The organism is Bifidobacterium mizhiense, assembly GCF_020884755.1.
Taxonomy (GTDB): Bacteria; Actinomycetota; Actinomycetes; order Actinomycetales; family Bifidobacteriaceae; genus Bombiscardovia; species Bombiscardovia mizhiensis.
The window spans coordinates 806853-862713 of the sequence record NZ_BPWE01000001.1 but is presented as its reverse complement, the minus strand read 5'-3'; the positions used below and the strand labels follow the sequence as shown (position 1 = coordinate 862713).

The following is a 55861-nucleotide window of genomic DNA, read 5'->3' as shown; positions in this document are numbered from 1 at the left end:
GGACCAGGCCAGCACCGCGGGCGGGCAGGCCATCCAGAACCTGGTCATCACCGGCAGCCTGATCACCATCATCCCCCTGGTCATCGCCTTCCTCCTCCTGCAGAAATACTGGCAATCCGGCCTCGCCGCAGGAGCCGTCAAAGAATAACAAAATCTATGGAGTCGTTATATTGGATTCGTCACATGTGATCATGCATCAATAGGGTGAGCTGAAATGCCTGCCTGCTATTAGATAGTGGTGTGACGTTCAACCAGCCGATAGCCAGTTGTTAGAACGTGGACTTTTTCGCTGGAGCCTTCAATGCGTGCGATGAGTTGTTGGACCGCCAGTTGAGCATATTGCATGACATGAGGGTCAACCGTGCTCAGTGGCGGCGAGGAGTAATGGGACTCGCGTGTATTGTCAAAACCGATTACCTGTATTTGTTCCGGTACGGAAATGTGGTGTTTGGACAAAGTAGACAAGGCGCCCAGCGCTAAGGCATCGTTGGCACATATAATGCTTGACGGTATATCTCCTGTTTGTAGCAGCATCTCTGTAGCTCTTTCGCCTTCTGCTTCGATCAATTTACGGACGGGACGAATAATCGTCCAATCAGGTTGTATAGCGTGATCTTGCAGGGCTAATAGATATCCGTGCAGTCTCATATCTGTGTTTCTATCCCGCGTATGACGAAGTCGTTGGGGTATCGGATCAGGATCTTTGGCATCCTGTTCGTATGTTTCGAAAGATGCGCCAATCATTCCTACATGGCCGTCCGAATGTTCGATAAGCCAATTCGTGGCGTAACGTGATGCGTCAACGTTGGGCATCATAACTGCATCCAATTCACCGTCGCCCAGATAGTCGCCTGCCAATACGACAGGATAGTCCTGCTTAAGGTGACGGATGCGTCGCAAAATAGTGGCATCAGCGAAGAAAATCCACCCATCTGCGTTGAGTTGGTAGGTTTCTTTGATGGTCTCTTCAAAATTGTCGCCGAATACGCTTACGACCAGGCCGTACCCTTCTTGATGAGCATATTGTGCTACACAGTCACAGAATAAACTGCAGAACGGCTGATCAAACCGAGGAACAGTGATGCCGATCATCCGGCTATGCCCCGTTCTCAGCATCTGAGCGGGCCGATTGGAATGATATCCCAAGGTAGTTATGACAGACTGCACCCTTTTCTTGGTCTGTTCGCTCATTCGACCGGTTCCGTTAATTACATTGGAAACTGTCTGTTGAGATACCTGTGCTTTGTGAGCTACTTCGCGGATAGTCACCCGGTGCTTCGTCACTTCATCTTCTCCCTACATGGTTGATGATTCGGTGATACTTCCACATTATCTAGAAAGTTCTTGAGGCGAATGATGTGTTGTTCAGAGTATAAGCACACGGGTTTTGTGTTGAAAGGCCAAGTGTATTGGGGCAGATAATCTGACCATACTCGCGTCTGGACTGCTCAATCGATCAGGCCCTCCAGCTGGCGGCGGTTGATCAGAGAGGGAATGACGCCTTCGCGGGCGACGCTGAAGCCGGCGGCCAGATTAGCGATATGGGCGGCTTTGTCCAGGGAACAACCGTTGCACAGGTAGGAGGCCAGGGCGCTGATGAAGGCATCGCTGGCGCCGGTGTCGTCGATTGCTCGGGTCTCGTGGGCTGGGAAGTCCTTGTGTCCGCTGGCAGTGACCAGGGTGCAGCCGTGCTCGCCCCGGGTTATGATGACCTTGCCCACCCCGCCGTCGATGAACTGTTTCGCCTTATCAACCACGGATCCTGGCCCGGGTATCAGGGTGTTCAACTCGTTGAGATTCGGGATCAGGATGTCGATCGAAGACAGGAGGTCCTCGGGCAGGTGGTCGCAGGATGATGGTTTGACGATGGTGGCGGCCTGGTGGCGCTTGGCTGTTCTGCAGGCCTCGGCGACAGTATCCATGGGGATCTCTGTCTGGATCAGGCAGTAGCCGGTGTTTCTGAAGATCTGGTCACGCTCAGTGATGTCATCCGGGGTCAGGGATTCGTTGGCGCCCGCCACCAGGGAAATCATCGACTCGCCCTTGCTGTCGACGAAGATGTAGGCTTTGCCCGTGTCCGCCCCGCTGACCCTGCGCACACCAGCGGCATCCACATGGGCTTGCCTCATAGTTTTGTAAATGTAGTCTGCGGCTGGATCACTGCCGACATTGCCGATCAGGGAGACTTGATGCCGCAGCCTGGCCACGCCTACCGCCTGGTTGGTGGCCTTGCCCCCCGGTGTGGAGGCGAAGTTTCTGGTCGTGGTGGTCATACCGGCCTTGGGCAGGCTAGGAGCGGTCAGGTAGGTGTCCACGTTGATGCTGCCGACCACCACGATCTTCTTGCATTGTTGGTCCGGGGGTCGGCCAATAGTCTTCTCGCCGTCCAGGGCAAAAACATGCTCGAAGGTCTCGCTCGAATCAGACTCATGCTCGATGGCGCGGATGATCCCTCGACACAGATAGGCGCCGAAATCGGCATTGCGCATGACGTAGGACGATATCTCTGGGCTGCCTGGGTAGCGCAGATGCACGTTGGTGTCGTTCATCAGGGAGACCAGGGAGAGGTCCTGGGGCAGGTGGTAATGCATGGATTCAGCGAATTGGAGGAATTCCAGGGCATGGTGGTAGTGGGATGCCACGATTCCGGTGACGTGCCGGTTCTCCAGGACTTGGGTCAGGTCCTCGCCGATGGTTTCCAGGACCATGTCGGTGTGGTACTGGAGGTTATGGTCGAACAAGCAGCGTCGGTAGCCGTGCAGGAAGCTCTGGGTCCGCCTGCCTGGTGAGAGCAGGCAAGCGATGCTGGTGTGGTGGCGATTGATCAGCTCTTCAGTAAGACTGTAAGCAGCCTCCTCGTAGGGCATGAGCGCGGCCCGGTCGTCTCCCAGGGGTCCAATGGTCAGTTCGGGAATTTCGCGTGCCTCGATTTTGCTTTTCAAGGCCAGGCTTGTTTGGTCGATGGGTTCCCAGACCAAGCCATCCACTCGATGCTCCAGGGCGGCCAGAATGTTGCGCTCCTCCTGGTCGTGATCGCCGTAGCTGTTGAAGACCAGGGTGCCGTACCCCGACTTCTGTGCCTGCTGGATGACTCCGTCCAAGGTGGAGTCCATGGAGATGGATGAGCTCAGCAAGACTCCGATTCTCCAGGTGGTGGTGTTGGGCTTGGAGGATCCGTAAGGCGTGTAGTGGTACTTCCTGACCAGCTCAAGGACCCTGTCGCGCGTGGCGGCGGTGATGCTCGCGTCCCTGTGATTCACGATCTTGGAGACTGTCGATGTGGATACGCCGGCAAGCTGGGCAATGTCCTTGATGTTCATGGGATTCCTGTCCTCCTCATCTCTGACGCTCCGGCGAATGGCTTCGTTGGCCTGTTGGATCTAGCGAATCAAGCTTACCCGAGAGAACGTCGTCAGAGGTTTCGCATTTGACACCCCATGCAGCTGTTGATAGTCTCTGTCAATGAAAGTTGTTTACGAAAGTGGTTTCTCAAAGCGGTGATGCGGATCTGGCTGTGAGCGACGGCCATCTGCAGAAATCGACATTCAAGGACCAAAGGCGGTACGGATTATGAGCGCACGATCGTTGTGGAGAGGAATCACTGCTCAATTCTCGACAAAGTCCTTGGTGCTGATACCCATTGCGGTGGGCATCAACCTCATCGGTGGGACCCTGAGCTCCACCCTCAAACTGCCGCTCTTCCTGGATATGATTGGCACCACGGTCATCGCCTGCCTGTCCGGGCCTTGGGTGGCTGCCCTGTGCGGACTGCTGACCAATGTCTTCCTCGCCTTGGTAGCTAATCCGGTTTACCTGCCCTATGCGCTCTCCAGCGTTTTGTGCGGCCTGGTGATCGGATACATGGTCAAGGCCGGGCTCTTCAAACGGATATGGGGAGTCATCCTGGTCTGGCTGGCCTGCGCCCTGGTCAACACGGTCACCGCCTCTCTGATAACCGTGCTCGTCTACGGGGGCGCCACCGGAGTCAATGGCACTTCGGTCCTCACAGCTGCATTGGTGGTGGCTGTGAAGAACATCGTCATTTCGGTGCTCTCCTCCTCAATGCTGGAGAATCTGATCGACAAGGGCATTACCGTCCTGATCGCTTATGTGATCGTGCGTCGAATCCCCAAGCGCTTCCTGAGCCAGTATGCCTTGGACGGCAGCGAGGGCCAGGCAGATTTGGACGATTTGGATGATCTGGATGAGGACGAAGACGAAGATGAACGCGTAGCGGTTGGAGCGTCCAGCCAGAAGAGTTCAGCGCAGCCAGTGAAGGTCGATGTCGCGGCAGAGTCTGATCAGGGCTCCTCGACAGGTGCTCCAGCGAACTTGGACCATGATCGCGCCCAAAGGTCTGAACGCTGATGCCTGGCCCCGCATCGAATGGGATTCCTGATTCCCCGCTGGCCCGCATGCATCCCATGGCCAAGATCGCTGGCGTGTGCTCCTTGGGCCTGGCGACCTTGGTCTGGCCGGACTTTACTCTGGGTCTGGGAATCATCGTCATGCTCTTCCTAGCAGCGGCCTTGGCCCGGGTGCTCCGGCCCTTCTCCGGTGTCGTGCTGGGGTTCGGTATCCCCGTCACGATTATGCTGTTGTTCATACAGGGGTGCTATAGCCCGAGGAACACCAAGGTCATTCTTGACCTGGGGTTCGCCCAACTGGGCCTTGAAGGCAGCCTCTATGCGGCCAAAATCGTAGTAACCCTTTTGGTCTTCCTGGGGTCCTTCTACCTGACCAATAAAACTACCTACATGGGTCGCCTGGTTGCGGCTTTGACACAGATAGGCGTGCCATCGAAGATCGGATACCTGATCCTGGCCAGTCTGAATGTGGTTCCTCAGATGCAGCGCAGGATTGCGGTCATCGAGCAGTCTCAGCATGCACGTGGTCTGGAGACCGGCGGCGGCTTGATTTCCCGGGCGCGGGCCTTCCTGCCCCTGCTCGGACCGGTGGTTCTTTCCTCCCTGACGGATTCGCAGGAGCGCGGGATGACCTTGGAGACCCGCGGATTCGGTATTCGAGGGGTGCGGCAGACCAGCTACCTTAAGGTAGTTTGGCGGCGCAGCGACACCGTGATGACCATCCTGTTCACCGTTTTTCTGGTGCTGGCTCTGGTGCTCGGCTGCCTCGCGCGCACCGACCTGATCACCATGGCCATTCAATGGGGAGGTCGGGCATGACCGAGGTCATACGAGTGGAGGACTTCTCTTTCAGATACCGTGATGCCAATCGAACCACCTTGAAGCGGGTGAGCTTCAACGTGGAGCAGGGTAGCTTCTTCTGCATCGTCGGAGCCAACGGATCTGGCAAATCGACCCTGTGCAACGCCTTGGTCGGTCTGATTCCGCACTATTTCGTGGGCAAATCCAAGGGAAGCGTTCGGATCAAGGACAGGGACGTAGCCACTTCGACCATTGCCGATCTGTCCAGACATGTGGGCCTGGTCTTTCAGAACCCCTTCAATCAGCTCTCCTATACGGCTGGGACCGTGGCAGAGGAACTGGCCTTCGGGCTGGGCAACCATGGGGTTCCACGTGAAACCATGCATGCCAAGGTGGCTCGGGTGGCTGCCCTTATGCATATCGAGGATCTGCTCGACAAGAACCCCTTGGAGCTTTCCGGCGGACAGGTGCAGCGGGTGGCCCTTGGCTCGACCTTGATCATGGAACCGGACATCCTGGTTCTGGACGAATGCACAGCCCAGCTGGACCCGCTTGGCAGCGAGGAGATCTTCGACATTGTCAAGCAGCTCAACCAGGAGGGGATCACCGTAGTAATGGTTGATCACGATATGGAGCGGGTCGCTCGATGCGCCGATCAGGTCATGGTCCTGGGAGCAGGTCGGGTTCGTGCCATGGGCACCCCTGAGGAGGTCTTCACTGATCCCGAGACCATGAAGTGGGGGATTGACATACCGGATTACGTCAGGCTCGGCAGGGGTTTGCAGGACGCAGGATTCGACCTGTCGGATCTGCCCGTACGCGAGGACCAGGCGGTACGCATGATTCGGGAGGCGCTGCGGTGAAGATCGATCTGGAGCATCTGGAGTACGTCTACCCGCATGGCCATCGTGCCCTGGACGGAGTGAATCTGACCCTCGAAGGTGATCAGCCTGTAGCGCTGATCGGTCAGAACGGCGCTGGCAAGACCACCCTGGCCAAACATCTGAACGGCATCCTTAGACCGACCAAGGGTCGCATCTTGATTGACGGCGTCGATCTGGCTACGGCGAACACGGCCCAGTGGGCCCGGAAGGTGGGGTACGTCTTTCAGAATCCCGACGATCAGCTCTTTCTGGACAGTGTGCGCAAGGAATTCGCGTTCGGTCCCCGGCAGCTTGGTTTCGATCAGGATCTGATAGCGCGACGTATGGAGCAGGTTGCTGGGTTGGTGGGTCTGGCGGACCGGTTGGACGATCATCCTTTCGATCTGAGCCCTACCGAGAAGAAATTCTGTGCCATCGGCTCCGTCCTCATGATGGATACGGGTGCCGTAGTCTTCGACGAGCCCACATGCGGACAGGACAAGGCGGGCAATGATCGGCTGGCGGCCATCATCGCCCGTCTTCGGGGCCAAGGCAGACTCTGCATCACCATTTCCCACGACATGAAGTTTGTCGCCCGCAACTTCCCCAGGGTTGTGCTCATGCAGCATGGCCGGGTCCTGCTGGATGGCAGTCGCGAGGAGGTCTTCGCCCGGGACGATGTGCTCGAGCAGGCCTATGTGACGCCTCCGCCCATCACTCGGGTGGCCCGGCAAATCGGCTTGGATGGCCCGATCTTCACCGTCTCTGCCTTTGTCGATGCAGCCTGGCGGGCCAAATCGGGGAGCAGGAATTTGAGTTTGGATACGACAAGAGCAAAAGGAGTGAAGCAATGACCAGACCACTGATCATCGACACGGATCCTGGCATCGATGATGCTGCGGCCATTACGATGCTGGTCGACGAGCCCAGCTTCGACATCAGGCTGATAGCCTCGGTGTCAGGCAATGTGGGCATCGGCCACACCACCAACAATGCCCTGAAGCTGCTGACCTTCCTGGGCAGGCGCATCCCCGTGGCCCGTGGCGCTGCGGCCCCGCTCATGCGTGACAACAGATTCGCCACTGAAGCCCACGGCAAGTCGGGGATGGGGTCATTCGTCTTCCCTGAGCCGGACGCCAGCCTGCTGACCGAGAACAATGCGGTCCTAGAGGAGCGGCGGGTGCTTCTGGAGAGCGATGAGCCAGTCACCATCCTGACCCTGGGCCCTCTGACCAACATCGCCCTGCTGCTGGCCACCTTCCCCGAGGTCAAGGACCGCATCGACCGGATCGTCATGATGGGAGGCTCCACCGGACGCGGCAACATCGGAGTCTATGGCGAGTTCAACATCTCCGTCGATCCTGAAGCTGCCAAGATGGTCTTCCGCAGCGGGCTGCCTGTGACCATGGTTGGTCTGGACATCGGTCGCAAGGCCCATCTGGTCGCCGGAGATCTGGACGATCTGGACGCAGCCGGCGAAGTGGGCGGCATGGTCGCATCCCTCTTCCGGTCCTACGACGGTGGACACATCGAAGAAGGGATCAAGATGTACGATCCTTCGGCCGCTATGGTCCTGCTCCAGCCCGACCTTTTCACCATGCGCGAGGCCTTTGTGGACGTCGAAATCTCCAGCCCGCTCACCCTGGGCGCCACGGTGGTCGATTACGAGGGCATCTTGAGCGACAAGGCCAACGCCAGCGTCTGCGTGGACGTGGATGTGGACGGATTCCGCTCCGCCTTTGTCGACAGGGTCGGCCGAGTTCGCCGTCAGTAGCTTCCGCATTGAGAAGAACCGAAAGGAAATTAAAGAAAAATGAGCGAGTCAACTGTCTCCGAGGAGCAGAAGAACGGCATACCCGTTCCAGAGGAGGGGACTCCGGAGTTCGCGAAAATGAACAAGATGGCCCGAGTGGCCATCCCGGTGGTCCTGATCATCTTTACCCTGGGCGTGCTTCAGCAGCAGGCCTTCGGCATGATCTACGTGAACATCGGCAAGCAGCTGAACCAGACCAATTTGGCTCCGCTGATCACCTCATTGCCCGGCATCATCCTGGGAATCGTATGTGTTATCTACGGCTCCCTGGGAGATTTCGTCTCCCTGAAGAAGATGATGATCCTGGGTACGATCGTCTTCGTGCTGGGGTCGATTCTGGGCTGCTTCGGCACCTTCAGTATCTGGATCGTCATCGCCGCCCGAGTGGTGCAGTCGGCCGGCTGGCAGGTTTCCGGGTCCATCTTCCTGGTTCTGGTCTCTAAGTATGTGGAGAAAAAGAAGCGCGTACTCTGGTACGGTGTCTTTGTCGCAGTCTTCCGCTTTGCCGCTGCCCTGGGTGTCTTCCTGGCCGGCTACATGACTCTGCTTGACTGGCGCTGGCTCTTCGGCGTCGGCATTGTGGCCGTCTTCTTCATTCCCGTCCTGGCCAAGAACCTGCCCGACCAGCATGCCGCTGGTGCCAAGATCGACGGAATCGGCTTCACGCTGATCGGACTGTTCGCCGCTTCGGTGACCATGTTCTTCACCGACATCAACTGGGGCTGGGGCATCGCCTGCATCGTGACCCTGGTGGCCTTCCTGGTCTATGTCAACAAGGCCAGCAACCCCTTCATCACTCCGAAGATGCTGACCAATCCGGCCTTCGCCATGACCATGACCGTTATCTTCGTCGGCTACTTCTTCAGCTACACACTGAATGCTGGCGTCAACGCCATTGGTCTGAACGTGTACGGCATCGACTCCTCCAAGGTTTCCAACCTGCTGGTCTGGTCCATCATCCTGGCTGGCATCATGGGGTTTGCTGCCGGGCCGATCATTCAGAAGATTGGTCGCAAAGCTTCAGTCATCCTGGCTCTGGCCTGCATGGGTGGCGGTCTGATCGCCATCGCCTTCCTGATCCCCGCCGGTAAGATCTGGGCCCTGGCTGTGGCACCCTGCATCTACTACTTCGGCACCTCCTTCTTCTACCAGCCCATCGTTGACACCGCGACCCTGACCGTGGCTCCTGAGGAGTCCGGCCGTGTGCTTGGCTTCAACGACCTGCTCCAGGCCATCACCGGCTCCATCGGTGTCGCCCTCTTCGGCCAGCTCATGGCCAACGGATCCATGGGTTCGGGCAGCCTGGCCGGCACTGCACAGGGCCTGGCTTCGACCTACGCTAACGTCTTCATGATCGGCGGCGTGATCATCCTGCTGGGCTTGGTGCTCTTCATCTGCTCCATGAAGATGATCTACAGCCACTCCCGCGTGGCTGAGGACGAGGACTGATATTCCGAGCTGCTAATTGAGAGAGCCGGGTCCAGGGTTTGCCCCTGGGTCCGGCTTTTGTCAATATGAATGCAGAATCGAAGAAGATTCAGCAAGGTGCATCGGCGGGGATCAGTCAAGGGTTCAAGCGGACTTGCCGGGAAGGACTGGCGATTGCTGAGGATGTAGCCGCAATCGTGTATAACGGTCTCATGGGACAGTCAGGCATGACGGTGCCGACGGCACTATTTGACAAGGACATTCGGTCCTTTGCCATGCCCTCCCATAATCAAGTGAAAAAGCTGACGGACCATGGTCAAAGGGCCACAGACGGTCTTGCACAGAGACTGCATCTGCATACCCCGGTCCATCATCATCACCATCATCATCATTTTGCCAGCCATATGGCTGTCCTGGAGCCTGCACATATCTGAATCCGAGGCCTGAGTCTGAATGGCGGCTTCCGATTAACCGCAAAGGCCAAGCACCAGAACCATCACAGTCAGCAGTAAAAGCAGAGCCCTTTATCCACCCGGCAGAATACAGGCTTCAGGCAGGTCCTGAAGACGAAAGGAGAGGCAGGCACATGAACGATACCGAAGGTTGGCGGTCCAGATGAGCCCTGAACCGATCATTATCGATTGCGATCCCGGCTGCGATGATGCTTTGGCCATCATCCTCGCCTTGCATTCGCAGGAGTGCGACCTTAAGGCCCTATGCACGGTGGCGGGCAATGGAGCGATTGACAATACCACGCGCAATGCCTTGAACATTCTTGCCTTGTGCGGCAGGTCGGACATCCCGGTGTATCGAGGCTGCTCAAGGGCTTTGGACGATAGGCAGCCCGCGACCGTCGAGGCGTTCGGGGATGACGGATTGGGTGGGTATGCACAGTCCATTGCCTCCGACAGCCATGAGCAGTCAAAAGATGCTGTCACTTTTCTGGTGGAATATGTCAACAGCCATCCCGGTGAGATAACGCTCTTCGCTACAGGGCCCTGCACCAATATCGCCTGTGCCATCCGCAGCAGCGCCGAATTTGCCTCCAATCTCAAGCGCCTCATCATCATGGGCGGTGCGAAATATACAGGGAATGTCAGTCCTGTAGCTGAATACAATTTCTGGGCCGACCCGCAAGCAGCCCATGAAGTTCTGCAGGCAGGGATCGCGGATGTGACTGTAATCGGCCTTGATGTCACCAATAAGATTGCGCTCACCTGCGAGATGCGGGAGAGAATCAGGCTGGTCGGCACCAGATTGTCCCGGTTTCTGTATGACATCACCCGCGAGGGCTTGGATGATAACTGGCGGTCCAGGCATAAGGCTGTGGCGCCCATGCATGACGTGCTGACGGTCGCCTACATGCTTGACCCAGACATACTTGAAGTAAGGCCGGCGAATATCGATGTCGTTGTCGATGGTTTGGCCAGAGGACAGTCGATTACCGATATCGATGGGCATTGGCATGAAGGCGAGTGCAACGCAGGATATGCGGCCAGCGTTGATGCCGACCGGTTCTATCATCTGCTGTTCACCACGATTTTTCACGAAGAGATCGAGTAAGCGAGGAAGGGAAAATTATGAAGAAAGCCAACAAGCGAAGCAAATTCTCCTTGATGGTCCTGCTGCTGATACCAGTGGCCATTGCCATCAACATCGTCGGCGGCCAGCTTACTTCGGTGCTGAAGCTGCCACTGGACATGGATACCATCGGCGTCATACTGGTGGGGGCTCTGGTCGGGCCTATTCCGGCTGCAATAACGGGAGTCCTGACCAATCTGATAAACGGGATTTTCGATCCCACCCTGATCCCTTATGCAATCTGTGCCTTCTTCATCGGGCTGGCCGCCGGTCTTCTGGCCAAGTACAACATGATGACCAAGGTATGGAAGCTGATTGTTTCAGGCATCGTTCTTGGGCTTGTCGGCACCATCACAGCTACGCCCATCACTGTTTTCTTCTTTGGCGGTGCATCAGGAGGCGGCGCTTCCATGATTGCTGCCGGCCTTATGGCGACTGGGCAGAAAATACTGACATCCGTATTGTCCGTATACATCGTCACCGAAAGCGCCGGTAAGATTCTTTCGGTCTTCATCGCCTGGCTGATCGTCAAGGCCATTCCGGCCCGTTCACTGATCAAGTACCCCTTTGGCGACAAGTACATAAAGAAGGAGGCTGCGAAGACTACTGGAAAGAGTTCCTCCCGTGATTCCGCTGGCCTGCCGTCTTCGGAGGACTGAGCTGCATGCCTGGTCATAACGTCATTGCCAATCTGTATCCGCTTACGAAGTTTTATATGGCTGTAGTGCTCATGGTCGTGTCTTTCATGCTGCCAGGAATAGCGAGCAAGCTCATCTGTTTCTTGTTCATCAACGCTCTGGCAGCAGCGAGCGGAGTCTGGTCTGTTTTTATCAGAAGAGAGCTGGAAACGGTGGGCGTGCTTTTCCTCATCCTCTTCGTCATTCAAACGCTTTTCTACCCGGATGCAAGACGCATACTGTTCACCTTCTGGATTTTCAGCGTCAAGTACGAGGGCATCATATTTGCCTTGAACCTGGGATTTATGCTCCTGTGCGCCGGTGGAAGCCTTATATGGTTCTTTGCCGTCACCAAGCAGAAGGATTTTGTGCTTTCTCTTGAAAAGGCGGGAATGAGTCCAAAGGCTTCCTATGTGGTGCTTTCCACCTTGCAGATAGTGCCAGTGCTCAGGAGGAAATCCAAGACCATCATGAATGCTCAGAGGGCCCGAGGAGTCGAGACTGAAGGAGGTGTGTTGACTCGTGCCAAGGTGTTTCTCCCGACCATGATTCCGCTGGTCCTCAGTTCGATTGCCGGTACTGAGGAACGCGCGCTCACGCTTGAGGCACGGGGGTTCTCGTCGAGCAGGACTCCTACTCATCTGGAGGACATTAAAGCCACTCCTGCAGATAAGGTGGCCGTGATCCTTATTACGGTCGCATTCGTCGCATTGATCGCCGGAAGGATTGCGCTTTGGCTTATATAGAACTCAAGGATGTGACCTATACCTACCCCTTGGCCGACCGCCCGAGTCTGCGCCATGTAGATCTGAAGATTGAAAAGGGCAGGTTCTATGCGGTCATCGGCGCAAACGGCTCCGGCAAGACTACGCTGTGCAACTTGATTCGTGGGTTCATACCGGAGTTCTACCAGGGTGAGCTGCTTGGAGAAGTTATTTTCGATGGCAAGCCCTTGTCTGAGTATGACAGTGGAGACCTGGCCTGGCGCATCGGGTATATATTCCAGAATCCCTTCAATCAGATCACGGGAGCTCGCGACACCGTATTCGCAGAGATCGCCTATGGCCTGGAAAACATGGGGCTGCCCGTCTGTCAAATCCGGGAACGCGTGAACTCGGTCATGGAGACCACCGGCATCGCCGATCTCAAGGATAAGAACCCCTTCGAGCTTTCCGGAGGCCAGCAGCAAAGGGTTGCCTTCGCCTCTGTGCTGGTTCTGGAGCCTGATGTTTTCGTGATCGATGAGCCGACTTCGCAGTTGGATCCCCGTGAGACCAAGCGTGTGTTTGACATCATCGATGGGATGAAGGCGATGGGGAAAACCATCATACTGGTCGAGCACAAGATGGAACTGGTCGCCAGATACTGCGACGAGGTCATAGTCCTGTCCGATGGCAAATTGATATGCACTGGTGAAAAGCATGACGTCCTGTCGCGTGTCGAACTGCTTGACGACGGTGTGATGTTGCCGCAAGCGGTTCTCCTGGCGGATACTCTGCGCAAGCAAGGCAGGCCAATCCAGGGCAATCCGATCACGTTGTCGGAAATACTACCCATGTTGTCCAAGCAAATCGGCTTTGCCGGAAAGGAGGGCTGAGCATTGCCCATTATCGAATTCCGTGATGTGACTTTCGCCTATCCCAATGGGTACTCGGCTGTCGAGAACCTCAGCTTCTCCGTGGAAGCAGGTGCCAGGATTGCGATCCTAGGGCAGAACGGAGCCGGGAAAACCACCACAGTCAAAATGATGGACGGCCTCCTGCGCCCCTCGTCGGGGAAGGTGTTGATTGACGGGGAAGACACCAGGGAGCACACCACGGCCCAGATGTCCAGAATCGCCGGGTACGTCTTTCAGAATCCCGATGATCAGATCTTCCACAACACTGTTGGCGAGGAGATAGCCTTCGGTCCGAAAATGCTCAAGCTTGATGCGGATACGGTGGAGGAGCAGAGCAAATGGGCCGCGACCATATGCGGGTTGGACGGGCAGATGGAAGAGAACCCCTATGATCTGCCCCTATCGGCCAGGAAGTTCGTGACCATTGCCTCTGTTCTTGCCATGCGCACGAGAATCGTGATTTTAGATGAGCCTACTGCAGGGCAGGATTATCGGGGCCTGAATCGACTCGGCGCCATTCTGGATGAATTGACCGATCGCGGCGTGACCGTAATCGCCATTACCCATGACATGCAATTCGCAGCCGAGCACTTCAGCACCTTCTTCGTCATGGCGCATAAGAAGCTGCTGAGAACAGGCACGGCCGGGGAGATATTCCAGGATCAGGCTCTGCTTGATGAAAGCATGCTTGAGCGGCCTTTTGCCAGCGAGCTTGCCTTGCGGCTGGGTCTTGGAGCGGACATTTGTACTCGGGAAGAGCTGGCAAAGCGTCTGCTGGCTGGCGGCGGCGTGAAACCGTAGGCGGCTGAGTTTTGGCTGTAGCCACGCTTAAGCCGACCTGCTGCTTTCAGAGCGTATTCCATTGATGTGGACTGATTACGTCCGAATTATGGATACTGGTTGGTCGTATGCATATGGGTGCTCTAGCATCGTGGCCATGGAGAAAACGACATCACTGCAGCCTTGGCTGCCCAAGGGTGTCTTCTTCTATGTCGATGCCCGATGGCGTTGATGTTTTAGCCGGTTCTTCTTCTGATTCATATATTTACCTCAGTGTTTGAGGTTGCTTTTTTATTATCTGCGGACATGCTGCCATAGGAAAATCCATATCCATAGCGTACTGAATCGGCGTCAGATGGGGTTTCGATGCCGTTTTCAAGCCGCAGTATCTGACCTAGGACGTGCTCTAATGACTATCAACGTAACTATGGAATCCCGCCAGTTCTCCAGCGACCTCGATGCCCTGGCCATCTACAGGCGGCTGCGAACCAGATATCGGGAGGATCAGCTCTTCCTTCTGGAGTCTCTGAGTGGCCCCGATAAGGATCGGAATCGCTCAGTTATCGGGTTCGAGCCCATGCTAACCCTGAGCGTGACGGACCACGTCATGACCATTGATCCTTTGGGCAATGCTCAGCTGACTGGGTTGCTGGAGCCCTTTGGCCGGATTGAGCAGGAGGTGGTCCACCACCCGGTCCCCGACATCCAGGAGGTCTTTGCAGTGCTGCGGCGGCTGGAATCCTCCTTTGTCATCAGCGGCGACCACGAAGGCCCCTTCGGGATGGGCTGGTTTGGCTACTCCGGATATGACACCATCTTCATGATTGAAGATCTGGAGGAACGCATACCTAGGGACGCGGCCTTGCCGGTCATCTCGTTGACGCTTTATCGGGGAATCATCACTTTGGATCTGAAGGCCGGCGACCACTGCGCTACTTTGATTCATGTCGAAGGGGATACTGCCGAGTGTGACATTCCAGAGCGAGGATCTTCTGTACGGTCTGATGCACAGGCCCAGAATACGGCAATGGAGAGCGATGAACCGGGGCATGGATCCACGTCCTTGGAAGATGTGCTGGGGTTGCTCCAATCCGACGCATCGCCGGGACAATCTCCTGAATCGGATGCTGCCCAGACCGGCATCCAGGGTGGCATTGGGCTGGACTATCCATACGAGGCCCGCGACACGATCGACCGGGACCGTTTCTATCAGTGGTTTGCCAAGGGCAAGGAGCACATAGCCCAGGGCGATGTCTATCAGCTCCAGCTCGGGCATGAGATCCAGGTGGATTCCCGCATTCCGCCCTTTCAGGTCTACCAGCGGTTGCGTCTGCAGGATCCGTCCCCCTATATGTACTACTTCGTGACTCCCCAGGGGGTGCATGTCATCGGAGCCAGCCCCGAGCTCTTTATCGGGCTGACCCCTGATGGTGACATAACCCTGCGGCCCATCGCCGGAACGGTCGGTAACCCTGGAGAAGAAGAGGCCCGCCAGGCGGCCATCAGGCAGCTGACCAGCGACCCCAAGGAGCGGGCCGAGCACCTGATGCTGGTGGATCTGGGACGCAACGACGCAGCCAGGTGCTGCACTCCTGAATCCTTGAAAGTGGACCGGCTGATGAATACTGAGGTCTACTCCCACGTTATTCATATGGTCTCGGATGTGGTCGGCCGGATCCGGCCTGGCCTGGACAAGTACGATGTCTTTTCGGCCGCCTTCCCCGCCGGCACCATGACGGGAACCCCCAAGGTGCGCGCCGTGGAGATCATCGAGGAGACCGAGGTCAGTTCGCGCGGGGTATATGCCGGAGCGGTGGGCTTCCTCGGATTTGACGGTTTGGTTCTGACTGCGCTGTGCATAAGGACGGCCTCCTACCATTCCGGCAGCTATCACTTGCGCGCCTCGGCGGGGATCGTCGAGGACTCCCAGCCTGAGAGCGAGTGGCAGGAGACCATGAAAAAGATGAGTTCGGCCTACCTGGCCATCACCGGAAAGGAGCTGGCCCATGAAAGTCTTGCTGGTTGATGCCTTCGACAGTTTCGTCTATGTGGTCAAGAACTACGTGGACCTGTTGGGCGCCGATACGACCATTGTTCGGGTGAACCACCTTGCCGAGGTGGACCCGCTCACCTTTGACGCGGTCATTCTGGGTCCCGGACCGGGCCGCCCGGAAGACTGCGGCTACCTGGAGCTCTTGGGCCAGGTGGCAGAACGGAAGCCGGTCTTCGGCATCTGTCTGGGCATGCAGGCCATCGCGGTACACGCCGGAGCCCGGGTGGTCAGGGCCTCCAGTCGTCAGCATGGCAAGGTGAGCGGGATAAGAAACGACGGGAAGGGCTGCTTCAAGGGCCTGCCCGATACCTTCGATGTGACCAGATACCATTCCCTGGTTGCCGACGAGGCCTCGGTCAGTCAGGTCGCCGACCTGGAGATCAGCGCGCGCTCGCTTCTGGATGGCTATGTGATGGGTCTGAGGCGGGACCGGTCGCTCATGGAGGGTGTCCAGTTCCACCCTGAGAGCATCGGCAGCCAGTATGGTCACCAGGTGATCGCCAATTTCTTCCAGGAGTACTGCGGCTGATTTGACGGGGACTGTCCCGTCAGGTCCGAACCGGGTTGTTTTCTCCCGCAATACGCCATTTAGCAAGCAAGGCCAGTGATCTCTCTGCGTAAGTCCGGCAAGATGCTGCGGCGGATTCGATTTGGCAGCTCATGACCTGATGCTCACACGATCAGGGGAACTTGTGCGACCGCTCTCTAAACTCACAGGTCAGGAAGGACAAAGGTGGGTGGCCGTCCGTGTGTGAGATTCGGCCGGTCAGGACATCTCGCTGCGGCCCTGGCGCCAATAACCCATGAAAGAGACGCTGCGCCGGTCCATTCCCCGGTCTCTGACCAGCATGCGTCTCAGCTCGCGGACGGTGGCTGCCTCTCCGGCGATCCAGGCATACAGGTCGTCGGCATGAATAGAGGCATCGGCTTGGGCGGCATCGGCAGTCTCCCAGAGCAGCTCTTTGTCGATATCGACCTCTGTGAATTCCTTGGAAGATTCAGCGGTTGCGGCCGTAGGCGAATGGATTGGCAGGTCCTCCAGTAGGTTGCACATGGCTTCGGTGAGGGTGTGCCCATGCCCGGATTCGTCGCAGACCGTCCAGATGACGCGGATTCCTTCGAGCTCGGGCAGCGGAAGACGATCCTCTTCGGTCGGGACTTCGATCAATGCCACCCCGTCGCCCTGCCAGTGGTCGCGGATCAGACTGTCCATTATGGCGGCGATGGCTGGTACCGCCGTCTCGTCGCCCACTAGGAGGAGATGTCTGGATTGCCCTGGATGAAAGTCCATACCTGCGACCGGTCCTCCGGCCTGTGCATTAGGGCCGATGATGATGGCCTGGTCGCCAGGCCTGGCATCCTCTGCGAAGGCTCCAGCCGGTCCGGCATGGTCGTGGATGACGAAGTCCACATCGACTTGCTCGCTCTCGGGCCTGACCTTGCGAACCGTATAGGTGCGCAGGGGATTACGGCTCTCTGCGGGCAGGGTCCTCCACTTTCGGTACCAAGCGAGCGGATCCTCAGGGGTCGCCTCGAAGAAGGAAGGTGGCGGCACGGATCCGTCGGGGAGGGGCAGGAGGATTTTGATTCGCTCATCGTAGCCGCCGTCTGCAAAAATCCTCAGATCCGGTCCCTGGAAGACGATTCGCTTGAAGTGTGGCGAGAGCGTTTCCGCTCTGGCTACGGAGACGCGGAAGGGAATCAAAGGGACAGGCTGATTGTTGGCTTGGTGTTCCATGGCTGGCTCTCTTTCGGTTGGGGTTTATGGGTTGGCCTTGGTGTCAGGTTGTCGTCGTTTAGGTTGTAGCGGCTTGAGACTTTGTGGCTTGAGGTTTTGTGGTTTGGGACGTCGGGGTAAGCGATGTGGGGGCGGGACGAGGGGCTTTACATCTTCGGATTGTTTGATGTCGTCCTGCCAAGTCATCCCAGTGTACGTGCGCATTACGAGCCCCGCCAGAGTGGGCTTCGAGGCAATGGAGGGGCGCCGGGGTCATCAGCGGGGTGCCGGTGGACTCATCCTTCACCACGGTGGACGCGATGTCGAACACCTCCGTGACCAGGTTCTCGGTCATGACCTCGTCGGGAGCGCCCAGTGCGACCCTCCTGCCATCCTTGATGGCCAGGATCCAATCCGAGTATCTGGCGGCCATGTTCAGGTCGTGGAGAACCATGACCACCGTGACGCCCTCCTGCCTGTTCAGGGTGCTCAGCAGGTCAAGCACCTCAAGCTGGTAGGCGATGTCGAGATAAGTGGTCGGCTCGTCAAGAAGGAGTATGTCGGTCTGCTGGGCGAGGGTCAGGGCAATCCAGGCGCGCTGGCGCTGGCCTCCGGACAGGCGGTCGATTGGACACCCCGCCATATCGGTCAGTCCGGTCAGGGCAAGGGCCCGTTCCACCGCCTTTTCGTCCTTGGTCGTCCACCGTTCGACGAAGTGGTGGTGGGGGTATCGGCCGCGAGCGACCAGGTCGGCGATGGTGATGCCGGCGGGGGCTGACGGGTTCTGTGGCAGCAGCCCCAGAATCGTTGCAACCTTGCGGGTGGGGATGCTGGTGATGGGCTCTCCATCCAGCATGACGGCCCCCGAGGCCGGTTTCAGTATCCTGGCCATGGCCTTGAGGAAGGTTGATTTTCCGCACCCGTTGGGTCCGATGATGGACCCCATCGTGTGTGGGGGTATATCCAGACTCAGGTCCTCGATGACCGTACGCCCGCCATAGGTGAGGCGAAGGTGCGAGGCGGTCAGCCTATGCGCGCTGCTCCAGGAGTCGTGTGCCGGGGGTGACGTCATGATGTTCAGAGCTCCTGTCTGCGGGTCATGAGGACCATGATCAGGATGAGGACGGGGCCGCCCACAATGCTGGTGATGATGCCGACCGGCACCTGGGTTGTGGGCAGATGTTGAGCGACGATGTCCGACCCCAGAGCCAGGCAACCCCCCACCAGGCCCGACTGGATAAGGGCCGATGCTCCCCGACCGACCAGGACCGCGGCGATGGGGCCGGAGAGGAACGAAACGAAAGAGATGGGACCGGTGGTCGCCGTTGCGACGGCCAGGAGCAGCACACCCACGATGATCACCTCGAACTGGACACGGCTTACCCTGACTCCCAGTCCGGCGGCCATCTCCGGTCCCAGCTGCAGTGTGCTGACATTCCTGTCGAGTGCCAGCAGGAGCATGGCGCCGACCAGGGTTGTTGTTGCCAGTATGGGTAGATCAGACCACTGGGCATCGGCCAGGCTGCCCGTCAGCCACCGGGTTGCTGCCTGGATGTCCCATTGGTTGCTGCGAACCATGAGCCAGGAACCCAGAGCATTGAACCCTGCGGCCACTCCGATTCCGATCAGTATCAGCCGGGTCGGGTCGAACGAACCGCGCCAGGCCAGGGCTATGACCAGGAGGGCTGTCAGGAGGCCGCCCATGACCGCCAGGCAGGCCAGAGGCATGCCCGACAGGCCCAATACGACAATGCCAAAGATGGCGGCCGTGTTGGCTCCTGCCGTGATGCCGATGATATCCGGGCTGGCCATCATGTTGCGCAGGAGGTGTTGGAAACCAATTCCGGCCATGCCGAATGCGATGCCGGCGGCGCAGCCGATCAGTGCCCTGGGCATGCGGAGTTGGAGAATCACGAATCTGGTCCCTTCGTCTCCCTGCCCCAGAAGTACTCCAATCAGGTCGCTCATGGAGTATGTGCGGTGTCCCAGAACCAGGTCGGACAGCGCGAGAGCAACCAGGAGTATCACAAGCAGGATGGTGACTGCCAGTGAACGAACGGTATGGGTCCGTCGTATCCGTTGCAGGTCGGTCATCGCATCGGGTCTATGCGATTTCTGAAGGAGGCAAGCATCCATGCCTATACCTCCGCGGTTCTTCTGCGCCCGGCCAGAATCACGAATACGGGAGCCCCAATCAGTGCCGTGACGATGCCGACCTCTACATCGGATGGACGGGTGATTATCCTGCCCACCACGTCGGCGCCAACCACCAGAAGGGGGCCGATTAGGATGCTCAGAGCCATGATTCGTCTGTAGTCGGGTCCTATAAGCAGTCGTGCCACATGGGGGACCACCAATCCGACGAAGCCAATCGGACCCGCCAGTGCCGTACAGGAGGCGCAGAGGAGTATCGCCGCAAGCCAGGCCAGGCTGCGGACACGCCCGACGTGCATACCCAGTCCTTCGGCCATCTGGTCACCCAGGGTCAAGGCGTTGATTCCGGGTGTCAGACAGAAGGCGAGTATCAGGCCAAGAGCGAGAAGAGGCAGGACCGGCATCATGAGATCGAACCGGGCGCCGGAGATTCCGCCCACCTGCCAGAAGCGATATGAGCTGATGACATTGATGCGCGGCAGAAGGATGGCGGAGGTAAGAGATCCCAGTACCGAACTGATCACGACACCGGCCAGGGTCAGCCGTAGCGGAGATGGACCGGATGGCCCCAGGGAGCCTATGGCCCAGACGGCCAGTGCGGTCGTCGCACTGCCCAGCAGTCCCACCCAGACATACTGGGCCGGGGTCGATAGGGAGAAGAAGGCTATGGAGCAGACGATCGCCAGGGCCGCCCCCGTATTGAAACCCAGAATCGACGGGTCCGCCAGTGGATTGCGTGATATGCCCTGCATCAGGGTCCCGGCCACCCCGAGCCCGGCACCGACCAGGAGGCCGAGGACGGTGCGGGGGATTCTCAGGCGGATGGCCGAGACCGCGATGTCATCCGAGGAGGCGGACAGGGCGTGGAGGATGTCGGAAGGGCTGACGGAACGGGATCCGAAAACCAGGGACAGGGCGCAGACCATGACCAGGCAGACCGCCAGAATCAGACCGGACAGGACCATGGGTCCGTTTCCGTTGCGATGCATGGTTGCTCGCCGGGTGCCTGGGCGCGGAGTCACTCCCGACCGCATATATGTGCCACCTCCCCCTCTTTCATCCCCTTACCTGCGGCCTGATCAGACCTTGGCGGCAGCCTCGCCCAGAAGTTGGGCGTATGCGTCGGTCGTCTTCTGGATGGACAGGGCCGAGGGGTCAAGGGCATTGGCCATCTCGCCGTCACTGTCGATGACCACGACGGATCCGCGCTCAACTGCGGGAATCTTGGAGAGGAGGGGGTCTTTGCGCATCGTTTCAAGCAGGTCCGGGGTGCCGTAGGTAACGATGATGTCGACATCCTTGTACCTGTCGGCATGCTCGGAGGAGATCTCCTTGTAGAAGTTCTTGGTGCCCTTGGAGTCCTCCTTGATGGACTCCGGAGTCTCCATACCGAGGTCGTTCAGGAACTGAGGCCGGGCGTCGGAGGTGGTGTAGACGCTGAACTTGGAGAGCTTGGAGGCATCGAAGTACATCACTGCCGCGGTCTTACCCTTGATGAACGGTTGGGCCTCTCCGGCCTTTGAGATGCGCTCCTCCAGGTCGGCTATCAGCTGCTTGCCCTTTTCGGGTTCTCCGATGGCCTGGGCCGTGGACGTGATGACCTTGCGCCAGGGGTCGCCCCAGGCAACCTCCTGATAGGCGATGGTCGGCGCAATCTTGCTCAAGGTGTCATACTGCTTCTTGGTCATGCCGGAGAGCAGGCCGATGATCAGATCAGGCTTGGATGCGGCGATGGCCTCGACATCGATGCTGTCTGATTCGTCGTGCAGCTTGGGCATATCCGCCTTGGCCACATGCATCTCATCCAGGGCATCCTTGGTCCAGGGCAGATACCCTCCATCCACGGTCTTGCCGAAGGAGTTCTTCTGGATGCTGACCGGCACGACCCCCAAGGCGATGAGGTTGTCGGGAGTGGCCCATCCGACGGCGGCGATGCGCTTGGGCTTGGCAGGTATCGAGGTGGTGCCGTAAACATGATCGATCTTGACGGGGAAGGTGCCTTGCCCTGCCGAGGCCTTCGACTGGTTGGACTGGTCTGCCTGCGAGCCCGATCCGCAGGCGCCCAGGAAGAACAGGGCGCTTGCCAGCACCAGGATGACTGCGATAGTGCGCTTGAATCGAGTAAGGGAAAGGAATGGTCGAATGTGCATGTGGTTCCTTTGATCGTGCTGTCGAATTGGCATGGTGCACCAGAGCCAGGTACCAGATGTAGCATCGGCCCGGCGGGAAGAAAAGAGTTGATTTCCTTGGTTGCATGTGTTAAACGGCACGCTGTAAAAACGAGGAGAAAGCGAGGGTTGGGTCCGATCGACATCTCATGACCTTCGGCGAAACCATCCAGCGAAGTCCTTGTTCTGCTGGCCTCTTGCTCTGTCGGCTAGATATACGGATCCTGTCGGATATTAAGGTTTGACAGACGCAGAATTGTGACTGTTCCAGGCCTCTCAGACCTTCACCTTTCACGATGCTTTCCTTGGATTGCGGGAGGGCTCTGCCCGCTCCTTTATCTTTCTTTATTTTCGCTCTTTAGTCTGGCTCCTGCTGCACGGAAACGAATAGGAGCTGACCATGCGTTACATATTGAGGACCGAGGGGCTGACCAAGGTCTTCGGCCACAGACAGCGGGCCGTCGACCAAGTGTCCCTGCATGTTCCTGAGGGCGGAGTCTACGGGCTCCTGGGTCCAAATGGGGCTGGCAAATCCACTACTTTGAAGATGGTCACAGGCATGTTGCACCCCACTGGCGGATCCATGATTCTGGATGGGCACCCCTGGTCGCGCCGGGACCTCTACGACATCGGCGCCCTGATCGAGCAGCCGCCCGTCTACCCCAACCTGACGGCCCGCCAGAACCTCAAGGTGCGCACAACCCTGTTTGGTCTGCCCGATGAGCGGATCGACCAGGCGCTCTCCATTGCCGGACTGAGCGATACGGGCTCCAAAAAGGCCGGGCAATTCTCACTAGGCATGAAGCAGCGTCTGGGGATAGCCAACGCCATCCTGACCAACCCCCGTCTGCTGATCCTGGACGAGCCCACCAACGGGCTGGATCCGCTGGGCATCGAGGAGCTGAGGGGGATGATCCGCAGCTTCCCGCAGCAGGGGATGAGCGTGATCGTCTCCAGCCATATCCTCTCCGAGGTGTCAATCCTGGCGGATCATATCGGCATTATCGCTGACGGTCGCCTGGCCTACGAGAATAAGCTGCACGCCGGGGAGGACCTGGAGGGGCTGTTCATGGACGTGCTCAGGAGGTCACGATGAACGAGATGAATGCCAACCAATTCGTCCAGCAGGATACGGCTACTTCAGACGCCCGAGCCGTGACAAAGGCTGGAACACAGGGTGGGAGCATTTCCTTTGGCAGGATCCTGGCAGCAGAGATCATGAAGGGCCGATCGGCCGCACCCAGGCGGATGGCCTTGGCTTTCCCTCTGGTACTCATTGCCATCGTGGCTTGCTTCGCGTTCGGGCTGCATGTCTGGATGCCCTCCTGGGTCAACTACTGGTATGTCCTGCTCCTCCCAGCCATGACTGCCCTGATAAGCGTCGCCGTGGCCAACATCGACGGCAAACAGCGGTGGAGGACCACTCTGGCCCTGCCTGCTGCGCCCGCTCTGATCTGGTGGGCCAAGATCGTCTACTGTCTGCTTCTGGTCGGCATCGCCACCCTGCTGGCTCTGGGTCTTTCGGCACTGATAGTCGCCGTTTCCGGGGTCGAGGGTCCCTCCCTAGTCGACTTCGTAGTCAGTGCCCTGATGCTGGTCCTGGCCTGCTCCTGGATGATACCGGTGGGACTGGCACTGACCGCCCAGTTCGGTGTTCTGATCGGATTCGGTCTGCCTTACATGGCGGATCTGCTGGTCTCGATCGCCTTCTGGGGAAGCCAACGGCTCTGGCCCTTCCTGCCGCCCGCCGCCATGATCAATCTGCCGGTGCCTTTCATGAAGGTCATGCCTGATGGTGTGCCTCTAGAGACCGAGGACAACAGCCCGATCAAGGCTGCGCTGTCTGTCTTTGGCGGGCAGAGCCTGACGGCCTTGGTGGTCTGCCTGGTCTGGTTCCTGCTCCTGTCCGTCCTGACGGGAATCTGGTTCTCGCGGAAGGAGACCAACTGACATGACAGGGATGACAGCCGGCCGGGTCGTGGCCTCGGAAATCGTGCGATTGCATGGATCTGTGCTTATCGCCATCCATGTCTTCTGCGGACTGGCGGCCGGCCTCGTCTGTGGCGCCTACTTCGCTGCAGCTCCCTATGATCCTGGTCTGGAGACCGATGCCTTCTTCCAGGTTCTGGGCGCCTTCATGCCCCTGATGGCCGCTATCGTTGTTGCCATAAACATTGAGACTGAGCGGGAGGCCGGCGACATGGCCAATCTTCTGGGGATCCCCAGCCGCCGTCTGGGCCTGGCAGCCAAGGTCCTGGTGCTCTGGTTGCTGGGTCTGCTGGCTCTTGCCTTGGCAGCTCTGGCATACTGCCTACCCATGGCTCTGGTCGGCGGACTGGGTGCACCAATCTCGGCCGTCGCGCTCGCCACCGTGGGCATGGCAGGTGGTTCCCTCTGCCTCTACCTTTTCTCCATCGCCCTAGCCCTGAGTTTCGGCCGGAACGCGACCATCGCCATTGGTGTCCTCGGCACCGGAGTATCCATCAGTTCCCTTGGTGGCCTCTTCAACGGCCTGTACAGCCGTACCTTGTCCGGCGCCGCCAGCACTCCCGGGATCAGCCAGTGGATACCCTTCACCTGGCCTACCAGGTTCGGCTCCCTGGGAATCGAACAGGCTCTGGCCTTGACCATGCCGGGAGGGGAGGGTCTGCGTGCTTCAATTGGCGTGACGGCTGTGGACAATCTGGTTCCCTGTCTGGTCCTCACCCTGACCCTGGGCCTGGCCCTCTTGCTCTGGATCGGTAGGTTCGAGGATCGGCGAAAGGTCAGCGATTAGACTGGATTACAGGGCATCCGGTCCGTAAGGAATCTGTCCTGCAAGGAAATCGTCCTGCAAGAAATCAAGCTTGCAAGAATCCTGGCCCGCAAGGTGTTTATTCTCAAACGCTGCTGGGCCGGGTCGCTAAGCGCAGAAAAGGAGCCAATCGTGGCTGATGTGCACGCCGGAGGTTCCCCCGGGGACGATCGGCATCGGGCCTCCATCCTGGTTGTGGACGACGATCCAAGGATCACGACCCTGCTGATGGCGGCCCTGTCCAAGGACGGCTATGCCGTGACCGTGGTCAACGAGTCGCGGAAGGTCGTAAGCATGGACCTGTCTTCGGTCGACCTGATTCTCTGCGATGTCATGATGCCTCACATGGACGGCTTTGCCCTTTTGACTTCCATCAGGGAACGGGTATCCTGCCCGATCATCTTCCTGACGGCCAAGACCGACGAGGACAGCGCGGTCCTGGCCTATGGCCTGGGTGCCGACGACTACATACGCAAGCCTTTCGGCATTGCCGAACTTCGAGCCAAGGTCAGAGCGCGGCTGTCTCAGGGCAGTCGTCGCGGGCGTCCCCTTCTGCATTTCGGCCCCTTGGACATGGACCTTCAGGCGCGGCAGATCAGGGTGGACGGGCACAACGCCAATCTGACGGATGCGGAATACCGCATATGCGCTTTGCTGGCAGAGCATCCAGGGAGGGCCTACGCGCCCATGCAGATATGGGAGGCCTGCCTGGCTGCAGAGGATGATCCGGCCGCCGATGATACGGACAGCGATGCCACGGCTGCGGTCAGAGTGCATCTGAGCAATGCCCGGCGCAAGCTCAAAGCCCTGGGGGTGGACCCCATCAGGACCATCTGGTCGGTGGGTTACCAATGGGTGGCCTGACCGACGGCGTGCCCGAATCGCCGATGGAACCGAGCATCAACGGCAAGGGCCGGCCAAGCCGCAAGGGAATGCCCATCGTTCTGCTGATCATCAGATATTTTCTCTATGTGCTGCTGATTCTGGCTGTGCTGTTCGCCGGCATTTATATGGTCTGGATAAACCTGGGGGCCAAGGGTGACTTCTTCTGGGCCAACTATGGCGAGCAGCATCTGGAGAAGGTGGGGCAATCCATCGGCCGTTCGACCACTGTTGACGAATCTGTGATTCCCGCAGCCTACTGGTATCGAACCTATGACCACCAGGGGCATCCTACGGGGGGAGATATGAAAGGCGGCATGGCTGGCGAGGCCGACCAGCTGGCTGCCGACCACTGGGAACATGGGGCAACTAAGCCATCGGAAGAGCGAGGGAAGAAGACGGGGCGGCCCCTGGCCACTCGCGCGAAGCCGGATGCGACCTACGCCGTCTATGTCACAGCTGATGGGCGGCCATGTGTCCTGGCCTATCGGGTTCAGCCGCAGTGGGCATCGAGGCAGGCCCGGGACCGCTATCCCAATCCCCAGAACCTGCTGCTCGCGTCTTACGGGATCGCTTTGCTGCTCACCCTCCTGTTGGTCGGGCTGCGGGCGGCCCATGTCATATCGTCCAAGCTCAAGGTCTTCAACCAGGTGGCTGACGATATAGGGCGGCAGGATCTGGATGCCTCCCTGCCCCGCAGCAACGTGCTGGAAATCAACCGGGTGCTGGGGTCATTCGACAGGATGCGCGTCACGCTAAAGGAATCCCTTGAGAAGACCTGGACAGCCCAGGAGTCCCAGCGTCGGCAGGTGGCGGCCCTGGCCCACGATCTGAAGACGCCGCTGACCATCATGCGAGGCAACGCGGACCTGCTGGGTGAGACCGAACTCAGCCAGGAGCAGCAGTCCTACTTGGACTCCATCGAGGATGCCATCGCTGAAATGGCTGACTATGCCCAGGCAATCAGCCAAGGTTCCATGGGCACCGCTTCGGGGCGATCCGAGGTCACAACGGTTGCCTTGAGGGATATGGTCGACAACCAGGCCCAGGGTTACCTGAATGCCCGGGGTCTGCGGCTTGAGAGGGATGATCACCTGGGTTCCGCCACTGGTCAGGTTTCTGGTGATGCTGCTGGCCTTGCCCGAGCGATTATGAACATCGTTACCAACGCGGCTGACTATTCTCCGGCCCAAGGCTCGGTGACGCTGACATGGAAGCTGGAGTATGGCCAGGAGGGCGGGCGAGCCTTGGTCGTGACCGTGCATGACCAGGGTCCAGGATTCAGCAGCCGGGCTCTGGCCCACGCCACGGAATGGCTCTATCAGGCTGACAGCAGTCGGCACGGCTCCGGCGGCCACCATGGCATCGGCCTGGCTGCCGCCCGGTCAACTGTCGAGAGTGCAGGAGGCCGCCTGACCCTGGGGAATGCAACCGATGGCAATGGCGCAGTAGTCACGGTATCTTTGCCGGTGCAGTGAATGAGGCGGGGTGAATATCGGCCACGGCCAACTCGGTGTCCGACTAAAAATTGCACAGTGATAAAGATCTGGAAATAGTGTTAATCATGGATTGATAATTATAAAAACATCAATTTTTAGCGATTATTTTAGTAATCAATTACTAAAGTTTGCCATTCTTTAGTAAATCTGTATGATAAAGATAACAGAGATTATCAATTTATAGGGGCCTGCATGCAAAAATCAGATGACGCTGAACAGAGCGATCTGTCTCTGGAGGAGGTTGTGCGTTCGATTCAGCGCAAGGGTTGCGAAGGCCAATCGATAGAAGTCAAAGCCGCCAGCCAGGGGACTCCGAAGGTGTATGACTCGCTGTCGTCGTTTTCCAACCAAAACGAGGGCGGCATCATCGTATTCGGGCTGGATGAAAACCTTGGATTCGAGGTTGTTGGCGTCCACGACGCGCAGGAGCTGGAAAAGGCGGTAACAGCACAGGGCAAAGAGATGTATCCCGAGGTCAGACCAGTCTATAGCGAAAGCCTGATTGACGGCAAGACCGTGGTGTCGGCTTACATCAACGGCAGACCCATGGGCGAGAGGCCTGTCTACCGCAAGACAGCAGGCATCAGCGCAGGCAGCTACACCCGGATCGGGGATGCCGATGCCCGCATGACGCCTACGCAGCTGTATGAGATTGAGACTTTCAAGGATGGTCGGCGCGACGATGTATCGGTAGACCCTCAGGCCGATTCCGATATGTTGAACCCAGAAAAACGTCATGATTTCATTAGGCGAGCACAGCGGGAACGTCCGCTCCTAGCCAGAAGGAATGAGGACGAGATCCTGGAGCTATCAGGTGTCTGCCGTCGTGGATCTCCTACTCTTGCAGGTTTGATGACCCTTGGCGAATACCCGCAGCAGGTGTATCCGAACCTCTGCATTACCGCCGTGGTTGTGCCGGGAGCCAAGGTTGGAACTGGCCTTGGGGGAGAGCGGTTCCTTGACAATCAGCGCTTTGAAGGGACCATTGACCGCATGCTTGAGGATGCCATGGCCTTTGTGCGGCGTAACAGCAGAACCAGGACGGTGATCAGGGATGGGGTGCGCACTGATATTCCTGAGTATCCCGAAACCGCAGTCAGGGAAATCCTGACCAACGCACTGATGCATCGTGACTATGGCCCATACTGCAACGGAACGCCGGTTAGATTGACGCTCTTTGCCGATCGTCTTGAATGCTGGAATCCTGGTGGTGTATATGGCGGTCAGAGCATCAACGACTTGGGCTTTGCCAACAGTCAGACCAGGAACCCTACCCTGGTCAGTCTGCTGGAGATTGAGGGGATTGCGGAGAATCGGCACTCAGGGATTCCGGCTATCCGCGAGGAGGCCAAACAGTGTGGATATAAGCCTGTAGAGTTTCAGGATCGGCAGGCTTCCTTCACTGTGCGCTTCTACTCTGTGCCGGAACGTGCTGGTGCGGCGGAAGCAACCGTTCATTGGACTGGGGCCGCAGTATCTGATTCGGCGAAACGCGTCCAGGTCCATGCACTTGGTGGTTCCGATGCCTCGAGAGCAGCAAAGACGGGCAAGGGAATACGCGACAGGATTCTCGGTTTTTGTAAGGAACCCCGTTCGCTCGAGGATATCGCGCATGCGCTTGGGCTGGGCAAGTACTATGTTCGCAGGCGGTACATCGAGCCACTGCTCGAAGAAGACGCACTCTCCATGACGCTTCCCGATAAGCCCCGGAGCAAGTACCAGCGATATGTGGCCAGCGATGCCTCAGCCGAGATGTCTTTGTAAAAGAAGCCGTGAATGGCATTACCGTAAGAGCAGGTATTGCCGGGTGGTCAAGATGAAGCATGGTTATAGCATGCTGATTGTTTTCTCAGTGCGAGTACGCTGACCTGCTTGAATCCCGCTCTACCAGGGTCGGCTCAATCAACACGGAGCCGTGCACATGCCGGGAGTTGCTGAACTCGCCCATCAAAAGAGTGGCAGCATCGCGCTCCATATCGACATCGGGCGCAGTGATGACTGATAAGGGGATCTGGGGATAGCCGTCCGCGCGTGCGTCTTCGGTGCTTTCGGCTTTGATGTCGTCGGGTACGCGACTCCTGAATGGGATTGACAATTCCCGCACGGAGAGCGTCGTTGCTGGTGGAAGTTGGCTGATCTCACGCTGTCTGCAGAATACTATGCAGCGGTCACATATGGACTGGTTTCCGAGGGAGTGGGAGAGAAGCGAAGGCAGTGTGTTGGCAGCCGGCTCCCCGCAAATATCTGGTCGACATTTGCCCTACAACGAGGTGTTCTCCAGGACGCGGCAGTTTCGGTTGTGCTGCTGAGCTCGACATGATCCACCAGCACTATGGGTAACTTGACCGAGGCCGCACACTCCAGGTCGGAGGAGCAGTCTATTACGATATAGACACCAAGAGAGCGAAGGAACTTGAGCAGACTGGTCTGTCGCTCTGAATCAGAATAGGCATTGGTGCCGATCAGCTGCATATTTTTGTCTTTGTGGATTTCCTGAGCCCCCTCGAATACGGATGTGCACAAGGAATGCTCAATATTGGTCATGATGATGGGGATGGCTGATTGTTTGGTAAGAGTTATGGCTCGACTCGCTGGGCAAGGATCGGCATATTCGGGATGAATCCTGGGATCTGGTGAGAAGATGGACATAAGAAGTGCGGCTGGAGGTGTCCCGCATGATTCTGTGCAGGCTAGTGGAATCGGTTTTTGGCAGGCGATGGCCTAGCTTAGAAGGATCATATATTAGATCTTTCCAATTTCAATATATTCATGATTCTAAAACTGCGTTAATGATCTGCTGAACTTTTCGGCTGTTCGAACTTGATTGATGACTTCAGGCTCTGGTTAGAACCTAATCAATTAATCCTGCTTCTTTTCTGTCTAGCCAGAGTCGTTAGCTCGATGCTCTGTCGTCGCCTTGTTAGATACTTGTAAAATCGATTTTACAATGATGATCTAGCGTGGTTGCTGACTGTACTCGGAGGAATAATGGAAAACACGGTTCAACTTATTGCCTATGCGGATCGCTTTGGCGATGGAACTTTGGCATCACTGACCGAAATGTTGCGGACTAGGTTTGCTGGAGTTTATTGTGGCGTTCATATTCTGCCATTTTTTACTCCTTATGACGGGGCAGATGCTGGCTTTGATCCGATTGACCATACAAAGGTAGACCCACGTCTTGGCTCTTGGGATGATGTCAGGGAGCTTAGCCGTACTCATGGAATCATGGTGGATACCATTGTCAACCACATGTCATGGAAATCAGAGCAATTCCAGGATGTTATGCGCCGCGGTGAAGACAGCCCTTTCCATGATATGTTCCTGACTATGTCATCAGTCTTCCCTGATGGTGCATCTGAAGAAGATCTATCAGGGATATATCGTCCTCGTCCTGGCCTGCCCTTTTCCCAATACTCTTGGGCAGAGAAGACGAGACTGGTTTGGACGACCTTTACACCTCAGCAGGTAGACATTGACACTGACAGCAAGCAGGGATGGAGCTACATCCTGTCGATTCTTGACAGACTTGCAGAAGGTCGAGTGCGATATATCCGACTGGATGCTGTTGGTTATGGCGCCAAACAAGCCGGAACTAGCTGTTTCATGATCCCCAAAACATTTCGTCTGATTGAATCTATCAAGCAAGAGGCAGAAAAGCGCGGTCTTGAAACTCTGATAGAGGTCCATTCCTATTACAAAAAACAGATAGAGATAGCTTCCAAAGTCGACCGAGTCTACGATTTTGCATTGCCTGCCCTTCTTCTCCATTCGCTCTATAGCGGAGATTTGCAGGCACTGGCGCATTGGATAAGTGTGCGGCCCAGCAACTCCATCAATGTTCTGGATACGCACGATGGCATTGGGGTTATAGATATCGGTTCCGATCAGACGGACAGAAGTTTAAAGGGTCTAGTTAACGATGCGGCAGTGGATGCCTTAGTGCGCACTATTCATCAGAAAACTGCGGGTCAGTCTCAGGCGGCTACTGGCGCGGCTGCCAGCAATCTGGATCTTTATCAGATCAATTCAACTTACTACTCAGCTTTAGGTTGTGATGATCATCTTTATCTAGCGGCTCGGGCTGTCCAATTCTTCCTGCCAGGGGTTCCTCAGGTTTACTACGTCGGTGCTCTGGCAGGGGAGAATGATATGGAGCTTCTCAAGCGGACTGGCAATGGGAGAGATATTAATCGGCATGCATATTCAGTAGTTGAAATCGATCAGGCTCTTCGGCGCCCCGTGGTCAGGGCTCTCAATGCCCTGTGTAAGTTGCGCAATCGATTAGATGCCTTTGATGGAGAATTTTCCTACCAATTGATTGATAAAGGCCCTCTTTTTCTGAGGTGGAAAGGTGAAACGAGCAGAATTCAACTCATTTTTAATCCTATAAAAGCAGCCATACCCGAAGATGCCAGTGGTGTCGCCGAGCTGGATTGGGAGAGCGGAACAGGGCATCATCACAGCTCTGACCTCCTAGAGGATCCGCCTACGATCATATGACGAGCCTGGAGGTCCTACCTGTTAATTAATGTGACGTGCTGGGCCGATGGTGTCTCGTAGAATGAGAGAAGCAGGCGCAACTATTCTTGACTGGTCTAATGTCTCCCCGCGGGCCAGTCGTACTGCCATCAGTCCGGCCGTTTTGCCATATTCGTCGGGACGGTGCCTGATCGTCGAAATGCCGAGCGGAGCCGCCATTTCACGGTCGTCAAAGCCTACGACAGAAATATCATCCGGAACACGTACTCCGTAACGCCGTAATTCATGTACCAGGCTAATTGCTACTTCGTCGCTGATGCAGCATATGGCTGTTGGCTGAGGATCTAAGGCAAGTATGGCGCTGACTGCAATGCTGCCTGCTTCAGAACTATGGGGAACGGGAATCTCGTAATCTTTTCGATGGGTAATGCCAGCAGCTCGTATTCCCTGACGGTATCCTTCAATCCGCTGGTCGGCATCCCAAACGAAATCCTTGTTTATCGGAGTCGTCTGGATGAAAGCGATACGCGTGTGCCCCATGACGCAGAGGCGATGAATCAGGTTCTTCAATGCGGAGATTTCATCTACGCCTATGGATGCCATGCTATAACGGTCGTTGAGGTGCATAGTGTTGACGCCTACGATGGGTACTCCCACATCACGTAGAGACTGTCCTTCATTCTCAGTTAGAGCGAAGGAAGAAATGATGACAGCATCCGTATTGCGTTTGATCGGCATCGAAGAGAAGAAATCAGCGCGTTGCTTTCGGTCCGCAACTCGATAGAAGAGCAAATCATAGCCTTCGTTGCTCAGGGCGGAATAAACCCCTTCAGCTAATTCTGAGCTGTACCATCCTGACATTCGGTTGCCAACAATCAGGGCAATTCGCCCGGTTTTCCCGCTTCTCAGTCTCGAGGCTTCCTTGGATGCCGTGAAGCCAAGCTGCTCACTGGCTTGGAAAACCTTACTCCTTGTGTCGGCTGAAACTCTATCTTTACCGTGTAGTGCGCGAGAGACTGTTGACGGGGAGACGCCCGCCTTTTTTGCGACGTCGTAAATGGTCGGTTCTCGCATGTATATGCCTCTGTTGTGGTTACTTTAGAACACAACCGATTTTACAGCATGAATTAAGGCGTTGTCATTGCCGAACTTTGATTCGGCAAAGAAGGTGAAGAGGCTTGTTCGGCATAGGAAAAGGTGGGAACAATTTGACAGGAGCGGGGTTACGTTTATATACTGTGTGCAACCGATATTACAAATGGAGAGTAATTTAGAAAAAATAATGTCATAAATATAGCAATATCAAATATAATATCGGTTGTGCAAGTTCATCAACGAAGTGAACATCTGTACGGCAGGAGGAAAGATGCAGTCGTTCTTTAAACATGGGGCAGCGATGCTGCTGTCCGTCGGATTAGCGGTTTCGCTCGTAGCCTGTGGACCTGGGGGTTCAGACAAGCAGGCGGGAAGCAACGAACCGGATTCTGTCAGCACCGATCTGGGTGATAAGAGCTACAGTCTGACACTCTGGGATGGTGCAGGTCTAAAGACTGTAGACGATGCGCTGATTAAAGGGTTTACAAAGAAATATCCGAAGATCAAAATTAAAGCGCATTACGATCCGGACAATGTAACATCCCAAAACGGTCCTCGTCTTATTGCGTCTAAGGATGCTCCAGATATTGCTCGTGTCACTGATGTCAACTCTGCTGTCAAGGGAAAGCACGTCATCTCTCTTGAACCTTACGTTCAGGCATACGGATGGAAGGTTCCGCAGTCGCAGACCCAGCTGTACCGCGCTGACGGAGCAGGCAAGGTAGGTAAGGGCAATCTCTATGCGCTTCCCAACTCCTATTCGGTCGCTGGCATGTATGTAAATACCAAGTTGTTGAAAAAAGCTGGTATCGAGAAGGTGCCAACGACTATGGATGATTTGGAATCAGACATGGCCAAAGTTAAAGATGCCGGTGAGATTCCCGTGATGATTAATGGAAAAGATGGGGGTCTTTCTTTCATCTTCCAGGCTATGATGGTCAACAATGACTCTTTGAAAACAGTAACCGACTGGATTTTGCAGCGGGACGGATCCACTTTCGATACCAAGGGAGCAAAAAAGGCTGCCGAGCGGATTCAGAGCTGGAGCAAGAACGGGTATCTGCCTTCTGATGTCAATGCCGTTGACGGTTCTTCAGCGCTGAATAGATTTGCCAATGGCCAGGGTGTGTTCTTCCCCAGCGGGAATTGGAACCTGGATCAGATGAACGACTCCTTGGGAGCTGATGTCCAATTCGTTCCATTCCCTTCCAATTCGGCGGATCAAAAGCCTAATATTGCAGCCAATGGAGGAAGTTTCTTTGGTATCCCGACAAACTCGGCCCAGAAAGATGCAGCGGCTTGCTTCCTTAATTACACACAGAGCGATGAGGCCCGTCAGATAATTGCTGATGTCAGCGGTTACTTCCCCAAGACGGTCAAGGGACAGACCGTGCCCAAGGCCAAAAATGATCTGCAGAAGAGCATGTTCGATTCTTACTTGAATGTGTTTGAATCTGGGAACTCTACTGATTTCATTAATAATGCCACTGCTGGCCTTCAGGCCAGTGCTCTGGTGCCTAATTTCCAGCTTCTGGTGGACGGCAGTATTTCACCCAGCCAGTTTACGCAAAACGTTCAAAATGAGTATAAGCAAGAGGTCATGCAGTGAGTACCTCTTTCAAAGCTGAGGCGGGTGCGGAGCGACATTGCTCGAATGCCGTTCGCACCGCCAAGCGAGATGGGCATAGGCGCCATAAAGCTGGTCTTACACTCATCGGCTGGCTTTTCCTGTTGCCTGGGCTCGCTTTCTATATAGTTTTCGTCTTTTGGCCCATCATTCAGACTGCTTGGTACTCCTTTTACAGTTGGAATGGGGTTGATGCCAGCACATGGGTTGGATTCGATAATTTCATCCGTGTTTTTACCGATCCGGTCCTGAGAGGCAGTATTGCTCATTCGTTTTACTTGATCATTCCCTTTGCGCTGATTCCGGTTGCCCTAGGTATCATTTTGGCATCGCTCATTCGAGATGTTCGCAGCAAAACCTTCAGCTCTGTGGCACAGGTCTGCATGTTCCTTCCCAGGGTAATACCTGGAGCCGCGGCAGGTGTGGCTTGGACTTGGATGCTGGCTCAGGATGGCATCGTTAATCAGATGCTTAAAGCGATGGGTCTTGGCTCTCATGCCACGGCATGGCTAGGAAATCAGCGTACAGCACTGAACGCCGTTGGAGTTATTGGGTTTTGGTTGCAGCTGGGATTCTGTATCGTTCTGCTCTCAGCGGGTATCGGCAGTATCAGCAAATCTCTTTATGAGGCAGCAAGCATTGACGGTGCCGGCTGGTGGAGTCAGTTATGGCATATTACCCTGCCTGGCCTGCGTGGTCAGATAGCTGTCTGCTTGACCATGACCATGGTCGCGGCGCTGGCAAGTTTCGATGTCGTCTTTATGGCTACTCAAGGCGGTCCGGGCTATTCGACGATGGTTCCCGGCGTTATGGTCTACCGACTGGCCTTTACACAGAACAAAGTCGGTTTGGCTTCCGCTCTGGCTGTGGTGCTCATGATTTTGGTCCTGCTTGTAGTTGGACCCTTGCAGCGGCTGGTTCAGGGCAAGTCGGAGGAGGCAGCATGAAGCAGTCCTTATCTGTCCGTGTTCTAGGAAATCTGACGCTGGCGCTCACTGTTATTTTTTGTGTCTTGCCTTTTATCAGCATGCTTTCAGCTGCACTACAGCCTCAAGGTTCCATGCCATATGGGATTCAATTCACCGCCCATCCGCATTGGGAGAATTTTGCTGCTGCTTGGAAAGTAGCCAACATCACTCCTCTGCTGATTTCCAGTGTGATCCTGGTCGTGGCTGTGGTTCCGGTAACTCTCATCTGCAGTGCTATGGGCGGGTATGCACTAGGTTCTTTGCATGTTGCAGGTGGTTGGATTGCATACGCCCTTCTCTTTGTAGGGTTGACGCTGCCGTTCGAGGTGCTGGTAACTCCTCTGTATTATGAAATCCAATCAATGGGATTGCTCAATACGCGGCTGGCTATGATCCTGCCGATGATCGGATTGAATATGCCGTTTGGAGTCATCTGGATGCGAACCTACTTCGCCCAGATGCCCCGTGATCTAATCGAAGCTGCCAGCCTAGACGGGGCCGGACAGTTACGTATATTCCGTAGCATCCAACTGCCGCTGGTGATTCCTGCCATATCTTCGCTGGGAATACTAACTTTTCTGTCAACATGGAATCAGTTCCTGCTGGCTGTAGTACTTATCGATGATCCGACCAAGCGGACAATGGCTGGGGCTCTGCAAAGTTTCGTTGGACAGTATTCGACAGATGTCGTTCTGCTCAACGCAGGCTCTCTGCTCATCATGGCGCCAACCATGATCCTCTTCATATTTCTACAAAAATATTTTATACGGGCGATGCTCGAAGGCTCAGTAAAGGAGTGATGGATGATCAACGATATGCTGGACCCAGACTGGTGGAAGAATGCCACTGTCTACCAGATTTACCCCCGGTCTTTCCGCGATGCTAGCGGAGATGGAATAGGGGATTTGCGAGGAGTGAGGTCCGGACTGCCCTATCTAACCAAGTTAGGTGTTGATGCTATATGGCTGACTCCTTTCTATCCTTCACCTCTAGTGGACGGAGGCTATGATGTGGCAGATTATCGTAACGTTGATCCGCGTCTAGGGACCATGGATGATTTTGATGCTTTGGTGCACGATGCCCATGATTCGGGAATAAAGGTGATTGTGGATATCGTTCCCAACCATTGCTCCAATCAGCATCCCTGGTTTCAGCAAGCTTTGAAGGATGGACCTGATTCGCCTATGCGTCAGAGGTTTGTCTTTAGGAAGGGGAAAGGCCCCAATGGAAGTCAGCCCCCCTCTAACTGGCTTTCAGGAGTTGGCGGCAGTGCTTGGGAGCCGTGCGGCGATGGCTGGTACTATCTGCATCTTTTCACCAAAGAACAGCCTGATTTCAACTGGGACAACGAAGAAGTCAGGAAGGACTTTCTGAAGACGCTGGCTTTCTGGAGCGATCATGGGGTTGACGGATTCCGTATTGATGTGTCGCATGGCCTGGCCAAGGATTTAGCTGAACCCTTGCGTGATAGGCCTGATCCTGCTGATCAGGAGCCCTTGTCGGACAAGGGAGATGATCCTTTGTTTGATCGTGACGAGGTGCATGATATCTACCGAGAATGGCGTAAGGTCTTCAACGAATATAACCCACCCCGTATGGCTGTGGGGGAATCTTGGACTCCGATCACGGATCGGGTATATGACTATGCAAGATCTGACGAGCTCGGATCAGTGTTCGATTTCTCTCTTTCTAAGTGTGACTGGGATAGACAGGAGTATCAGGATGCTATTGAACGAACATGGAATGGTTTCCGTAGGGTCGGCGGCTCTCCAAGCTGGGTATTGGGCAATCACGATGTACCTCGCGTGGCATCGCGTCTCGCTTTGCCCAAGGGCGCCGATGTGGTCGAATGGGTAACTTCTGCCGGTACTCGACCGGTCATCAATCAATCAGTGGGTCAGGCTCGAGCCCGTGCAGCTGGAATGCTCATTCTTGCATTGCCGGGAACTGCTTACATCTATCAAGGTGACGAATTAGGCCTGCCAGAGGATTTGGACATCAAGGAAGAAGACATTCAGGATCCAAGCTGGGAGCGTTCAAATCATAAGGTCAGGGGCCGCGATGGGTGCAGGGTTCCACTCCCTTGGACAGTTTCGGAGACAAACGCTTACGGATTCAGCTCAGCCAAGTATGCCCGACCCTGGCTTCCCCAACCAAGTTGGTTCTCGACCTATGCGGTTCAGAGAGAAGATGGTAGGCAGGATTCAGCGCTGGAATTGTATCGAAAGGCTTTAGCTCTCCGACGTCAATGGGTGGTTGCAGAAGGTACTACCACTATGGAAATCCTCAAAGACGGTGATCCAAGAATCCTGCATATTAGACTTTCGACAGGGTTGCATTGTCTTCTGAACTTCGGCCCAGGCAAAGTTGGTCTCAATATAGATGGGACGATCGTTCTATGTAGTGACGATATCGATGAGAAGCTTCAAAAAGAGGAATTACGAGAAAATTCCTGCGTGTGGTTTGTGGAGTAAGCATAAATAAAAGAGCTGTAGGTGTGAGCGCTTATGGGCTCTTGGTCTTCTGAGTCGGGTGTTTCTAATCATCCGCGAGATATGGGCGGCTAACTAGAGCACCGATAAGGTTGAAAGGGCACGGGAAGAATATAAGCCGAGACTGTAGGCCAGTCTTGGCTTATATTCATCAGCAGCGTCAGAAGGTATGACATCATGGTGGCGCTGGACCGGGAATTTAGTGCGGGAGTTGGGAGCATGGACGCGAAGATCGAATTAGCCGCTTATTGAGGGGTATAACCAGCTCTTTTCCTGTTGCTGTATCTGTAAGATCGCGATTACTCCCGTCAATTGATAGTCAGAGGGAAACGAACTATGTTTACGCGAGTTGGCTACAGAGAGATCAAACCTTATTGTGTATTGGGTTCTTTGGCTGACTATGTGTTCTTATTCGGAAGAGATTAGGCTTTGTCATTCGACAAAATAGATACCGGGGAACGACATCGTTAATATTGCCAGCAACCGAGAGCCGCCCTTGTCCATCAGGATATGCTTGCTCTAGGCTTGGTCAAAGATCAGGACGAGGGACTGAATGCACGCAAACTGAAAGAGGAGTGGCTACGATCGAGGCCGGATCGTCTATCCGTTTACCGCCGGTAGGGCGGAGCCAAGAATTGAGCTAATAGTGACGGACTGTGCTGTTGTTTAGGATGAAGAACCTACTGGATTCGTTGTATGAAAAACTGACTTTACTGTTCTATTGCAGGTCAGTTATTTTGCGTAGTTAGCTAGTTTTCACGAAGCTGCCTTGGTTTTTCAATCTGCTGCACATGCAACTAATAGACTTGACAGTGAACGAGAACAGATGACGCGAATAAGGGATTGAGGTATTTAAAGCCGAGTTCAGTTCGGTTCATGTGTATCGGTAAAGGAATTGCTGTTGCTTTGTCTTTGAGCAAAGACCTTGACGACTTCGGTTGTATTTATGTATATTGTGAATTCAACTTGGTAAACATCCACGCAGCGTTTTGGTTTGGCCGCCTCTGATTTCTTTCAACAGGCCCTCGAAGCGTTGACTACTCCGTCTCGTTTAGGCTATTAACCAGCGGTCTGATGCCCGGTCCGGCTCCTTAAGCCCGTAGGCGATCAACATCGTCGTGATCATATAGTCATCAAAAAACAGATAGCTGATTGACTGTGCGGAACAGCGAGGGTCATGTCTTGACAATGAGCAATTCCAAGATTTATTCCTGCGTGCCCTGTGTAAGGTTCACGTGCTGTACTCCCAGCTAAACTTTACTGCTAGATATCCCGTGGTCAGTCTAGTAATGACTGCATATCATGCTGGAAACCAAGCAGCCAATAAATGTCATTAAAGATATCTTTAGAGGGCAAGACGATAGTTTGAATCGTCTGTTCCTTTGTTGAGGTGAGAACCTTGCTGCCGGTGGATCGTATTTTCCGCGCATATTTATATATAGCCAAATTATTCACATTGGTATCAAGTTTATTAACAGCAATACATATAGGAGAGTAGAATTGGCAGACAATATTTTCCAAAGGAAACCATTGATAGTTCTATTGGCCAAAACCATGATTCTATTTGACGAAGCGATTGATTGTATTCTCTGTGCCGCCATGACTATTGTCTGCTCCGGGGAATTGGCATGAATGACTTGTGCGACGAGCTCCTCGTTTTTAGCGTCTAAATGGTATGTTGTTTCGTCAAGCAGCATGATCGGCCGCCTTATGGACAACAGCCTTGCCAGGGCCAAGCGATAGCGTTCACCGCTACTCAGCAATACACCGCGTTGCCTGCTGGGGTATCCAATCCATCGAAGGTGTCTCTCACTTTGGCGTGAGGTTCACCTTATTTAAGGCATTCCAGCAGCCTTCATCGGATACGCCGTTCTTGTTCATCGCCAGATTCGTTCTGGAAGAACCGGAATATATGGGGGCATCGTGTTCTATATAGCCGATCAGAGAACGTACATAAGAGGAGCTGAGAGTTGAAAGATCAATACCATTAAAGAGAACATGGCCATGATTTGGCTTATAGAATACCCTTATAAGGGCCAGCATGGTTGATTTGCCCGCTTCGGATGGTCCGACTATCGCGTAGACGACACCGCCTTTCATATGCACGCCCGCTTCATTCAATTGGAGCCCGCCACGATTGTTCCGTGCGTCATCATACGGAATATCAGCATGGTCAAGATCGATGTCAATCTGATCGGAGTTGGTGACCTTCCTTTGGACCCTACTGGATACTGCTCATGCTGATGTCGCATCTTCGGTCGGCATTCTCATTATCGCTTGAATGCTGGAGTTCGCGCCCAACGCTCTGAACAGTCTGCTATATGTCGAAGAAAGTGTCGCCATAGGCGTGGGCATCATTTCTAGGTACATAGAGAAGTTACCAGTTGCTGAACAGTCATCACTCCTTTGGCCACTTGGAAAGCGCCGATTCCCGATACAACCATCAGGCACAACTGCATTAAGGCCATTCCTGATGGCCATATCAGTGACTGCTTCTTTGAAATTAGACGACCGGATGTGCACGCTTGCCTGGCTTCTCGCCGATTTTATTGGTCTCACGCTCCGTGGCGTTGAAGGCCCTGATCCTTTTCAAACTCATCAAAGCATCAGTGGCTGCAGACGTCATATCTCCTATGGCCGTTTGAGCCCCTCTGGAGCAGTCTCGTAATTTTCCGGATAAGACTACCAGTAAACCGACAGTAACAAGACAGGTCGAAAGAGAGATAACGAACATGACGGGACTGATTATGACCATTCCCACACACGCGCCTATGAACACCAGTAAAGTGCCAAACACTTCTGGCAATTATCGGTCAGCAATCGCTTCAGTTCATTTGTATCAGATGAAATAATAGAAATTACGTTGCCTGTATGCGACTGGTCCAGATCTTTGAACGGCAAATGCAGAATATGCATTACTAGAGACCGTCTCATATCGTTCAACAGCAGGTAAGCGTCAAAAGAAGTGATTGCTGCGCCGGACAGAAACACTCCTGCCAACGCTATTAGAGGGGCACTGCGGATCGCATGTTATGCTGCACGCGTCCAAGAATGACATTGACAAGCTGTGGCTGAGCCAGATTTAAGAGGGCGCTCGCTATACTTAGCAGACTAACCGTGAATAAAACACCCTTATGGATTTCAAAAGGCGGGGCACGTCTATCAAAGATGCGGTTTTCTCATTACTATTCCGCTTGTGTGGCGACATTTTCGTCCTTTGTTGGGGGTGGTTACTCACCGACTGCACGTGATATGACCCTCACAGAATCCTCGGAACGCGCGCACAGCGCCTGCACGCCTGTGACGAGGGCGCCTACGACAATAGCGAGGAGTGCGATGACCGCCCAATATCCCCATTGAACGCTTATCTTTGCGCTTCCCAGATATCGTTGCAGCATGAAGGCGGTGCCGCAGGTGCTGAGCAGTGTGATGACGAAGGCGAGCAGCACCGAGGTGACCATCGAAATGAGACCATCGAGGGCTCCCAAAATGCGCAACTGTCCGGTACTGGCACCGGATACGTATGTCAGCGCCAGATCCAGGCGTCGCCCTCGTGCGGTGATCATCAGTCCGGAGATTGCGCCCACCAAAGCGATGATGAGCGCAGGGCCGAGCATGGCCATCAGGTTCGTCAGCATGTGTGGGTTCACGTTCATGGAATGGCCGTTACTGGCGAAATTCTTGAGGCTGTCGGTCAGCGTATGCAACACACCAGAGAAAGTCATGAGCAACGACAAGCCGGCCGTCATGGGAATGATGGTCGCGTTCTGTCGTTGGATCCTCCCAACGGCCTGCTGCCTAGCGAGTTTCCAGGTGCTGAATGGCAGGGGGAGAAGATGCGTCCATCCTTTGGTGAACCAGTGCATGACATAGGGAGCCAGAACAGCCAATGCGAAGATCAGGAGGAACATGCCTCCCATGGAGAACCCAATGAATCCTGTCACTCTGGACTCTATGGGATTCCTGCCGGAAATGTGCGTGGCGAGCTCGCCAGAGTCTATCTTGCGTGTAGCTGTCCCCGGGATGATGAGCGCGCATATCGCTCCCACGAGCAACGATGCGCCTAGCAGAACACGGAATGCGTTCACTTGTCTCGGCGGGTTTTGTGACTGCCGAAGCGCCTCTATCGGCCTGATCTTGGATAGTGTGCGCACGGTCAGCACTGTGCCTGCAAGGACGGCGACTCCGGCAATGGCCAACCCAGTGCCGATGGATGCCAGCAGCTGGGTTGCTTGATACGTCAGTTTCAGCTCGAATGCTCTGGCCAGGAGGTCGAACAGATATGGTGCTGCCAGCGGCGTCAGGAGGGATGACGCTACTGCTGCCAAGATGAATAGGACGATGATGATAGCCAGATTCCCGAAGAGCAGCTGCCAGGGCGTGGCGCCTTGAAGGACCAGCAATGCTAGTTGGTGCCTGCGCTGGTTCAGAGCGGCGGTCACGACCCACAGCATCACGAACACGGCTATGACCACGCTGAACAGCATTGCTGGGCCGGAAAGGTTGGCGCCTAACCCGGCATCCGGTCCGTGGTAAGCGGCATCAATAGCCCTGCGCGCGGCGACGATAGTGCACACAGCGGTCTGGGAAACGATTAGTGACAGCCATACGCCGGCCCATACGGCCGGGGCTGCTTTCAGATCAGAGAGTGCGCCCCTCATATGCGGGCCCCGCTCTCCGTATCAGCGTTCAGCACGTGGCCATCACGGACCTCAACGATCTGGTCGCACTGTCCGGCTACCTCTCCACTGTGGGTCACTATTACTACGGTCCTGCCCGCATCCATAGCCAGGCTTTTGAACACCTGCATGACCTTGGCGCCAGATTCCTGATCCAAGGCTCCAGTCGGCTCGTCGGCGAAAATGATATCTGCATCGGAGAGCAGCACTCGTGCAAGCGCGACACGTTGCTGCTCTCCGCCTGAGAGCATCGTCACGCTCCTTTTTTTCTCGTTTGCCAATCCGAAGTACCGCAACATCTCATCCGCTTTTTGCTTGGGGAGTCGACGGCCGCGCAGGGTGAATGGCAGCGCGAGGTTCTCCTCCACCGTCATGCTCGTGATCAGGTTGTAGGATTGAAACACGAATCCCAGATGTCGACGCCGAAACCGAGTGAGCGCGGACGCTCGCATATGTGTGATGTCATGCCCTAGAAGGGAGATGCTTCCGGATGTCGCACGTTCCAACCCCGAAAGGCAGTACAGCAAGGTGGACTTTCCGCTGCCTGAGGGGCCGACAATCCCCGTGATTCTTCCGGGCTCAGCATGGAAGTCGACATGGTCGAGGATGGTGATCGAATCATCCTTCCTCGGAGTCACCGTCATTGTCAATCCATTTGAACTCACTGAAGCACCACTCATCACCGTTCTCCCATCATCGCCGTTCTCGCGACTTATAAATCTTCATCAGAATATTGCTATGGATGCCATACAAGGATGGCGCCCATAGACTTACATGACTGTTGTCCCTGCCGTCATCAGGGCAAAAATGACAGCCCATGCCATTTTGATGAATGCGTCATCGCAGTGGCATATTTTTGTGGATTAGCTGCAGGTCCATCAACTCCAGATATTATCATGCCCACCGCCGTGGCATGCAAATATGCTGACGCCGCTATGATGAGCGGCTTCATCATTCATGGCGATATTACTATTCTGCAGATCGATAATGTTGTGCATTTTGTCCGTCTCTCTCCTCTCTTTCTCGTGTTTAGTGCTATTTCCAATGGTGTCTCCACTGAAAGGATCGTTAGGGCAGACGGCTGGCAAGAACTACCATGGTTGGCCTATAAGACTATTTACTGCTCAGATAACGCCAGCTGAGCCTGTCGAATAATCACAAGAGGGTCTTAAATAGGATTCTCAGGGCAGATAAGGGTTTTTATGCCAGATGAGCCCAAATTGATTAAAGCTTTTCTAATGAAGATCTAGTATTTTTTTTGGGGGGGGGGATTCGGCAACTAGGGCGCTGCCAAGTTAAGTGCAGCAAAGATACCGTCTCTGTCATGAGACAGGCCTGAGAATGCATACTGAAGCAAAGGCCTTGACGACTTCGGCCGTGTTTATGTATATTATTGGTTCAACTTGGCAAGCATCCACGCAGCGTTTTGGTCTGGCCGCCTCTGATTTCTTCCAACGGGCCTCTGAAGCGTTGACTACTCCGTGGCATAAGCAGGAGAGTGGCATGACTGGGTTGACCAGCGATCCCAAGCATGAGAAATCGACAGATACCGGCGTGATCCCGACTGCAGGGCAGGGCCATGAGCAGAGGCGCAGAGTGAATGGCCCCGTCCTCAAGGACCCTTCTATAGTAGGTGTCGATCAGGTTGCCCTTGCTCTGAATGTGGACCCCGACCGGGGCCTGGATGAGGCCGAGGCGGCGCGTCGGCTGGACAGGTTCGGTCCTAATGAGCTGGCTGGAGCGCCTCCCGTTCCTGCATGGAGGGAATTCCTTCAACAGTTCAAGGACCCCTTGGTCTATCTGCTTCTGGCAGCCACGGCCATTTCGTTGGTGCCCTGGGTGGTGGAACGCTCACATCCGGCATCAGGAGGCGGGGAGCCCCTGCCCTTTGATGCCATCGTCATCATGATCATCCTCATCCTTAATGCCGCCCTGGGGTACGCTCAGGAGGCTAAGGCCGAGCGGGCTGTGGATGCTCTGGCGAGCATGACGGCCCCGCACGCCTCGGTGCTGCGATGCGGCCGGGTGGTCAGCCTGGAGACCAGCAGGATCGTGCCTGGTGATGTAGTAGTCCTGGCTGAAGGCGATTCGGTCGGCGCCGACGGAAGACTGTTCCAGGCCGCGGGTCTGCGCGTGGCCGAGGCATCGCTGACCGGCGAGTCGCTGCCGGTGGGCAAGCGGCCCGGTCGGCTTGACCAGCCCAAGGCTCTGGGTGACAGAACCAACATGGTCTTCAACGGCACCGCAGTGACCCAGGGGAACGGGCGCATGATCGTCACCTCTACTGGTATGGACACCCAGGTCGGGAAGATCGCCGACATGCTGGCTGATACCCAGGAGGAACCCACGCCCCTACAGAAGGAGATGGCCCGCGTCTCCAAGCTCCTCGGACTGGCCGTCTGCTTGATTGCCGCCCTGGTTTTGGCTGCTTTGGCCCTGATGGAAGGCTTTCAGACAACCCAGGATCTGATTGATTCCCTGCTCATGGCCGTATCTCTGGCCGTAGCTGCTGTGCCGGAGGGGCTGACGGCCATCCTGACTGTGGTTCTCGCCCTGGGCGTGCAGCGCATGGCCAAGCATCATGCCATCGTCAAGAAGCTCAGCTCGGTGGAGACCCTGGGATCGGCATCAGTCATCTGCTCCGACAAGACAGGAACTCTTACACGCAATGAAATGACCGTTGAACGGGTGGTCGTCCCCTCGGGGCAGGTCAGGCTCACTGGCACCGGGTACGCTCCGGAGGGAACCATGCAGCCGTTCGAGGCCAGTGGGTCAGATGATCAACAACTGACAGATACCATTGGTTCATCTCTGGCTGAGGCAGTGGAAGAGACCCTGATGGTCGGGGCCATCGCCAACGACGGAGACCTGCATTGGCAGCCGGTCGAGGCCGAACCTGATTCCCAGGCCCAGTCTGGATCCGGGCAGGGTCACTGGCAGAGCGTCGGCGATCCCACGGAGGTTTCGCTGATTGTTGCCGCCCGTAAAGTCGGCGCTGATGCCAAGGCTGATAGCTACCGTCGTCTGGCCGAGATTCCTTTCACGTCCGAGCGCAAGCTCATGTCGGTTCTGGCTGCCCCGAATGATGACAACGAAAGGGAATCACGTCTCTTCTGCAAGGGCGCTCCCGACGTGCTGCTTGGCCGATGCGACCGGATTCTCGATGGCGGCCAGGTCAGACCTATGACCAGTGCCGATCGGGAAAGGATACTTGCTCAGGTCAGCAGTCTCTCGGCGGATGCCTACAGGACCTTGGGACAGGCTTTCCGGCCTGTATCCGACCAGGAGCTGTCGGCGCTGGCCGAAGCTGACGCGGGGGAGTGGCCGTCAAGCACGGTCGGGACGGATCAGACGGACCGGTTGCCTGAAAAGTCTCAGCATGCTCCTGCAATTCGCTTGTCTGCCGACAAGGTGATCCAGGAAAGCACCCGACTGGAGAGCAATCTGATCTGGACGGGCATGGTCGGCATCATTGACCCGCCCCGCACTGAGGTCCGCCATGCGGTGGATCAGGCTCACAAGGCCGGCATCAGAACGATCATGATCACCGGCGACCATCCGCTTACTGCAGCCAGAATCGCAGGGGACCTGGGCATCATCAAGCCCGGACAGCCGGCCTGCACTGGCGAGCAGCTGGATGCCATGGACTCGGACCAGCTTCGGGAGACCACCTCCAAGGTCTCCGTCTATGCCCGCGTGGCCCCCGAGCACAAGCTGAAGATCGTCGAATCGCTCCAGGACCAGGGCAAGGTCGTGGCCATGACCGGCGACGGCGTCAATGATGCCCCTGCTGTCAAGACCGCAGACATCGGCGTGGCCATGGGCATCACCGGGACCGAGGTCACCAAGGAATCGGCCAAGATGATCCTGGCGGACGACAATTTCGCCACCATCGTCCAGGCCGTGCGAGAGGGCCGGGGCATCTTCGACAACATTCGCAAGTTCCTGCGCTACCTGCTCAGCTCCAACATGGGCGAGGTCTTCACGGTCTTCGGCGGCGTGGTCTTCGCTGGTCTTCTGGGCATATCGCAGCCCGGCATGGCGGGCGTGACCGTGCCGCTGCTGGCCACCCAGCTGCTCTGGATCAACCTCCTGACCGACGCGGCGCCCGCGCTGGCCATGGGCGTGGATCCGCAGACCGACGATCTGATGGACCGCCCGCCCCGATCCGTCAGCGACCGGGTCATCGACCGGGACATGTGGGTTGACATCATCTACATAGGCCTGGTCATGGCCCTGGTCACCCTGATCGGCATGGACATGCACCTGAGCGGCGGCCTCTTCACCGACAGGTCCGTCCAGGCGATCGGCCACGAGGCGCAGATCAGGGAGGCGCGGACCATGGGCTTCACCATCCTGGTCTTCGCCCAGCTCTTCAACGCGCTGGCCTCCCGCTCCTCCCGCAAGTCGGCCTTCCAGGGGCTCTTCAGCAACCCATGGCTCTGGGGCGCCATCGGCATCTCCATCCTGCTCCAGCTTCTGGTGATCTACGTGCCCTTCCTGGGCGAGGCCTTCGGCACCGTCCCCCTCCAGCCCCAGGCCTGGCTGGAGTGCATCGCGCTGGCTTCCCTGGTCCTGATCGCTTCGGAGCTGCGAAAACTACTCAACTGGGCGGTCAGACGGATACGGGCATGAATGCTTATTCCGATGCGGTGATTGGACTGGACAATGCCGCATCGGGATTGTCTCCTATGGCCTCATCCGTGGCTCGAACCTGTTCCTGCACCTGTCCCCGCTTATCCGCATACTGGCAAATATGGGGAACGATGAGCAACAGCATGCAATGGATGTTTTGTCATATTGGTGCGCGGTTGAACTGTTCTCGCCACAAAATTGGAGGGATAACCAGCTCATTGCTTTATCCTCCTCCCGCAACGACGGCCAAAGGGTAAGCGTTTCTGAGCAGGAGCGACTTCCATGGGATGGCATTCATGCTGATCTTCTCATCGGGCCGGTTGACAATGAGCATCGTTCATATACAAACCTCTATAACGACCTGCAGAGCAGGAAAATATACCGGCTGCAGACAGACATGAACGCCCGGCTGACCAAACCCTTCTCATTCGCAGAGGATACCGAGAATTGGCTGCGGGCGCAGGCGGTCAGATCTGGGCTCGACGAACAGACTATAACCGGCCTGCTTAAGGAGACGAACCAGCTATGGCTAGAGGTAGCTAAGCAGCCCGGCCCTCTGCCGACAGGTACTGAACTGACAGATTCCATGATTTCGTGCCTGTTGCAGGTGGTGGAAAAGCTGTCAGCAAAGGCTAACCGGCCTGGCTCAGCCTGTGCTGTTTACCGCAAGGACTATGACCGCCGATTTGCGCGTCGCCCCGTCCACCAGGCAGTAAAACCCGACGAGAGCTCGGAGCAGCAAGAGGGGGTAGGACGACAAAATCGGTGGCTTAAGCATGAACGTTTTCGAATAGCAGTCGGGCTCTCCCAGCGTGTAGTCACGAATGCGCTCTTGAAGGCCGCCAAGCTTGTTCGAGAGCTCTCGCCAGCCGAGGAGACTGCTCAGGATGAGGTGTTGCAGGAGCTTGCCCATCGGCAGAGCAGGCGCGCTGGCGGTCCTTCCACCGTGGCTTCCCTTATGGAGTTCTGCGTAGGGGATGATGGCTGTCTGGTCCCAAGATCGTTGACGCTCTCTCAATATGCCAAGGCGGTTTCCTGTCTGTTCAATCATGAAGGCTGGCCTGACTGCCCGGCTGGGTGGCCGCATATCGAAGTATTTGACGATATGGAAAGCAAACTCAAGTCCGAATTCAATCGTCTGGCTGGGGAAGACTCTGGGGACGAAGCAGGCCGACCGATGTACAAGGCAGGTTCGGTCGGCAGATATGAGATCGAAAGCCTCATTGAGCATGTAGCGGATCGGATGGGACTCGATGACCGCGCGGTGAGTAGCTCTCCTCTTTTCGCTCGCGCTGACGGCTCACCTCTGATCAGGGATTATGTCAATTGCCATCTGGAAGCCAGCTCAGAATCGTTGAATGGCGAAATGATGGATTCCTTCTTCCTTGACGATCTTGAGGGCCTTTATCAAAATGGGCCTGGCATATTTTCTGAGCCGGTCAGACAGTATCTATCGACTGGTCATCCTCGACGGTTTAATCTGCAGAAGGACCCTGAGGGGCATCTGGTCGGCGACTTTACGGAACCTGCCGGTATGCCATTCGGGCGATGGCCGAGTGCTTCCAATCAATTTCAGTCAACAGGCCAGCAGTTGGCGATCAATCAAATACGGGCGGCCCTGGAAGGATATGGCGGCTCTTCACTGCTAGGTGTCAATGGCCCTCCTGGGACCGGCAAGACCACCCTGCTTAAGGATGTGGTGGCTGAGATTATTGTGGCCAGGGCTCGGCGGTTGGTAGGATTCTCCCGCCCCCAGGATATTTTCAGATCTCGGAGGGTGGCCAGAGCAACTTCAGACGAGGACAAGGACTATATCTACTGGACGCTTGATCCGTCGGTGACCGGTTTTGAGATTGTCGTTGCTTCCAGTAACAACAAGGCTGTTGAAAACGTCAGCCAGGACCTGCCCAGTGCCGATGCCATAGACGCCGAGTGGGAAACCTATATTGACAGTGAATTCAAACAGGTTCCCTGTGGATTCGCTTTTCGAGACTTTGCCGGGCAAATTGCCGATCGCAAGAGTCAGGATAATGAGAGCAGCCCTTCAAATGCCTCATCCGCTTGGGCTCTTATATCGGCGGTCTTGGGGAACATGAGCAACAAAAACCGATTCCTGTGGCCCTTTAAAAACGAATTTATCTATAAATCATTGAAATACATGCCAGGTGAAAGAGGCAGCAGGATCAATTGGGCAAAGGCCAGGAACGACTTTAATGCTGCGCTGAAGAAGGAAGAGAGCATTCGCGCCAGGAAAATTGCCCAGTACAACCTTATGCGTTCTTACTCAGACTTGAGCAATCAGCGATCCAATCTGTCAGCCGAGTTGAAAACCCTCAATGAACAAGTGCACGGTATGAAGGCAAGCCGCTCAAGGTATGTCGGACAGGTTCAATCAATGGAGCGGCAGATGTCGGATGCTGGCCAGGCTGCCAATAATGCGCGAGCTGTTTGGGAGCAGGCTGATGGCATTTGTCGGGTTCACTTGTCTTACTGGAAGGCGCATCCTCTAAGGTCGTTTTTCCATAGCTACGAAAGGCAGCAGGATGAGCTTCAGGTACGTACTGATCTGGAGCAGGCACGTCGTGCAAAGCAGCATTTTGATGAGCAGGCCAGCAGGTTCCATCAGCGGTTGCAATCCTTCTATGGAGGGTTGGAAGTCGGTGATCGGAAGTTAGGGGAATGCCAAACACAGATTGCTACTTTGAACAGGCAACTTGCTGCTCTTGAACAGCAGATTGCTGAGGCCAAGCAGATTCAGTGGCCTAGGCCCGACATTGGCGATGACCATGTTGCGTGGATGGACCAGGAATGGAGCAAGGCGCGGACGGAGGTCTACATCAAGGCGCTGGCCCTTCATCAGCAGGCCATTATGGCTGCTTCCCACCAGTTCATGTGCAATCTTTCCCTGGCCTGCGCCGTGATGCAGTCGAATGGCTTTACGGATGACGAGAGGCTGGTGGCTTGGCAGACTTTCTTCCTGGTGATTCCGGTCGTCTCCTCGTCCTTTGCATCAATATCCAGAATGTTTTCGGGGATAGGCAAGGAAGCGCTCGGCTGGGCGATTGTGGATGAGGCCGGACAGGCCCTGCCCCAGGCTGCTGCCGGTCTGCTGCAGCGCGTGAAACATGCGGTTGCAGTTGGAGATCCTATGCAGCTCCAGCCCGTGGATACCATGCCCAAGCCAATGCGTGAACTTCTGGCGAGCACCCATCACCTCCAGCGCCTGGGACTGGAATCCGAAAACATGCAGGCTTTGGTTGATTATCAGACCCCTTGCGGCCTGTTGGACGAGACCGATGACCACTGGCTGGGGATGCCTCTGGTGGTGCATCGGCGCTGTGATGAACCCATGTTCTCCATATGCAACGATATGGCTTACTCCGGCAGGATGGTTCGTGTAGGACCGGAGCATCAGCCCTGTGCCTATCCGTCTGGGCCGCATGCGGGAGATGAGCTGCCGGACTCCTGCTGGTACGATGTGCCGCCGAATTCCGGCGAAACTGGGAAAACGCAATGGAGGCCGCAGGAGGGCTACGAACTCCACAAGCGTCTGTGCGGGCTCTTCCAGGGCGGGATCGACCCCACCAATATTCTGGTTATCGCTCCGTTCAGGGCTGTGGCCAACCAGGTGCGTGACACCTTCGCGGATGCCTTGCGGCAATGCACTGGTTGCAACAGTAGCGAAGCGAGCCGGCTGGCCTCAAGCCAGGCTGGAACCGTCCATACCTCCCAGGGGCGGGAAGCCGATGTGGTCTTCATCGTTCTTGGCAGCAGAGCCGGCAAGCGTGGAGAAGGATCTCGTTCATGGGTTAATGGTTCGCCCAATCTGCTCAACGTCGCTGTGTCCCGAGCTAAGCGCCGTGTCTATGTGGTCGGCAACCTCGCTGATTGGAAGAATGGAACCTATACGTCCAGGATCGCTAAGGACCTACCGGTGGAGGCGAGTATGAGAGCCTGATCGGATCAGGAAAGGTGCGAACAGAATTCCTTTAATGACAGCACTTCATCCCTGGTCTGTAAAACCAATTACTTATGTTGCAGATTTAAAAATAGGTCGGAGTCTAATTGTTGGGCACTTCGCCTTGATTATACATACTCTTGTTAGAAGGCATCAGGAAAGTGCTGATGGGATGGCGGTTTGTCAAATCCTTTGAAGCAGTGCGGCTATGATCAATCAGCTGTATGGTTCCAAGGCTGCTATTGCTAAGAAGTGAGTGTAGCTAAGTTCAGTGTCGACTGGGTCATAATATGCATGGTGCTGGGTCATGAAGAGTACATAGTCAGGCTGGGGTTGCATCCTGACTGTCACGTGGTATTACTTCAGAAAGCGGCATCTCTGTCAGACGGGGGCTTGGACGACCTGCAGCCTGTTTTCCAGGAGAAGCTTGTGCATGAGGTTACGGCCGTGGTCCTTGTTGTCCAGGGTCTGTCCATATGTGGTGATGAGGCGGTTGACCTTCTCGAACATCTTTTCCTGTGCGCTTTCACTTGTCGTGTTCTTGCCCTTCTCGTCATCCTCATTTTCGTTCAGGCGCTTCTGGTTGTAGTAGAAGACCAGTCGGGTATCGCTTCCGTACAGGTTCACTTCATCGAAGATGGCTTGGAAGTACGAGTAATCAGGGTCACCCAAGGAATGGCCGAAGAACTTAATCATGCTGGTTTCGCTACCTGGTTGCCCGCTTACATGGGGGTAGACTAGGTTGGTCTCAAGGTCCCTGTCCAGTGCCATGAGCCTATAGGTCTTAGTGAACTTAACAAGACCTGAGTAATTGGAATCATCGGTGTCGACGCTGTTGCTGTCAATGCCGAAAATAATTTCCCCGCCATGTATGTTCCCATGGATGTTGATGAGGGTAAGTGCGGGTTTGATGCCGTAGGTGGGATCTGTGTAATTGAAATCCATTACTCGCGCATCTTCTGGAGGACTCCAGGGTAAAGCGAATGAATCCATTCTGTAGGGGGTTGCTAAGTAGCTGACATCATAATCGCTTAGTTGATCGTTCATGAGTTTCTGTAGCAAAAGGCATGCATGGCTACGATAGTATTCATTGCCGTCTGCTTCATTTTTCATATAACTCGAGAAGGCTGCCTCCAAGCGATGGAGCTCCTGCATCATGACTTTCATGATCGAGTTGTCATCGGCATTGCACGCATACCACCTGAGCAGCAATTTGGAGACCTGTTCGTTCACAGGCATCTGGCTGAAGTAGCCATCATCCCAATAGTGGTCAATGACTGCCATTTCGTATGGGTTATCATGCAGGCCGGGTATTAATGCTTGCTGATACCGTGAATATTGATGCTTGACAGCATACAAATTGTTCTGGTTGCGAAGTTGTTCTCCTCTTCCCGGATGCTTCAGAAGCCAGTCTCTGATACAGGCTTCTACGTCATACCAGGTTCGTATTTGTTCATCTGCAATGAGAATCAGATCCCAGACGGTTATTCCAGCAGCCCATATATCCGCAGCTAAGGATACTTCTTGCCGCTCTTGACAGTCATCGGGGTATGTGACAAGTTCCCCTGATGTGTCTGCCTCACTCTGATTCGTGGAATGTTTCTCTATGAGATCTTCAATCAGACCTTTTCGAGGTTTCTCAAAGTCCCCAAAGGATGAAGCTAACCCGCACTGAAGATCGAAACCATTGCCAAGGATAACCAATTGATCGGGAACCGACATGACTTCACTCCTTTGTCAACATAGCCGCCATGGCATTCATATAGACATAATAATCTTGGACATACTCGGCGCGATATGGGACTTGTTTAATCAGGATCAGCTGCATGCACACAACGGTTTTCTAGATAATGCTTCCTAAAGCGGACCTTCACCGATTTTAGGATGCCTGAGACTGTGTAAGGTGCTATCGGCAATAATAAATGGAGGAAATCCATGCACGGAGCCAATCGTATGCTTAAACTGATTTTCAAAGATCCAGGAAGAGCTGCACGCCCGGTATCATAAGTAGATGAAAGAGATTTTGCTAAAGGCCAATGAGTAAAGGGATGGCTGAACATGTAATCTCTAGTGGTGCTAGCCTGGCGCATTCCTTCAATCTAATCCGCTTTTCTGCATGCCAGTATGTGCTGATAACCATGAACAATATGGTTATGGGATTTGAATGGCGGCCGGCTTTTTTCACTTGTGTTTGTAGCAGTAGAATCGTGTCTAGTCATGTCCAGATAGGAAAAAGGCCTTGTACATGTTTTGAACCTGGCTGAAAGCTGTGAGCATTATTCGTATGGGCCGAGCTCGGCAAAGACATCACTCAGGTTAAGGCAGTGCGCATGAATTCATCCTCTCGCATCATGAAGCAATAAACATGTGTTGTTGCTGTCAGCTATGCGCATTGATGCCTTACCATGCACTGCAATTTTGCATTAAAGTAAGAAATCAGCTGTAATTTTGCACTTTAATGCAAAATTACAGACAACAAGGAAGGTGGGCTCCGATGGAGAAGATGTCTCAGGTTACGGTGCGTATATCCGATGCAGACAAGCAACAGGTGGATCGTATCGTGAAGGAGCTTGGTCTGGATATGACTACGGTCACCAGAGCCTTTTACAAGCAGATCATTCGGGAGCAGCGGGTCCCCTTGGACTTCAGCTTGGATCTACCTGCCGAAACCGAGGAGGCCTTGGAGGAATCGTGCCGTCTGGCCATGAGGGGGAAGACTAAGGGGTACGCCACAGGAAAGGACCTGGTGGATGGCGTGCTGGCAGCTGCTGGCGCGGACCGATGAGGCTTGCGCTGGTTCCCACTGGCGCTTCACGAGAGACCTGAAGCGCATGGCTCGCAGGCACGCCCCGTTAGAGCCGGTCGAGGAGGTGCTAAATCTGATAGCGGAGAATTCTGAAGCGTCGCTCCAGACATTGAAGGCGCATCATCGGATGCATATGCTGCAAGGTTATGCGGCTGTGTATGAGTGCCATGTGGGCATTGCCGGAGACCTGCTGTTGGTGTGGCATAGGGAGGGCGATGCTGCCTATATGCTGCGAGTAGGTTCCCACGATCAGGTGTTGGGTAGGCGCGGTAGATACTGAGATTTGGCAAATGAATCAAAGCTGTATCAGGACCTGGTCCACTGTTGCGCAGGCAGATGATCTGTGCGGAGCATAGTGGCTGGTATTAAATAATTGGTAATCCAAAGTGCCCCCCGTGGGACTCGAACCCACAACCCACGACTTAAAAGGACGCTGCTCTAACCATTGAGCCAGAGGGGCAACAGCTCAACACTACATGTTTGTTCTCGATTTTTCCAGTTCGCGGCAAGCCGGTTCTCGGGCGAAGCAAGACCGAGAACCCGTACAGATCAACGAAGAATATCGACTTGAAACGCTACCTTTCCGCCCACTTAAGAAGGTTGTTGGGATGCGTGGGGGAGGGGTGGGGGCAAACTCTGAACCTGCCGATGGGAGCCGTGCCGGGCAGTAAACCAACCTGTCTGCCAAAAGCTTCTGCCAAAGCGTAGAGTGGCTTCCTACCTGTTGCGCAGTGAGTCGGACCATGTTTTGCCATCTGCAGATGGCGAAGTGGCGGCCGACGTTGATTCCCCGTACTCGGATTGAAAGAATCATCTCTGCGAGGCGACCTCTTGTCCTCGCAAGTGCGCTGAGGGAGGGAGCTCCGATGAAACATCCGGCTCAATATGCATTGCCGCACGTACAGAGCATTACAGACTCATACTGGCGTTCACCCGTTTGCAGGCACTGGATACTGCCATGAAACATACTGTCAATCCTTCTGGCCAGGGCGAGCCCTTCGCCATCCATGCATCTGGTCTATGCAAGCAGGTTTCGCCCAGGAAGGGGGAGACCATCACTCTCCTGGACAATGTGGAGTTCACCGCCTCCTGGAGAGCAATGACCGGGATTGTAGGGCCATCGGGTAGCGGCAAATCAACCCTGCTCTACTGCCTGGCTGGTCTCGAACCCGTCAGCTCGGGCCAGGTGGAAGTTCTGGGTCGGCGCATCTCTGCCATGGGGCTTGCGGCATCGGCACGGTTCCGCCGTGCGCACCTGGGCTTCGTTTTCCAGTCCTATAATTTGGTGCCTTCGATGAGTGTAGAGGACAACCTCAAGCTGCCTTTTATTCTGCGCAAGACCCGCTGGCCGGAGGATCAGGCGGCCAAGCTGCTGGACAGATTGGGCATCAGGGGACTGCTCGAGGCCAATGTGACCCTCCTGTCAGGGGGCGAGCAGCAGCGTGTGGCTCTGGCTCGCGCGTTGATTTCGGATCCCGATATCATCTTCGCCGATGAGCCTACTGGCGCCCTTGACCAGGAGACCGGCAATGCGGTCGTCAATGAGCTTGCCGCCTTCGCTAATCGGCCGGGCCACGCAGTGATCATGGTCACCCACAGTCCGGAAGTTGCCTCCCGTTGCAATACTCTGGTGCATCTGTGCGACGGTCGCATAGCCACAGCCGATAAGGTTCCCATGCCGAAAGCGGGCGTCTGATGCGACTTCTTCTGCGAGATTTCAAGGATGCCCCCTTGGCTTGGTCTGGCGTCATCCTCGTGTTGATCGCCTCGCAAACCATGGTCGGCCTGCTCGCCATGATGCTCTCTTCGGCCAAGGCCCTGGGCGATCTGCCTGGCCTGGCCGAGCACGGCCGCACTACCTACCAAAATTTGATGATCCCCTTCGTGGCTCTTCTCGTTGCTGCGGTGTTGATCGTTGTGCAAG

Annotated in this window: 44 protein-coding genes, 1 tRNA gene and 2 pseudogenes (1 of these 47 running past the window's edge); 33 read left to right on the top strand and 14 right to left on the bottom strand. The window is 55.5% G+C overall.

Annotated elements, in window-relative coordinates; all coding sequences use genetic code 11:
• Nucleotides 1–148: pseudogene (locus LPC22_RS03670) on the top strand (carbohydrate ABC transporter permease); the annotation flags it as partial.
• Between the two features lie 80 nt (nucleotides 149–228).
• Here the strand turns inward: LPC22_RS03670 and LPC22_RS03665 are convergent.
• Both LPC22_RS03665 and LPC22_RS03660 read right to left on the bottom strand, forming a co-directional pair.
• Complete coding sequence (locus LPC22_RS03665) at nucleotides 229–1269, bottom strand: LacI family DNA-binding transcriptional regulator (RefSeq protein WP_229132337.1); 1041 nt, start codon at nucleotides 1267–1269, stop codon at nucleotides 229–231.
• A 179-nt stretch (nucleotides 1270–1448) separates the two neighbouring features.
• Entirely contained in the window at nucleotides 1449–3320 is a 1872-nt protein-coding gene (locus LPC22_RS03660; RefSeq protein WP_229132231.1) for a PfkB family carbohydrate kinase, read from the bottom strand.
• Between the two features lie 250 nt (nucleotides 3321–3570).
• Here LPC22_RS03660 and LPC22_RS03655 point away from each other — a divergent pair.
• The 14 genes and pseudogenes from LPC22_RS03655 to LPC22_RS03590 form a co-directional block, all read left to right on the top strand.
• A pseudogene (locus LPC22_RS03655) lies at nucleotides 3571–4221 on the top strand (ECF transporter S component); the annotation flags it as partial.
• A 146-nt stretch (nucleotides 4222–4367) separates the two neighbouring features.
• Nucleotides 4368–5186, top strand: coding sequence for an energy-coupling factor transporter transmembrane component T (locus LPC22_RS03650; RefSeq protein WP_229132218.1), 819 nt, complete (start codon nucleotides 4368–4370; stop codon nucleotides 5184–5186).
• Nucleotides 5183–6031, top strand: a complete 849-nt coding sequence (locus LPC22_RS03645; RefSeq protein WP_229132216.1) for an energy-coupling factor ABC transporter ATP-binding protein — start codon at nucleotides 5183–5185, stop codon at nucleotides 6029–6031. The genes LPC22_RS03650 and LPC22_RS03645 overlap by 4 nt, the downstream gene beginning before the upstream one ends.
• A complete protein-coding gene (locus LPC22_RS03640; protein WP_229132208.1) occupies nucleotides 6028–6885 on the top strand; it encodes an energy-coupling factor ABC transporter ATP-binding protein in 858 nt (285 codons plus the stop codon). The genes LPC22_RS03645 and LPC22_RS03640 overlap by 4 nt, the downstream gene beginning before the upstream one ends.
• Nucleotides 6882–7805 (top strand): nucleoside hydrolase, encoded by a 924-nt coding sequence (locus tag LPC22_RS03635; protein ID WP_229132206.1) that lies wholly within the window; start codon nucleotides 6882–6884, stop codon nucleotides 7803–7805. The genes LPC22_RS03640 and LPC22_RS03635 overlap by 4 nt, the downstream gene beginning before the upstream one ends.
• A 39-nt stretch (nucleotides 7806–7844) precedes the next feature.
• Nucleotides 7845–9293, top strand: coding sequence for an MFS transporter (locus LPC22_RS03630; RefSeq protein ID WP_229132204.1), 1449 nt, complete (start codon nucleotides 7845–7847; stop codon nucleotides 9291–9293).
• A 65-nt stretch (nucleotides 9294–9358) separates the two neighbouring features.
• Entirely contained in the window at nucleotides 9359–9706 is a 348-nt protein-coding gene (locus tag LPC22_RS03625) for a hypothetical protein (protein ID WP_229132202.1), read from the top strand.
• 181 nt (nucleotides 9707–9887) lie between these two features.
• A complete protein-coding gene (locus tag LPC22_RS03620) occupies nucleotides 9888–10835 on the top strand; it encodes a nucleoside hydrolase (protein WP_229132201.1) in 948 nt (315 codons plus the stop codon).
• Nucleotides 10836–10852: 17 nt separating this feature from the next.
• On the top strand, nucleotides 10853–11512 hold the full coding sequence (locus tag LPC22_RS03615) for an ECF transporter S component (protein ID WP_229132193.1): 660 nt from the start codon (nucleotides 10853–10855) through the stop codon (nucleotides 11510–11512).
• A gap of 5 nt (nucleotides 11513–11517) precedes the next feature.
• Nucleotides 11518–12276: an energy-coupling factor transporter transmembrane component T family protein gene (locus LPC22_RS03610; protein WP_284143460.1), complete on the top strand. Its 759-nt coding sequence runs from the start codon at nucleotides 11518–11520 to the stop codon at nucleotides 12274–12276.
• Between the two features lie 11 nt (nucleotides 12277–12287).
• Nucleotides 12288–13127, top strand: coding sequence for an energy-coupling factor ABC transporter ATP-binding protein (locus LPC22_RS03605; protein ID WP_229132189.1), 840 nt, complete (start codon nucleotides 12288–12290; stop codon nucleotides 13125–13127).
• Between the two features lie 3 nt (nucleotides 13128–13130).
• Nucleotides 13131–13949, top strand: a complete 819-nt coding sequence (locus tag LPC22_RS03600; protein ID WP_229132183.1) for an energy-coupling factor ABC transporter ATP-binding protein — start codon at nucleotides 13131–13133, stop codon at nucleotides 13947–13949.
• A 388-nt stretch (nucleotides 13950–14337) separates the two neighbouring features.
• On the top strand, nucleotides 14338–15954 hold the full coding sequence (locus LPC22_RS03595; protein WP_229132182.1) for an anthranilate synthase component I family protein: 1617 nt from the start codon (nucleotides 14338–14340) through the stop codon (nucleotides 15952–15954).
• Complete coding sequence (locus tag LPC22_RS03590) at nucleotides 15935–16510, top strand: anthranilate synthase component II (RefSeq protein WP_229132180.1); 576 nt, start codon at nucleotides 15935–15937, stop codon at nucleotides 16508–16510. The genes LPC22_RS03595 and LPC22_RS03590 overlap by 20 nt, the downstream gene beginning before the upstream one ends.
• A gap of 237 nt (nucleotides 16511–16747) precedes the next feature.
• Here the strand turns inward: LPC22_RS03590 and LPC22_RS03585 are convergent, their stop codons facing one another.
• From LPC22_RS03585 to LPC22_RS03565, 5 genes are read right to left on the bottom strand one after another with little or no spacing between them, the layout of a single operon-like run.
• Nucleotides 16748–17719, bottom strand: a complete 972-nt coding sequence (locus tag LPC22_RS03585; RefSeq protein WP_229132178.1) for a siderophore-interacting protein — start codon at nucleotides 17717–17719, stop codon at nucleotides 16748–16750.
• 58 nt (nucleotides 17720–17777) lie between these two features.
• Nucleotides 17778–18770 carry an ABC transporter ATP-binding protein gene (locus LPC22_RS03580; RefSeq protein WP_229132176.1) on the bottom strand — a complete coding sequence of 331 codons (993 nt, stop codon included), beginning with the start codon at nucleotides 18768–18770 and terminating at the stop codon, nucleotides 17778–17780.
• A 5-nt stretch (nucleotides 18771–18775) separates the two neighbouring features.
• Complete coding sequence (locus tag LPC22_RS03575; protein ID WP_229132174.1) at nucleotides 18776–19792, bottom strand: FecCD family ABC transporter permease; 1017 nt, start codon at nucleotides 19790–19792, stop codon at nucleotides 18776–18778.
• A gap of 44 nt (nucleotides 19793–19836) precedes the next feature.
• The gene (locus LPC22_RS03570) at nucleotides 19837–20886 is read right to left on the bottom strand and encodes a FecCD family ABC transporter permease (RefSeq protein WP_229132172.1); all 1050 of its coding nucleotides are present in this window, start codon (nucleotides 20884–20886) and stop codon (nucleotides 19837–19839) included.
• Nucleotides 20887–20931: 45 nt separating this feature from the next.
• On the bottom strand, nucleotides 20932–22002 hold the full coding sequence (locus LPC22_RS03565; protein ID WP_229132170.1) for an iron-siderophore ABC transporter substrate-binding protein: 1071 nt from the start codon (nucleotides 22000–22002) through the stop codon (nucleotides 20932–20934).
• 418 nt (nucleotides 22003–22420) lie between these two features.
• On the opposite strand from LPC22_RS03565, the gene LPC22_RS03560 reads away from it, so the two are divergent.
• The 7 genes from LPC22_RS03560 (at nucleotide 22421) to gtfA (ending at nucleotide 31698) form a co-directional block, all read left to right on the top strand.
• Nucleotides 22421–23116 (top strand): lantibiotic protection ABC transporter ATP-binding protein, encoded by a 696-nt coding sequence (locus LPC22_RS03560; protein ID WP_229132168.1) that lies wholly within the window; start codon nucleotides 22421–22423, stop codon nucleotides 23114–23116.
• Nucleotides 23113–23970 (top strand): lantibiotic immunity ABC transporter MutE/EpiE family permease subunit, encoded by an 858-nt coding sequence (locus tag LPC22_RS03555; RefSeq protein ID WP_229132159.1) that lies wholly within the window; start codon nucleotides 23113–23115, stop codon nucleotides 23968–23970. Before LPC22_RS03560 ends, LPC22_RS03555 begins: the two co-directional genes overlap by 4 nt.
• A gap of 1 nt (nucleotide 23971) precedes the next feature.
• The gene (locus LPC22_RS03550) at nucleotides 23972–24796 is read left to right on the top strand and encodes an ABC-2 family transporter permease (RefSeq protein WP_229132157.1); all 825 of its coding nucleotides are present in this window, start codon (nucleotides 23972–23974) and stop codon (nucleotides 24794–24796) included.
• Nucleotides 24797–24946: 150 nt separating this feature from the next.
• Nucleotides 24947–25678 (top strand): response regulator transcription factor, encoded by a 732-nt coding sequence (locus tag LPC22_RS03545; protein ID WP_229132155.1) that lies wholly within the window; start codon nucleotides 24947–24949, stop codon nucleotides 25676–25678.
• Complete coding sequence (locus LPC22_RS03540; RefSeq protein WP_229132154.1) at nucleotides 25666–27174, top strand: sensor histidine kinase; 1509 nt, start codon at nucleotides 25666–25668, stop codon at nucleotides 27172–27174. Before LPC22_RS03545 ends, LPC22_RS03540 begins: the two co-directional genes overlap by 13 nt.
• 264 nt (nucleotides 27175–27438) lie before the next feature.
• The gene (locus LPC22_RS03535; RefSeq protein ID WP_229132153.1) at nucleotides 27439–28959 is read left to right on the top strand and encodes an ATP-binding protein; all 1521 of its coding nucleotides are present in this window, start codon (nucleotides 27439–27441) and stop codon (nucleotides 28957–28959) included.
• Between the two features lie 1224 nt (nucleotides 28960–30183).
• The gene (gtfA, locus tag LPC22_RS03530; protein WP_229132151.1) at nucleotides 30184–31698 is read left to right on the top strand and encodes a sucrose phosphorylase; all 1515 of its coding nucleotides are present in this window, start codon (nucleotides 30184–30186) and stop codon (nucleotides 31696–31698) included.
• A 21-nt stretch (nucleotides 31699–31719) separates the two neighbouring features.
• Here gtfA and LPC22_RS03525 read toward each other — a convergent pair whose 3' ends face one another.
• Nucleotides 31720–32751 carry a LacI family DNA-binding transcriptional regulator gene (locus LPC22_RS03525; protein WP_029678295.1) on the bottom strand — a complete coding sequence of 344 codons (1032 nt, stop codon included), beginning with the start codon at nucleotides 32749–32751 and terminating at the stop codon, nucleotides 31720–31722.
• Nucleotides 32752–33043: 292 nt separating this feature from the next.
• Between LPC22_RS03525 and LPC22_RS03520 the strand changes: the two genes are divergently transcribed.
• The 4 genes from LPC22_RS03520 to LPC22_RS03505 all read left to right on the top strand — a co-directional run bounded on the left by LPC22_RS03520 (nucleotide 33044) and on the right by LPC22_RS03505 (nucleotide 37841).
• Nucleotides 33044–34381 carry an ABC transporter substrate-binding protein gene (locus tag LPC22_RS03520; RefSeq protein ID WP_101433003.1) on the top strand — a complete coding sequence of 446 codons (1338 nt, stop codon included), beginning with the start codon at nucleotides 33044–33046 and terminating at the stop codon, nucleotides 34379–34381.
• 104 nt (nucleotides 34382–34485) lie between these two features.
• Entirely contained in the window at nucleotides 34486–35346 is an 861-nt protein-coding gene (locus tag LPC22_RS03515) for a carbohydrate ABC transporter permease (RefSeq protein ID WP_029678293.1), read from the top strand.
• Complete coding sequence (locus tag LPC22_RS03510; RefSeq protein WP_029678292.1) at nucleotides 35343–36167, top strand: carbohydrate ABC transporter permease; 825 nt, start codon at nucleotides 35343–35345, stop codon at nucleotides 36165–36167. The genes LPC22_RS03515 and LPC22_RS03510 overlap by 4 nt, the downstream gene beginning before the upstream one ends.
• 3 nt (nucleotides 36168–36170) lie before the next feature.
• The gene (locus LPC22_RS03505; protein WP_229132143.1) at nucleotides 36171–37841 is read left to right on the top strand and encodes a glycoside hydrolase family 13 protein; all 1671 of its coding nucleotides are present in this window, start codon (nucleotides 36171–36173) and stop codon (nucleotides 37839–37841) included.
• A gap of 1827 nt (nucleotides 37842–39668) precedes the next feature.
• Here LPC22_RS03505 and LPC22_RS03500 read toward each other — a convergent pair.
• The 4 genes from LPC22_RS03500 to LPC22_RS03485 all read right to left on the bottom strand — a co-directional run bounded on the left by LPC22_RS03500 (nucleotide 39669) and on the right by LPC22_RS03485 (nucleotide 43218).
• Complete coding sequence (locus tag LPC22_RS03500) at nucleotides 39669–39965, bottom strand: ATP-binding cassette domain-containing protein (RefSeq protein WP_146210563.1); 297 nt, start codon at nucleotides 39963–39965, stop codon at nucleotides 39669–39671.
• Nucleotides 39966–40362: 397 nt separating this feature from the next.
• Complete coding sequence (locus LPC22_RS03495) at nucleotides 40363–40656, bottom strand: ABC transporter transmembrane domain-containing protein (protein ID WP_045924970.1); 294 nt, start codon at nucleotides 40654–40656, stop codon at nucleotides 40363–40365.
• A gap of 433 nt (nucleotides 40657–41089) precedes the next feature.
• Nucleotides 41090–42520 (bottom strand): ABC transporter permease, encoded by a 1431-nt coding sequence (locus LPC22_RS03490; RefSeq protein ID WP_024627010.1) that lies wholly within the window; start codon nucleotides 42518–42520, stop codon nucleotides 41090–41092.
• Nucleotides 42517–43218, bottom strand: a complete 702-nt coding sequence (locus LPC22_RS03485) for an ABC transporter ATP-binding protein (protein ID WP_052690805.1) — start codon at nucleotides 43216–43218, stop codon at nucleotides 42517–42519. The genes LPC22_RS03490 and LPC22_RS03485 overlap by 4 nt, the downstream gene beginning before the upstream one ends.
• A gap of 75 nt (nucleotides 43219–43293) precedes the next feature.
• On the opposite strand from LPC22_RS03485, the gene LPC22_RS03480 reads away from it, so the two are divergent.
• The 3 genes from LPC22_RS03480 (at nucleotide 43294) to LPC22_RS03470 (ending at nucleotide 51131) form a co-directional block, all read left to right on the top strand.
• Complete coding sequence (locus tag LPC22_RS03480) at nucleotides 43294–43680, top strand: hypothetical protein (RefSeq protein WP_146210942.1); 387 nt, start codon at nucleotides 43294–43296, stop codon at nucleotides 43678–43680.
• 454 nt (nucleotides 43681–44134) lie between these two features.
• Entirely contained in the window at nucleotides 44135–47173 is a 3039-nt protein-coding gene (locus LPC22_RS03475; protein ID WP_373312885.1) for a cation-translocating P-type ATPase, read from the top strand.
• 121 nt (nucleotides 47174–47294) lie between these two features.
• Nucleotides 47295–51131, top strand: coding sequence for an AAA domain-containing protein (locus LPC22_RS03470; RefSeq protein ID WP_229132139.1), 3837 nt, complete (start codon nucleotides 47295–47297; stop codon nucleotides 51129–51131).
• A gap of 381 nt (nucleotides 51132–51512) precedes the next feature.
• Here the strand turns inward: LPC22_RS03470 and LPC22_RS03465 are convergent, their stop codons facing one another.
• Complete coding sequence (locus tag LPC22_RS03465; protein ID WP_229132138.1) at nucleotides 51513–52853, bottom strand: AbiH family protein; 1341 nt, start codon at nucleotides 52851–52853, stop codon at nucleotides 51513–51515.
• Nucleotides 52854–53625: 772 nt separating this feature from the next.
• Here LPC22_RS03465 and LPC22_RS03460 point away from each other — a divergent pair.
• Nucleotides 53626–53916 (top strand): type II toxin-antitoxin system RelB/DinJ family antitoxin, encoded by a 291-nt coding sequence (locus LPC22_RS03460; protein ID WP_229132137.1) that lies wholly within the window; start codon nucleotides 53626–53628, stop codon nucleotides 53914–53916.
• The gene (locus LPC22_RS08455) at nucleotides 53882–54217 is read left to right on the top strand and encodes a type II toxin-antitoxin system RelE/ParE family toxin (RefSeq protein ID WP_373312869.1); all 336 of its coding nucleotides are present in this window, start codon (nucleotides 53882–53884) and stop codon (nucleotides 54215–54217) included. The genes LPC22_RS03460 and LPC22_RS08455 overlap by 35 nt, the downstream gene beginning before the upstream one ends.
• A gap of 107 nt (nucleotides 54218–54324) precedes the next feature.
• Here LPC22_RS08455 and LPC22_RS03455 read toward each other — a convergent pair.
• Nucleotides 54325–54397 (bottom strand) — tRNA-Lys (locus LPC22_RS03455).
• Between the two features lie 498 nt (nucleotides 54398–54895).
• On the opposite strand from LPC22_RS03455, the gene LPC22_RS03450 reads away from it, so the two are divergent.
• Together LPC22_RS03450 and LPC22_RS03445 are read left to right on the top strand one after the other, a co-directional pair.
• The gene (locus LPC22_RS03450) at nucleotides 54896–55633 is read left to right on the top strand and encodes an ABC transporter ATP-binding protein (RefSeq protein ID WP_229132136.1); all 738 of its coding nucleotides are present in this window, start codon (nucleotides 54896–54898) and stop codon (nucleotides 55631–55633) included.
• Nucleotides 55634–55668: 35 nt separating this feature from the next.
• A protein-coding gene (locus tag LPC22_RS03445) for an FtsX-like permease family protein (RefSeq protein ID WP_229132135.1) crosses the window boundary here: on the top strand, nucleotides 55669–55861 show its 5' end (the start). 1193 nt of this gene lie beyond the right edge of the window; 193 of the gene's 1386 nt are visible here — the first part of the coding sequence; the start codon lies at nucleotides 55669–55671; its stop codon lies beyond the right edge, outside the window.

Coding starts and splice junctions, on each gene's coding strand:
- LPC22_RS03575 (WP_229132174.1), bottom strand. CDS start 19,792: ATGACCGACCTGCAACGGATACGACGGACCCATACCGTTCGTTCACTG.
- LPC22_RS03505 (WP_229132143.1), top strand. CDS start 36,171: ATGATCAACGATATGCTGGACCCAGACTGGTGGAAGAATGCCACTGTC.
- LPC22_RS03570 (WP_229132172.1), bottom strand. CDS start 20,886: ATGCGGTCGGGAGTGACTCCGCGCCCAGGCACCCGGCGAGCAACCATG.
- LPC22_RS03630 (WP_229132204.1), top strand. CDS start 7,845: ATGAGCGAGTCAACTGTCTCCGAGGAGCAGAAGAACGGCATACCCGTT.
- LPC22_RS03510 (WP_029678292.1), top strand. CDS start 35,343: ATGAAGCAGTCCTTATCTGTCCGTGTTCTAGGAAATCTGACGCTGGCG.
- LPC22_RS03610 (WP_284143460.1), top strand. CDS start 11,518: ATGCCTGGTCATAACGTCATTGCCAATCTGTATCCGCTTACGAAGTTT.
- LPC22_RS03585 (WP_229132178.1), bottom strand. CDS start 17,719: ATGGAACACCAAGCCAACAATCAGCCTGTCCCTTTGATTCCCTTCCGC.
- LPC22_RS03580 (WP_229132176.1), bottom strand. CDS start 18,770: ATGACGTCACCCCCGGCACACGACTCCTGGAGCAGCGCGCATAGGCTG.
- LPC22_RS03540 (WP_229132154.1), top strand. CDS start 25,666: ATGGGTGGCCTGACCGACGGCGTGCCCGAATCGCCGATGGAACCGAGC.
- LPC22_RS03590 (WP_229132180.1), top strand. CDS start 15,935: ATGAAAGTCTTGCTGGTTGATGCCTTCGACAGTTTCGTCTATGTGGTC.
- LPC22_RS03565 (WP_229132170.1), bottom strand. CDS start 22,002: ATGCACATTCGACCATTCCTTTCCCTTACTCGATTCAAGCGCACTATC.
- LPC22_RS03520 (WP_101433003.1), top strand. CDS start 33,044: ATGCAGTCGTTCTTTAAACATGGGGCAGCGATGCTGCTGTCCGTCGGA.
- LPC22_RS03615 (WP_229132193.1), top strand. CDS start 10,853: ATGAAGAAAGCCAACAAGCGAAGCAAATTCTCCTTGATGGTCCTGCTG.
- LPC22_RS03560 (WP_229132168.1), top strand. CDS start 22,421: ATGCGTTACATATTGAGGACCGAGGGGCTGACCAAGGTCTTCGGCCAC.
- LPC22_RS03490 (WP_024627010.1), bottom strand. CDS start 42,520: ATGAGGGGCGCACTCTCTGATCTGAAAGCAGCCCCGGCCGTATGGGCC.
- LPC22_RS03465 (WP_229132138.1), bottom strand. CDS start 52,853: ATGTCGGTTCCCGATCAATTGGTTATCCTTGGCAATGGTTTCGATCTT.
- LPC22_RS03480 (WP_146210942.1), top strand. CDS start 43,294: ATGGCGCCCATAGACTTACATGACTGTTGTCCCTGCCGTCATCAGGGC.
- LPC22_RS03525 (WP_029678295.1), bottom strand. CDS start 32,751: ATGCGAGAACCGACCATTTACGACGTCGCAAAAAAGGCGGGCGTCTCC.
- LPC22_RS03450 (WP_229132136.1), top strand. CDS start 54,896: ATGAAACATACTGTCAATCCTTCTGGCCAGGGCGAGCCCTTCGCCATC.
- LPC22_RS03460 (WP_229132137.1), top strand. CDS start 53,626: ATGGAGAAGATGTCTCAGGTTACGGTGCGTATATCCGATGCAGACAAG.
- LPC22_RS03620 (WP_229132201.1), top strand. CDS start 9,888: ATGAGCCCTGAACCGATCATTATCGATTGCGATCCCGGCTGCGATGAT.
- LPC22_RS03645 (WP_229132216.1), top strand. CDS start 5,183: ATGACCGAGGTCATACGAGTGGAGGACTTCTCTTTCAGATACCGTGAT.
- LPC22_RS03470 (WP_229132139.1), top strand. CDS start 47,295: ATGGGGAACGATGAGCAACAGCATGCAATGGATGTTTTGTCATATTGG.
- LPC22_RS03595 (WP_229132182.1), top strand. CDS start 14,338: ATGACTATCAACGTAACTATGGAATCCCGCCAGTTCTCCAGCGACCTC.
- LPC22_RS03650 (WP_229132218.1), top strand. CDS start 4,368: ATGCCTGGCCCCGCATCGAATGGGATTCCTGATTCCCCGCTGGCCCGC.
- LPC22_RS03550 (WP_229132157.1), top strand. CDS start 23,972: ATGACAGGGATGACAGCCGGCCGGGTCGTGGCCTCGGAAATCGTGCGA.
- LPC22_RS08455 (WP_373312869.1), top strand. CDS start 53,882: ATGGCGTGCTGGCAGCTGCTGGCGCGGACCGATGAGGCTTGCGCTGGT.
- LPC22_RS03635 (WP_229132206.1), top strand. CDS start 6,882: ATGACCAGACCACTGATCATCGACACGGATCCTGGCATCGATGATGCT.
- LPC22_RS03625 (WP_229132202.1), top strand. CDS start 9,359: ATGAATGCAGAATCGAAGAAGATTCAGCAAGGTGCATCGGCGGGGATC.
- gtfA (WP_229132151.1), top strand. CDS start 30,184: ATGGAAAACACGGTTCAACTTATTGCCTATGCGGATCGCTTTGGCGAT.
- LPC22_RS03485 (WP_052690805.1), bottom strand. CDS start 43,218: ATGAGTGGTGCTTCAGTGAGTTCAAATGGATTGACAATGACGGTGACT.
- LPC22_RS03660 (WP_229132231.1), bottom strand. CDS start 3,320: ATGAACATCAAGGACATTGCCCAGCTTGCCGGCGTATCCACATCGACA.
- LPC22_RS03555 (WP_229132159.1), top strand. CDS start 23,113: ATGAACGAGATGAATGCCAACCAATTCGTCCAGCAGGATACGGCTACT.